This is a genomic window from Verrucosispora sp. WMMD1129, from assembly GCF_029581255.1.
GTDB classification, from domain to species: Bacteria; Actinomycetota; Actinomycetes; order Mycobacteriales; family Micromonosporaceae; genus Micromonospora; species Micromonospora sediminimaris.
Map to the genome: position 1 here is coordinate 3432715 of NZ_CP120741.1, position 57229 is coordinate 3489943.

At 70.9% G+C, this 57229-nt stretch carries 53 protein-coding genes and 1 pseudogene (1 of these 54 cut by a window edge); 22 read left to right on the forward strand and 32 right to left on the reverse strand.

Annotated features, from left to right (window positions below; translation table 11 throughout):
• Window positions 1-134 precede the first annotated feature (134 nt).
• Genes O7624_RS15980 through O7624_RS15995 form a run of 4 tightly spaced genes read right to left on the reverse strand, consistent with a single transcriptional unit; the run spans window position 135 to window position 5028 of the window.
• The gene (locus O7624_RS15980) at window positions 135-530 is read right to left on the reverse strand and encodes a zf-TFIIB domain-containing protein (protein WP_282236352.1); all 396 of its coding nucleotides are present in this window, start codon (window positions 528-530) and stop codon (window positions 135-137) included.
• Between the two features lie 19 nt (window positions 531-549).
• Window positions 550-1182: a phosphoribosyltransferase family protein gene (locus O7624_RS15985; protein ID WP_282236353.1), complete on the reverse strand. Its 633-nt coding sequence runs from the start codon at window positions 1180-1182 to the stop codon at window positions 550-552.
• A gap of 17 nt (window positions 1183-1199) precedes the next feature.
• Window positions 1200-2504: a glycosyltransferase 87 family protein gene (locus O7624_RS15990; protein WP_282236354.1), complete on the reverse strand. Its 1305-nt coding sequence runs from the start codon at window positions 2502-2504 to the stop codon at window positions 1200-1202.
• Window positions 2505-2517: 13 nt separating this feature from the next.
• Complete coding sequence (locus tag O7624_RS15995; RefSeq protein WP_282236355.1) at window positions 2518-5028, reverse strand: bifunctional diguanylate cyclase/phosphodiesterase; 2511 nt, start codon at window positions 5026-5028, stop codon at window positions 2518-2520.
• Window positions 5029-5717: 689 nt separating this feature from the next.
• On the opposite strand from O7624_RS15995, the gene O7624_RS16000 reads away from it, so the two are divergent.
• The 6 genes from O7624_RS16000 to O7624_RS16025 all read left to right on the forward strand — a co-directional run bounded on the left by O7624_RS16000 (window position 5718) and on the right by O7624_RS16025 (window position 14978).
• On the forward strand, window positions 5718-8822 hold the full coding sequence (locus O7624_RS16000) for a BTAD domain-containing putative transcriptional regulator (protein WP_282236356.1): 3105 nt from the start codon (window positions 5718-5720) through the stop codon (window positions 8820-8822).
• 199 nt (window positions 8823-9021) lie between these two features.
• A complete protein-coding gene (locus O7624_RS16005; protein WP_282236357.1) occupies window positions 9022-12093 on the forward strand; it encodes a BTAD domain-containing putative transcriptional regulator in 3072 nt (1023 codons plus the stop codon).
• 235 nt (window positions 12094-12328) lie between these two features.
• Window positions 12329-12820 (forward strand): cyclic pyranopterin monophosphate synthase MoaC, encoded by a 492-nt coding sequence (gene moaC / locus O7624_RS16010; RefSeq protein ID WP_093409398.1) that lies wholly within the window; start codon window positions 12329-12331, stop codon window positions 12818-12820.
• Window positions 12817-13299 (forward strand): MogA/MoaB family molybdenum cofactor biosynthesis protein, encoded by a 483-nt coding sequence (locus O7624_RS16015; protein ID WP_282236358.1) that lies wholly within the window; start codon window positions 12817-12819, stop codon window positions 13297-13299. Before moaC ends, O7624_RS16015 begins: the two co-directional genes overlap by 4 nt.
• 9 nt (window positions 13300-13308) lie before the next feature.
• On the forward strand, window positions 13309-14565 hold the full coding sequence (locus O7624_RS16020) for a molybdopterin molybdotransferase MoeA (protein ID WP_282236359.1): 1257 nt from the start codon (window positions 13309-13311) through the stop codon (window positions 14563-14565).
• Window positions 14559-14978 carry a molybdenum cofactor biosynthesis protein MoaE gene (locus O7624_RS16025; RefSeq protein ID WP_282236360.1) on the forward strand — a complete coding sequence of 140 codons (420 nt, stop codon included), beginning with the start codon at window positions 14559-14561 and terminating at the stop codon, window positions 14976-14978. The genes O7624_RS16020 and O7624_RS16025 overlap by 7 nt, the downstream gene beginning before the upstream one ends.
• Window positions 14979-14986: 8 nt before the next feature.
• On the opposite strand, the gene O7624_RS16030 is transcribed toward O7624_RS16025, so the two are convergent.
• Both O7624_RS16030 and O7624_RS16035 read right to left on the reverse strand, forming a co-directional pair.
• Window positions 14987-16429: a glycosyltransferase 87 family protein gene (locus tag O7624_RS16030; protein ID WP_282236361.1), complete on the reverse strand. Its 1443-nt coding sequence runs from the start codon at window positions 16427-16429 to the stop codon at window positions 14987-14989.
• A 234-nt stretch (window positions 16430-16663) separates the two neighbouring features.
• Complete coding sequence (locus O7624_RS16035; protein ID WP_093409410.1) at window positions 16664-17209, reverse strand: DoxX family protein; 546 nt, start codon at window positions 17207-17209, stop codon at window positions 16664-16666.
• Window positions 17210-17346: 137 nt separating this feature from the next.
• On the opposite strand from O7624_RS16035, the gene O7624_RS16040 reads away from it, so the two are divergent.
• The 5 genes from O7624_RS16040 (at window position 17347) to O7624_RS16060 (ending at window position 22489) form a co-directional block, all read left to right on the forward strand.
• A complete protein-coding gene (locus O7624_RS16040) occupies window positions 17347-17892 on the forward strand; it encodes an N-acetyltransferase (protein ID WP_210936253.1) in 546 nt (181 codons plus the stop codon).
• 107 nt (window positions 17893-17999) lie between these two features.
• A complete protein-coding gene (locus tag O7624_RS16045) occupies window positions 18000-19454 on the forward strand; it encodes a polysaccharide pyruvyl transferase family protein (protein ID WP_282236362.1) in 1455 nt (484 codons plus the stop codon).
• Window positions 19455-19603: 149 nt separating this feature from the next.
• Complete coding sequence (locus O7624_RS16050) at window positions 19604-21058, forward strand: polysaccharide pyruvyl transferase family protein (protein WP_282236363.1); 1455 nt, start codon at window positions 19604-19606, stop codon at window positions 21056-21058.
• Between the two features lie 472 nt (window positions 21059-21530).
• Window positions 21531-22298 (forward strand): helix-turn-helix transcriptional regulator, encoded by a 768-nt coding sequence (locus O7624_RS16055; RefSeq protein WP_282236364.1) that lies wholly within the window; start codon window positions 21531-21533, stop codon window positions 22296-22298.
• The gene (locus O7624_RS16060; RefSeq protein ID WP_282236365.1) at window positions 22289-22489 is read left to right on the forward strand and encodes a DUF397 domain-containing protein; all 201 of its coding nucleotides are present in this window, start codon (window positions 22289-22291) and stop codon (window positions 22487-22489) included. The genes O7624_RS16055 and O7624_RS16060 overlap by 10 nt, the downstream gene beginning before the upstream one ends.
• 60 nt (window positions 22490-22549) lie before the next feature.
• Here the strand turns inward: O7624_RS16060 and O7624_RS16065 are convergent, their stop codons facing one another.
• From O7624_RS16065 to O7624_RS16095, 7 genes and pseudogenes are all read right to left on the reverse strand, one after another.
• Entirely contained in the window at window positions 22550-23791 is a 1242-nt protein-coding gene (locus O7624_RS16065; protein ID WP_282236366.1) for an ATP-binding protein, read from the reverse strand.
• 134 nt (window positions 23792-23925) lie between these two features.
• Window positions 23926-24390 (reverse strand): annotated as a pseudogene (locus O7624_RS16070) (flagellar basal body protein FliL); the annotation flags it as partial.
• A gap of 438 nt (window positions 24391-24828) precedes the next feature.
• Window positions 24829-28047 (reverse strand): UvrD-helicase domain-containing protein, encoded by a 3219-nt coding sequence (locus tag O7624_RS16075; RefSeq protein WP_282236367.1) that lies wholly within the window; start codon window positions 28045-28047, stop codon window positions 24829-24831.
• Between the two features lie 61 nt (window positions 28048-28108).
• A complete protein-coding gene (locus O7624_RS16080) occupies window positions 28109-29425 on the reverse strand; it encodes a metallophosphoesterase (RefSeq protein ID WP_282236368.1) in 1317 nt (438 codons plus the stop codon).
• Window positions 29426-29437: 12 nt separating this feature from the next.
• Window positions 29438-29686 (reverse strand): MoaD/ThiS family protein, encoded by a 249-nt coding sequence (locus O7624_RS16085; protein ID WP_093410868.1) that lies wholly within the window; start codon window positions 29684-29686, stop codon window positions 29438-29440.
• Between the two features lie 2 nt (window positions 29687-29688).
• Window positions 29689-30696 carry a GTP 3',8-cyclase MoaA gene (gene moaA, locus O7624_RS16090; protein ID WP_282236369.1) on the reverse strand — a complete coding sequence of 336 codons (1008 nt, stop codon included), beginning with the start codon at window positions 30694-30696 and terminating at the stop codon, window positions 29689-29691.
• Window positions 30693-31607: a fructosamine kinase family protein gene (locus tag O7624_RS16095; protein ID WP_282236370.1), complete on the reverse strand. Its 915-nt coding sequence runs from the start codon at window positions 31605-31607 to the stop codon at window positions 30693-30695. The genes moaA and O7624_RS16095 overlap by 4 nt, the downstream gene beginning before the upstream one ends.
• Before the next feature lie 191 nt (window positions 31608-31798).
• On the opposite strand from O7624_RS16095, the gene O7624_RS16100 reads away from it, so the two are divergent.
• The gene (locus O7624_RS16100; protein ID WP_282236371.1) at window positions 31799-32836 is read left to right on the forward strand and encodes a DUF4192 domain-containing protein; all 1038 of its coding nucleotides are present in this window, start codon (window positions 31799-31801) and stop codon (window positions 32834-32836) included.
• 79 nt (window positions 32837-32915) lie between these two features.
• Window positions 32916-33626, forward strand: a complete 711-nt coding sequence (locus tag O7624_RS16105) for a GAP family protein (RefSeq protein WP_093410859.1) — start codon at window positions 32916-32918, stop codon at window positions 33624-33626.
• A gap of 21 nt (window positions 33627-33647) precedes the next feature.
• Here the strand turns inward: O7624_RS16105 and fdhD are convergent, their stop codons facing one another.
• A complete protein-coding gene (gene fdhD / locus O7624_RS16110; protein ID WP_282236372.1) occupies window positions 33648-34502 on the reverse strand; it encodes a formate dehydrogenase accessory sulfurtransferase FdhD in 855 nt (284 codons plus the stop codon).
• Window positions 34503-34608: 106 nt separating this feature from the next.
• On the opposite strand from fdhD, the gene O7624_RS16115 reads away from it, so the two are divergent.
• The 3 genes from O7624_RS16115 (at window position 34609) to O7624_RS16125 (ending at window position 36711) form a co-directional block, all read left to right on the forward strand.
• Entirely contained in the window at window positions 34609-35262 is a 654-nt protein-coding gene (locus tag O7624_RS16115) for an NTP transferase domain-containing protein (RefSeq protein WP_282236373.1), read from the forward strand.
• Entirely contained in the window at window positions 35259-35543 is a 285-nt protein-coding gene (locus O7624_RS16120) for a DUF6457 domain-containing protein (RefSeq protein ID WP_282236374.1), read from the forward strand. Before O7624_RS16115 ends, O7624_RS16120 begins: the two co-directional genes overlap by 4 nt.
• Window positions 35544-35631: 88 nt before the next feature.
• Complete coding sequence (locus tag O7624_RS16125) at window positions 35632-36711, forward strand: hypothetical protein (RefSeq protein WP_093410853.1); 1080 nt, start codon at window positions 35632-35634, stop codon at window positions 36709-36711.
• A 6-nt stretch (window positions 36712-36717) separates the two neighbouring features.
• Here the strand turns inward: O7624_RS16125 and O7624_RS16130 are convergent, their stop codons facing one another.
• From O7624_RS16130 to O7624_RS16140, 3 genes are all read right to left on the reverse strand, one after another.
• Window positions 36718-37674 (reverse strand): zinc-binding dehydrogenase, encoded by a 957-nt coding sequence (locus tag O7624_RS16130; protein ID WP_282236375.1) that lies wholly within the window; start codon window positions 37672-37674, stop codon window positions 36718-36720.
• A gap of 117 nt (window positions 37675-37791) precedes the next feature.
• Window positions 37792-39711 carry a beta-propeller domain-containing protein gene (locus tag O7624_RS16135; RefSeq protein WP_282236376.1) on the reverse strand — a complete coding sequence of 640 codons (1920 nt, stop codon included), beginning with the start codon at window positions 39709-39711 and terminating at the stop codon, window positions 37792-37794.
• 59 nt (window positions 39712-39770) lie between these two features.
• A complete protein-coding gene (locus O7624_RS16140) occupies window positions 39771-40229 on the reverse strand; it encodes an Lrp/AsnC family transcriptional regulator (protein WP_093410847.1) in 459 nt (152 codons plus the stop codon).
• Window positions 40230-40288: 59 nt separating this feature from the next.
• Here O7624_RS16140 and ddaH point away from each other — a divergent pair, with 59 nt between their 5' ends.
• Window positions 40289-41122: a dimethylargininase gene (gene ddaH, locus O7624_RS16145; protein WP_170863627.1), complete on the forward strand. Its 834-nt coding sequence runs from the start codon at window positions 40289-40291 to the stop codon at window positions 41120-41122.
• A gap of 63 nt (window positions 41123-41185) precedes the next feature.
• On the opposite strand, the gene O7624_RS16150 is transcribed toward ddaH, so the two are convergent.
• Together O7624_RS16150 and O7624_RS16155 are read right to left on the reverse strand one after the other, a co-directional pair.
• Window positions 41186-42385 carry an ABC transporter substrate-binding protein gene (locus O7624_RS16150; protein WP_282236377.1) on the reverse strand — a complete coding sequence of 400 codons (1200 nt, stop codon included), beginning with the start codon at window positions 42383-42385 and terminating at the stop codon, window positions 41186-41188.
• A 79-nt stretch (window positions 42386-42464) separates the two neighbouring features.
• Complete coding sequence (locus O7624_RS16155; protein WP_282240650.1) at window positions 42465-43262, reverse strand: alpha/beta hydrolase; 798 nt, start codon at window positions 43260-43262, stop codon at window positions 42465-42467.
• Between the two features lie 100 nt (window positions 43263-43362).
• On the opposite strand from O7624_RS16155, the gene O7624_RS16160 reads away from it, so the two are divergent.
• Window positions 43363-43968 (forward strand): bacterial proteasome activator family protein, encoded by a 606-nt coding sequence (locus O7624_RS16160; protein ID WP_282236378.1) that lies wholly within the window; start codon window positions 43363-43365, stop codon window positions 43966-43968.
• A gap of 47 nt (window positions 43969-44015) precedes the next feature.
• Here the strand turns inward: O7624_RS16160 and O7624_RS16165 are convergent, their stop codons facing one another.
• The 3 genes from O7624_RS16165 to O7624_RS16175 form a co-directional block, all read right to left on the reverse strand.
• Window positions 44016-44828: an HAD family hydrolase gene (locus O7624_RS16165; protein WP_282236379.1), complete on the reverse strand. Its 813-nt coding sequence runs from the start codon at window positions 44826-44828 to the stop codon at window positions 44016-44018.
• The gene (locus O7624_RS16170) at window positions 44828-45649 is read right to left on the reverse strand and encodes an HAD-IIB family hydrolase (protein WP_282236380.1); all 822 of its coding nucleotides are present in this window, start codon (window positions 45647-45649) and stop codon (window positions 44828-44830) included. Before O7624_RS16170 ends, O7624_RS16165 begins: the two co-directional genes overlap by 1 nt.
• Window positions 45650-45825: 176 nt before the next feature.
• Window positions 45826-46539, reverse strand: coding sequence for a hypothetical protein (locus tag O7624_RS16175; RefSeq protein WP_282236381.1), 714 nt, complete (start codon window positions 46537-46539; stop codon window positions 45826-45828).
• A gap of 155 nt (window positions 46540-46694) precedes the next feature.
• Here O7624_RS16175 and O7624_RS16180 point away from each other — a divergent pair, with 155 nt between their 5' ends.
• From O7624_RS16180 to O7624_RS16190, 3 genes are all read left to right on the forward strand, one after another.
• The gene (locus O7624_RS16180) at window positions 46695-47126 is read left to right on the forward strand and encodes an OsmC family protein (RefSeq protein ID WP_093410831.1); all 432 of its coding nucleotides are present in this window, start codon (window positions 46695-46697) and stop codon (window positions 47124-47126) included.
• 142 nt (window positions 47127-47268) lie between these two features.
• Window positions 47269-47607 (forward strand): metallopeptidase family protein, encoded by a 339-nt coding sequence (locus O7624_RS16185; RefSeq protein WP_170863629.1) that lies wholly within the window; start codon window positions 47269-47271, stop codon window positions 47605-47607.
• Between the two features lie 67 nt (window positions 47608-47674).
• Window positions 47675-48391: an AIM24 family protein gene (locus O7624_RS16190; protein ID WP_093410827.1), complete on the forward strand. Its 717-nt coding sequence runs from the start codon at window positions 47675-47677 to the stop codon at window positions 48389-48391.
• A 66-nt stretch (window positions 48392-48457) separates the two neighbouring features.
• Here O7624_RS16190 and pheA read toward each other — a convergent pair whose 3' ends face one another.
• The 4 genes from pheA to O7624_RS16210 all read right to left on the reverse strand — a co-directional run bounded on the left by pheA (window position 48458) and on the right by O7624_RS16210 (window position 51475).
• Window positions 48458-49414 carry a prephenate dehydratase gene (gene pheA, locus O7624_RS16195; RefSeq protein ID WP_282236382.1) on the reverse strand — a complete coding sequence of 319 codons (957 nt, stop codon included), beginning with the start codon at window positions 49412-49414 and terminating at the stop codon, window positions 48458-48460.
• Between the two features lie 9 nt (window positions 49415-49423).
• On the reverse strand, window positions 49424-49924 hold the full coding sequence (locus O7624_RS16200) for a hypothetical protein (protein ID WP_282240651.1): 501 nt from the start codon (window positions 49922-49924) through the stop codon (window positions 49424-49426).
• 184 nt (window positions 49925-50108) lie between these two features.
• Complete coding sequence (locus O7624_RS16205; protein WP_093410823.1) at window positions 50109-50567, reverse strand: PAS domain-containing protein; 459 nt, start codon at window positions 50565-50567, stop codon at window positions 50109-50111.
• 167 nt (window positions 50568-50734) lie between these two features.
• Window positions 50735-51475 (reverse strand): hypothetical protein, encoded by a 741-nt coding sequence (locus tag O7624_RS16210; protein ID WP_093410820.1) that lies wholly within the window; start codon window positions 51473-51475, stop codon window positions 50735-50737.
• Window positions 51476-51638: 163 nt separating this feature from the next.
• Here O7624_RS16210 and O7624_RS16215 point away from each other — a divergent pair, with 163 nt between their 5' ends.
• Window positions 51639-52856 carry an arginine deiminase gene (locus tag O7624_RS16215; protein ID WP_282236383.1) on the forward strand — a complete coding sequence of 406 codons (1218 nt, stop codon included), beginning with the start codon at window positions 51639-51641 and terminating at the stop codon, window positions 52854-52856.
• A gap of 51 nt (window positions 52857-52907) precedes the next feature.
• On the opposite strand, the gene O7624_RS16220 is transcribed toward O7624_RS16215, so the two are convergent.
• The 6 genes from O7624_RS16220 to O7624_RS16245 all read right to left on the reverse strand — a co-directional run.
• Complete coding sequence (locus O7624_RS16220) at window positions 52908-53792, reverse strand: DUF5926 family protein (RefSeq protein WP_282236384.1); 885 nt, start codon at window positions 53790-53792, stop codon at window positions 52908-52910.
• A gap of 86 nt (window positions 53793-53878) precedes the next feature.
• Window positions 53879-54292 (reverse strand): ATP-binding protein, encoded by a 414-nt coding sequence (locus O7624_RS16225; RefSeq protein ID WP_282240652.1) that lies wholly within the window; start codon window positions 54290-54292, stop codon window positions 53879-53881.
• A gap of 66 nt (window positions 54293-54358) precedes the next feature.
• Window positions 54359-55816: an ATP-binding protein gene (locus O7624_RS16230; protein WP_282236385.1), complete on the reverse strand. Its 1458-nt coding sequence runs from the start codon at window positions 55814-55816 to the stop codon at window positions 54359-54361.
• A gap of 60 nt (window positions 55817-55876) precedes the next feature.
• The gene (locus O7624_RS16235) at window positions 55877-56668 is read right to left on the reverse strand and encodes a glycerophosphodiester phosphodiesterase family protein (protein WP_282236386.1); all 792 of its coding nucleotides are present in this window, start codon (window positions 56666-56668) and stop codon (window positions 55877-55879) included.
• Window positions 56669-56678: 10 nt separating this feature from the next.
• Window positions 56679-57014: a rhodanese-like domain-containing protein gene (locus tag O7624_RS16240; protein ID WP_093410808.1), complete on the reverse strand. Its 336-nt coding sequence runs from the start codon at window positions 57012-57014 to the stop codon at window positions 56679-56681.
• An 80-nt stretch (window positions 57015-57094) separates the two neighbouring features.
• A protein-coding gene (locus O7624_RS16245) for an LCP family protein (RefSeq protein WP_282236387.1) crosses the window boundary here: on the reverse strand, window positions 57095-57229 show its end. It continues 804 nt past the right edge of the window; the window shows 135 of its 939 coding nt (coding positions 805-939); its start codon lies beyond the right edge, outside the window; it ends in the stop codon at window positions 57095-57097.

Below are 57229 nucleotides of genomic sequence, written 5' to 3' on the forward strand. Positions count from 1 at the left end.
ACAGCTGAAGTCGGCCGGCGCGTTCAGCAGCGGCGGGCACGGCGACGCCAGCGCGGCCGGTCACGCTCGGTCTGGTGCAGCGCAGCGGACCGGGCCGGCCGGTCGGACGGCCCGGTCGCTCAGGGGCGTGCTGCTCAGCCGAACATGTCGTCGAGGAAGCTCTTGCGCTTCTTCCGGCGGTAGTGCCCGTGGTAGCCGTAGTGCTGCTGGCTGTGGCCGTAAGCAGGGGCCGGGGCCGGGTAGCCGTGCTGCGGTGGCGGTGGCGGCGGCACGGCGCCGTAACCCGGCTGGTGCGGCGCAGGCGGCGGAGGCGGAGGCTGGTAGCCGCCCGGCTGCGGCGCGTGCTGGGTCGGCTGCGGTGCGGGGGGTACCTGCTGCGCGCTCCAGTTGGCCTCCGCCTCGAACAGCTTCTCCAACTCACCGCGGTCGAGGAAGATCCCCCGGCACTCGCCGCACTGGTCGATGACCACGCCACTGCGCTCGTACTGACGCATTTCTCCGTGACACTTGGGACAGGTCAGGCTCATCACCCGACGGTACCTGGTCGACTCACGGGGTAGCGGTCAGCGCCTCCGTCACCTCGTCGTCGGACACCTCGTGGAAGTCGTCGTAATACGCCCCGACGGCGGTGAAGGCATCCGGCCGCTGCGCACAGATGACCTGGTCGGCCTCGGCGGCGAGCATCTCGTACGCCTGCTGGGCCCCGACCGGTACGGCGACCACCACCCGCCGGGCACCGAGATGACGGGCCACCTGCACGGCGGCTCGGGCGGTGGCCCCGGTCGCCAGGCCGTCATCGACGATGACGGCGGTACGCCCGGTCAGCTCCAGCGGCGGCCGGCCGGCCCGGTATAGCTGTTCGCGTCGATCCAGCTCCGCCTGTTCCCGGCGCTGCACGTCGGCGATGTCGTCGGGGCCGAGCTGCCCGGCCACCACGTCGTTCACCACGCGTACGCCGGCCGGACCGAGCGCACCGAAGGCGACCTCGGGGGCCCACGGCATGCCCAGCTTGCGTACCACCAGCACGTCCAGTGGCGCGCCGAGGCGTTCGGCGACTACCTGGGCGACCGGCACGCCGCCGCGTACCAGGCCCAGCACGACGACGTCCGGTTCGCCGATCAGGGCGGTGAGTCGGTCGGCGAGCACCCGGCCCGCCTCGCTGCGGTCGCGGTAGGTGGTCATGCCCTCAGGTCTACGCCCTACCGGCCGTCTTCGCTCGCCGGTTGCCGGATCCCGGGAACGTCAAGTGCGGCTGCCCAGACGAGGAACGCCGCCGGATAGAGCAGATAGCCGAACCTAGTGCTGGGCATCAGCAGGATCGCGACGAGCAGCCCGTACCCGCAGACGAGCGCCGCGGCGCGGGCGGTGCGGGGCGGGTGGCGCACGAGTCGGACGGCGATCGCCGCTGCGGCGGCGACCAGCAGCGCCGCCGCCACACCCCGGCCCGCCGGCAGCGCGTTCGCGATCAGGTAGCCGGGAAACGGGGACTGCGCCGGGCTGGAGACCAGGCCGTGGCCGAGGGGGAACCGCAGTACGTTCTCCACCAGGGCGTCCCGGTCCACCAGCAGGGTGGGTAGTAACGCGGCGGCGGGTAGGCCGAGCGCGCCGGCGGCGACGCGCAGGCCGGCCCGCCGGGAGATGCCCCAGACGACCAGGACCGCGGCGACCGGCCAGGCAAAGAGTTTGAGTGCCCCGGCGAGTCCGACGGCGACGCCGGCCCAACCGGGTCGGGCGGTGGCGGCGAGCGCGAGGGCCAGCAGGCAGAGCGCGAGTACGGGGAGGTCGTCGCCGCCGGTGGCGAGGGTCAGCGCACAGATCGGCAGGACGGTGGCCGCCTGCACCCCGCGCAGCACGGCGGCGTCGTGCCCGACGGCTGCGCCCACACCCTCCGGTCGGCGCAGGACGCGGACGGCGAGGAGGAGAGCGAGGGCGGTGCCGATCGCGAACCAGACCCGCGCGTCGCTCCACCAACCGTCGGTGGCCGCGCGGGGCAGCCCGAACAGCGCCATTGCCGGTTGGTACGGCGTGTAGCCGAGCAGTTGTTCGCCGGGCGGCAGCGCGGCGATGGCGTCCGGTCCCAGGTAGGGCGTGCCGGTCTCCACCAGCCGCCGCCCGGAATCCTCGACGACGAGCACCTCTTCCTGGGCCCGGTCGGTGCGTCCCGCCGCGCGCTGCGCGCTCTGCCAGAGCAGCGGTAGCAGGGCGACGGCGATCCAGGTGAGGACGGTGACCAGCCAGCGTGCGGGAAGTCCGGCCAGCGCCGAGCCGGGCCGGTGCCGCCGCAACAGGAGTTGACCGAGCGCGACGATCGCCGCGCCGAGGTAGCCGAGTGCGGCGATGCCGCCCCAGGCGCGGTGTGGCAGGAGGGTGGAGGTGGCTGCGGTGACCGCGGCGAAGGCGGCGGATACCGCGTAGAGGCCGAGGTCGAGAGCGAGCCCTCCGGCGGCCGTGTCGATCCGGAGCCACCACCCGGTACGGCGGCTGGTCGGGGTGGTGGTGCTCACCCGGGCAAGTGTGTCAGGCCGGCTGGTGGCGACCCCGGCCGCCCTGTCGACGCCCCTGCGGCAGCCGAACCACCGCGCCGGCGTCGTGCAGAGCGACCGCCAGGCAGCCGGCCCGGTCGCCGGTGCCGCGCTGGAGTGCGGCGAGCAGCGTTCCGGCGGGCAGTGGACGGGCGAAGAGATGACCCTGGCCAGCGGTGCAGCCCAGTTCCCAGAGCGTACGTCGCTGCGCCTCCCGCTCGACGCCCTCGGCCACCACGGCGAGGTCGAGGCTGCGACCGAGATCGAGGGTGGAGCGGATGATCGCGGCGGCTTCGGTGGAGGATTCCATGGCGGTGACGAAGCTTCGGTCGATCTTCAGCTGATGCACCGGAATCCGGGAGAGCAGGGAGAGCGAGGAGTAGCCGGTGCCGAAGTCGTCCAGGGCCAGCCGGACGCCGGCGTCGCGCAGTCGGGTGAGCACCTGGTCGACGACGTCGAGCTGACTGAGGGTGAGGGTCTCGGTCAGTTCCAGGATCAGCCGGTCGGGTGGCAGGTCGTGGGCGCGCAGGCGGGCCAGCACCGAACCGGGGAACCGGGCGTCGAGCAGGCTGCGGGGGGAGACGTTCACCGCCACGGGCACGTCGAAGCCGGCGTCCCGCCAGGTGCCGGCGGCGATCAGGGCCTGGTTGAGGATGGCTTCGGCGAAGGCCGGTAGCAGTCCCGACCGCTCGACGGTCTCCAGGAAGCGCAGCGGGTCGATCATGCCGTGGGTGGGGTGACGCCATCTGGCCAGCGCTTCGGCGGCGATGACCGCACCGCTGCCGAGTTCGACGATCGGCTGGAACTTGACGGTGAACTCGTGGTCGGCCACGGCTCGGGTCAGGTCTCCGCCGAGCGTGAGGCGACCCAGGTCGGCGGTGTCCCGGGCGGACGCGTAGCTGGCCAGCCGCTGCCCGGCCCGCTTGGCCTGGTACATGGCGACGTCGGCGCGGCGTAGCAGTTCGACCATGCCGCCGGTGGCGGGAGCGGCGGCGATACCGCCGCTGGCCTCCACGTTGAGCCGCATGCCGTCGATGTCGAAGGGTTCGTGCAGCGCCGCCAGCAGCGTCTCGGCGCGGTGTGCGGCGACCGCGGGCGCGGGCAGGGCACGCAGGAGTACGGCGAACTCGTCGCCGCCGAGCCGGGCGACCAGGTCCTCGGCGTGGGCGGCGGCGCGCAGCCGTTCGGCGACGGCGGCCAGCATCTGGTCACCGGCGGTGTGGCCGAGGGTGTCGTTGACCTCCTTGAAGTGGTTCAGGTCGATCAGGACCAGGGCGGTCACCCCGTCGGCGTGCCGTTGGTTCAGGTGGTCGTTGCCCGCGTCGAGCAGGTGACGCCGGTTCGGCAGACCGGTAAGCGCGTCGTGCGTCGCGTCGTGCGCGTGGGCCTGGGCCACCCGAGCCAGTTCGGCGTACGCCTGGGCGTTGCGGATGGCGGTGCACAGCGCCGAGGCGAAGGTGTAGAGGGTGTAGTGCTCCCGCTCGGAGAGTTTCACCGGTCCGCGGAAGCGCAGCCGCAGCATGCCCACGTCGACCGTCTTGTCGTGCCCTTCCAGGCGGGCAGGGACCACCGCGCCCTGGACGGTGGTGGGCTCGGCTGCCGGACCGTCGTATGTGACGCCGTCGGCGCCACCGCGTACCACCCGGTCGTCGTCGCGCAGCTCGACCTCCACCTCGTCGGCGGAGAAGAGTTCCGCCGCCCGGGTGACCGCAGTGGTGAGGACGTCGTCCAGTTCGACCACGTTGAGCGCGTCGGTGGTCTGAGCGAGCCGTTGCCACACCTGCTGCTCGGTGCGCTGCCGAATCCGGCCGGAGTACGCCAGATGCAGGCTCAGCACGAGCGGCGGAACGGCGAGTAGCAACCGAGTGTCGATCTCTAGCAGTAGGAGAGTGCAAAGGGCAACGGCGAAACGTACGCAAAAGCCGCCAACGCGGAGATCGAGGTTATTCCGGAACTGTCGCGCGATCCTGGTTCCGGTGGCGAGGGCGATGACCGGGATGGCTAGGAAATCATCGACAAGCGCGGCGGCGAGGTAGGCCAGCGCCAACGTCAGCGACATGCGGATCAGGTCGTCCGCTGGCCGGGACCAGTCCAAGAGAGCCAGCGTCGCTCCGGCAGCCCCCGCAACGAGGATGTTCTTGCCAACGCTGAAAGCCATCTTGATGACTGGCAGCCGGAACGATGCGATCGCGACACCAAGTCCGGTACACAGCACTACCCAGGTGGTCGGAGCGACGGCCACGCCGATCACGATGGCCATCTCGTTCCAGTTGATCTGGTGGGTGGTCGACCGGATGCGAATCCGCGCCTTGACCGACGTGCCCACCGCGATCATGAAGACCACCGTCGCGATGGTTGCGAAGTCGTCTAGAGACGTCGGTGTGGTAGAGGTCAGGACGAGTCTTGTCGATGCGAGGACGACGATCCCCGCAGATACGACGACGAGACCGACGAGCAGCCGTAGCCGCCGATCGGTCTCAGTGCCGCCTTGCCCGAAAAGTGTCATGACACCTTAGGTCGCGCCTTACCTCAGGTCACCCTACCTTGGTAAGGCCGGTCGGGAAGTTTGTTAGAGCCTCAGGCCCACTCGCTGCCTTTCACGCCCTGCTCCTCACTCGATAGGAAGCGGGAATCTGATGAACTGCCCGCCTCGTGGCTTCTGATGGAGGAGCTTAAGTAGAGAACGTGACGTTTAGCGATATTAAATGTCGCTATGCTCTCTATCAGCCAATACCGTCCTGATTCGTGACGTTCTGTCTATGATGTCCATGCGCAGCGTTCGATCAGAGCCGCGCATACAGGCTGTTTCGGTGTTGGCTGAACGCAAAGAAGATCCTGCTACCCGTCAGTGTGACGCGTCAAACAGGCGTCGTGCACCGGCGATGCGGGTCGCGTCAATGTCGGTACGGCCACTGCTTGGTGTCGGCGGTAACGATCTATGTGCGCGCCGTTCAGTCGCTGCCTTCGGGCCGCCCCCCACTATTGTCCGCTGCGGCGCGACGAGAGGGCATGTGAGGATTAGAGGTACCTGCGGTCTTCAAGTGTTCGCTACGGCGTAACCCGTTTTTCTGCCCAGAGGGCCTTGCTCCGTTCCTCGTCGCTTCTGTTGACCAAGCAGCGACCGAGTGCGACGTACTGGTGTCGGCATCGCTAAGCTGCATACAGTGATCCTTTGAATGCGGTCAGAGGAGCCGGGTGCAGATTCAGGTTCTCGGCGGTCTCGCGGTGCGCCTGGGCTCACAGGCGCTACCGCCTGGAACGCCCAAGCAGCAGACCGTCCTGGCCATGCTCGTGTGCAACGCCGGGCAGTTGGTGTCGGTCGAACAACTCGTCGATGAACTGTGGCTCGAAGACCCACCTCCCTCGGCTATACCGAATGTCCGTACTTATGCGGCTAATTTGCGACGGAGCCTGGAGGCGATGCTTCCCGATCGGGAAGTGCTGATCCGCAGTCGTGACGGTTACCGGCTCGATGTCGAGTGCTCGGACGTGGACCTTTGTGCCTTTCGAGCAGAGGTGGCCGAGGCTCGGCAACTCCTCGGAGCCGACGAGCGGGAGGCGGTGCGACTGGTGTCCCGAGCGCTGGCCCGTTGGCGTGGGCCGATGCTCACCGGGATCGCCCTGGGGCCCCGGCTCTCCGCCCAGGTGGCCGCCGCGACCGAGGATCGGCTGCTGGCCACCGAGCTGTACGCCGAGTTGCAGATCCGGCTCGGCCGCTACGACGAGGCCCTGCCGGTACTGCGGGAGTTGCTTATCAGACATCCGCTGCGGGAACCGGCCCACCTGTTGCTCATGCAGGCCCTCCACGTAGGAGGAGATTCCGCCGGTGCCGTGGCGGCCTATACCGCAGCTCGTCGAACCCTGCGTCAGCAACTGAACGTCGAGCCGGGGGAGGAACTGCAACGGTTGTATCGCCGTATCGCCCGGCCCGACGGCCAGTCTCGCCGAGTCGACCCCGCCGGAGCGCCGGGTACGGAGCCATCCGTTGCCGTCGACCAGGAGCAACGACTGCTCTCCCACCTCCCGCGGACGGTCCCGGACTTCGTGGGCCGTGCCGACGCCGTTGAGCACCTACTGTCCACGACTCAGCGGGCCGGCGAGCACAACTGCGCAGTCCACCTAGTCGATGGCATGGCTGGCAGCGGCAAGACGACACTTGCGGTACACGTCGCCAACCGGCTTACCGACCGATTTCCGGACGCCCAGCTGTTCATCGACCTCAAGGGCCACGAACCTGCCGAGAAGCTGGACAGCGCGACGGCTCTGGCGACCTTGCTGCGGCAACTTGGCACACCCGCCGGCCGGATACCGTCGGACCCCGGAGACCGGCTCGACCGATGGCGCCGCGACCTGGCTGGTCGCAGGGTGATCATCGTGCTGGACAATGCGGCCGACGCCGCGCAGATCCGGCCGCTGCTGCCCACGGTGCCGGGAAGCCTGGTGATCGTGACCTCGCGCCGGCGGATCAACGGGCTGGATGTCGATCCGCCGGTGTCCCTGCCGCTGCTCAAGCTGGCGGAGGGCGTCGCCCTACTGGCCTCAACGGCAGGGGCGGAGCGGGTGGCTGCGGAGCCCGAGGCGGCAGTGGCCGTGGTGGAGAGCTGCGGTCACCTGCCGTTGGCCATCCGGCTGGCCGGTTCGCGGCTCGCGCATCGTCCCAACTGGCAGGTGGCGGATCTGGCGAAGTTGCTGGCAACCAAGGCCCGCCCGCTGGACCACCTCACCTCAGGTGACCGGAGTGTGGCCGGTGCGTTCGCCGCTTCGTACGCCTTGCTGAACGAGCCCGCGCAGCGACTGTTCCGACTGCTCAGCCTGCATCCGGGAGACGAGTTCGGCGTGCTGGCCGCCAGCGCGCTGTCGGGCCTGCCGCTCGACGGCACCGCCGACCTGATCGACGCCCTTCTGGACTCCCACCTGATCGAAGAGTTGACGGCGGGGCGTTATCGGATGCACGACCTCATCCGGCACTACGCCCACGATCTGTCGAATCGCGTAGACCAGGTGAATGAGCGAATGCTGGCGGTGGCGGGCCTTCTCGATCTGATGCTGCATCTCTCTTTTTCGGTGGCCGATATCCTTGAACTGGGCCGCATTCGCCTTCACGTCTCTCTCGATGCTCCGCGTCGACCCGACCTGATTGAGATGGAGAGCGACTCTGCCGAGAAGTGGATGGAGGTCGAACGGGCCAACCTCGTGTTGCTCGTCGATAGAGCCCACGAGTTGGGATTTCGCCAGGAAGCGTGGCGGCTGGCGCGGATTCTGTGGCGGTTTTTGTACACTCGGGGCTGCTACGACGATATCGTCGTGACCAGCCTTCAAGGGCTCGCGGCTGCTGAAAAGATTGGTGACGAGCGGGCCGTGGCCGTGATGCACAACTATCTTGCCTCCGCCTATTTGCGGACCGGAAGCTATCCAGGCGCATTAACGCATCTGAAGAAGGCTGTCGAGATTTGTGAGCGCTGTGGTGATCGATTTAACCTTGCGCGTTATCAGGCTAACCTCGTGGCGGTATATTGGATTCTCGGTGAACCCGAGAAGGCGGTTGCCGTGGCGTTGGAGCGAATGCGGAACCAGATCGTTCCGGACGCTCATGAGACCGCTACCCACCTGCCGAACCTCGGTCTCGCGATGGCACTGCTCGGGAGATACGACGAGGCCCTGCGCGCGCACCGCCTCCACCTGTACCTCGGACGCCAGCTTGGTAGCCAGTTCCATATTCTCAACGCGCTCGGTCACATCGGTGCGGTGAAGTGTCGCATGGGGCAGTATGACGTGGCCGCGCGAGCGTTGCGGACGGCCCTCGTCATGCGGCAACGCACCGGACACCGTTACGCGGAACCTGAGGTCCGGAACGACCTTGGGATCGCCCTACGTGGTCTCGGACGCATTACGGAAGCGGTGCTTGAGCATGAAGCCGCCCGGAAAATGGCAGTCGATGCCGGCGAACCTCACGTGGAGGCGGCGGCTTTGAACGATCTCGCGTTGACTCTCGGCGGTTCGGCCGGGGCCGCGAGGTTGATCGAATTGCACCGCGAGGCGCTGCGGGTGGCCACCCGGATAGCTCATCCCTATGAACAAGGGCGAGCCCTGACCGGATTGGCCGAGCACATGTGGTCCATTGATCCGGCGGAGGCACGCCGTCACTGGACACGGGCGTTGGCGATCTTCCGGCGGATGGGGGTGCCAGAGCGGTTTGACGTCGCTCGGCGCTTAGCCGAGGCCGAAGCTCAGGATCCGCCGGGGAAAGAGCCGTCAACTCCGGGTCCGCGAGCCGTCCCCAGCCCGGCGCATCGCTCCTAGACCTTGTCCGAGTGGCTTGTCCGCTGCCGCCTGCCGGCTTGCCAATTCGGCATGGCTAGTTCGCCGCCATTTCGGGCTGTGGCCACGCATTGCCGATGTTGCTGCTGACGTGACCGAGTGTTTGATGCGGCTCGCCTGATCCGATGCGGATTGTTAAGGTGCGCTCACGCGAATGCCCGCCTCACAAGGGGTTCGAGAAGTGAAGATTGAGGTGCTTGGCGGCTTTCGGGTCTCGTTTGGTGCCTCCGAGGTGCACCTCGGTACGCCGAAGCAACGAACCGTCCTGGCCAAGCTGGTGATGAGCCCGAGCCGGACGGTTTCCCTGGAGGAACTGATCGATGAGATCTGGCCCGACGACCCACCGCGTTCGGCCGTACCGAACGTTCGGACCTATGCCGCCAACCTGCGGCGCACCTTCGAGGCGCACGATGCCGGCCAGGGGGTGCTGGTACGTCAGCGCGGCGGGTACCGATTGGAGGTCGCGGCCGACGACGTGGATCTGTTCCACTTCCTTGACCGGGTCGAGCGGGCTCGTCAGCTCAACCACCGCGACGACCCGGGGACCGCGCGGTCGTTGCTGAGCGGTGTGATGCCGCTCTGGTGCGGGCCACCTCTGCTGGGTGTGCCTCTCGGGGCTTCGCTGGCTGCTCACGTGGCGGCCGCCCAGGAACAGCACCTTCTCGCCGTCGAACTCCTCGCGGACCTTCACCTCGCAGCGGACCGCGTCGAGGATGCCGTACCGCTGCTGTGGCGAACGGTTGCGGCCCATCCGACCCGTGAGCCGGCGCTGCTACTGCTGATGAGGGCGCTGCATCGGCGCGGCGACGTAGCCGGCGCGATCTCGGTGTTTCGATCCGCTGCCCGAGTCATGCGGGCCGAACTCGGCGTCGAGCCGGGATCCGATCTTCGGCGACTGCATCAGGAAATGGTCGGGCATCGAGCGGCCCCGGTGTCGGTCTCACCCGGGGCGGGATCCGGAGGCAGCGACGATTCGAGCGCTAGGACCTCGACGACACCTGAGATCGATGGGACGGACTGGGACTGGCTACCGAGACCGGTAGCTCACTTTGTTGGCCGGGAGGCCCTCGTCGAGCGAATGATCGGCCGGAGCCGAGCCGCCGCAGGCCCGGCACCGGTCGTTCACCTGATCGACGGGATGGCGGGAAGCGGTAAGACGACGCTCGCGGTGCAGGTCGCCAGACGCCTGGCCGCTACGTACCCGGATGGTCGACTCTTCATCGACCTGCGCGGTCACGATGAGGGCAACGCGATGGATCCCGCCACGGCCCTCGTGGTGCTTCTCCGCCAGTTGGGTGTGCCGCCCCCCCGAATTCCAGTGGATGTCGATGAACGACGAGGGTTGTGGCGCAGAGAACTGTCCGCCCGCAGTGCGGTCGTCGTGCTCGACAACGCGGCTGACAGTGACCAGGTTGCTCCGCTACTGCCGGTCACCGCCTCGTCGGTCATCCTGGTCACTTCCCGTCGGCGACTTCTCGACCTGGATGTCGGGCCTCCCGAGTCCTTGTCCGTGCTGTCGCCAGAGGAAGGGCTCCGCCTGCTGGCGATCAGCGCTGGAAAAGAGCGGGTGCACGCCGACCCTGAATCGGCCGCAGAGATAGTCCGCAACTGTGGTTATCTGCCGCTGGCGATCCGGTTGGTCGGGTCGCGGCTCGCTCACCGGCGCAATCGCCGGCTTGTCGACCTGGCCGGTCGTCTGGCCGCGAACGAGTCAGGGCTGGCCAGCTTCGGCACGGGTGAACGCAGCGTCGCTGCCGCCTTCACCGCCTCGTACGAGCCGTTGAACGAGGTGAGTAAACGGGTTTTCCGCCTACTGGGTCTCCATACCGGGCACTACTGCATCAGCATGGTCGCGGCGATGTCCGGTCTGTCCTACGCGAAAGCCGGGCAGATCCTCGACGATCTGGTCGACCGTCACCTGCTGGAAGAATCGGATAGTGGTCGCTTTCGAATGCACGACCTGGTTCGACAGTTCGCTCGCGAGAAGTGCCTGGAGACAGATTCAGAGGAGATGCGAAGGGCTGCACTCGCCAGTCTGCTTGATCAGGTCATGCAACTGTCGATAGTCGCCACGGAGTCATTGATCAGGCTCGTCGACATTCATGGCGACATCGGCGACGTGGTGCCGGAGCGACCTGATCTCCTACCCACATCCGAGACGATCGATATCAACTGGGTCGAGCGGGAGCGGGGCAACCTGAACCTGTTTATCGAACTGGCCGCGAAGAACTCACTCCATCACCACACCTGGAAGATGGCCTGCGTGTTATGGCGCTTCTACTATGTGCGCGGTTACTTCGAGGATATTCAGCGCACGCACGAGTTGGGGCTCGCCGCTGCAGAGCAAGTGGGGGACAGCCGGGCAGTCGGCATCATGAACAACTACCTCGCGTCAGCGCTGATCAAGACCGGCTTCTATCACCCGGCGGTCCGGTGCCTAAAATCTGCGCTGGCGGAGGCTGAGGCAGCTGGCCGCCGTGGAGACATTGCCCGGATCCGAGGAAACCTGAGCGTGGTCCACAACTTGGCAGGTGACTTTCAGGAGTCCGTCGATCTCGCGATGGCGGCACTGCGCGACCTTCCGATGCGGCTGATCGGCCAGGTTCGGATACATCTGCCGAACCTCGGCATCGCCCTCACCTGGTTGGGTCGCTACGAGGAAGCGCTGCGCGTACACCGCCTTCATCTGCTCTTGGCGCGGGTGGCAGGTGACCGCTACCAGATCGCCAACGCGTTGAGTCACATTGCCGCAGCACGAGTGCGCTTAGGGGAGCACGCTCAGGCGCTGCGGTTGCTGCGATCGGCCATGATGCTGTACGCCCAGACCGGTCACAGGCACGGGGAAGGGGACGCACGCAACGTGATGGCCGTCGCGTACCGGGGTGCGGGCCGGCTCGCGGAGGCCCGGCGGCAGCACGAACTGGCGCTGGAACTCACCGGCCATTCGGCCGAGCGGCAGGCGGAGTGCACTGCGTTGAACGAGTTCGGCCTGACGCTGGCGGCCGACGGCGACATCGACGGCGCCTTGCGGGCACACCGGCGAGCGCTTGATCTGGCGGTGCGGATCGACAACCGTTACGAGCAGGCCCGGGCGTTGGCCGGTCTGGCCGAGCACCTGTTGAGCGTGGACCCGACCGAAGCCCGGCGACATCTGGAACGGGCACTGGTGCTCATCGTGCCGACCGGAGCACCGGAGCGGTTCGAGATCGAGCGCCGTCTCGCCGCGCTGAAGCAGGGCACACCGATCTGCTGATCGCCGGATCTCGCTGGCCATCGTCCTTATCGATTTCTTATCGCCGGGGTCGCTAGCCTCCCGGATGTTCGCCGACGGGGGGAGATCCGACAGTTGCCGGATCTCGTCGCGACCCCTGCCGCCGGGTGTTCCCCAGCAGCCCGAGGCAGGCTGGTGAGGAAGGGGCGGCGTCCCCGCGCCGCTCCTTCCGAGCCACGGAACCGTCCTGTCACACGACGGGGATAGGCTCGCGACCGTGACCGAACCCGCCCAGCTCACCCATGTCGACACCACCGGCGCGGCGCGCATGGTCGATGTCTCCGCGAAACAGGTCACCGGCCGGGTGGCGACGGCCGCCGGCCGGCTGCGGACCACCCCTGAGGTGATCGACCTGCTCCGTGGGGAGGGGCTGCCCAAGGGCGACGCCCTGGCGGTCGGGCGGTTGGCCGGGATCATGGGGGCGAAGCGCACTCCCGACCTGATCCCGCTCTGCCACCCGATCGCGCTGCACGGAGTCACCGTCGACCTGGCGCTTACCGACGACAGCGTAGAGATCACCGCCACCGCCCGCACCGCCGACCGCACCGGCGTGGAGATGGAGGCGCTGACCGCGGTCGCGGTCGCCGGGCTGGCTCTCGTCGACATGGTCAAGGCCGTTGATCCGGCAGCCAGCGTCGACGCGGTCCGGGTGCTACGCAAGGAGGGCGGGAAGACCGGTCTGTGGGAGCGCCCGGAGGACCGGTCGTGATCCGCGCCCGGGTGGTGGTTGCCTCCAACCGCGCCGCCGCCGGTGTCTACGCCGACACCAGTGGTCCGCTCCTCGTCGCCGGTCTGCGGGAGTTGGGCTGCACGGTGAGCGAACCGGTGGTCGTGCCGGACGGCGAGCCGGTCGGCCAGGCAGTCCGGGCGGCCGTGGTGGACGGCTTCGACGTGGTGCTGACCAGTGGTGGCACCGGGATCACCCCCACCGACCGCACCCCCGACGTGACCCGGGCCCTGCTCGACTACGAGATTCCCGGCATCGCCGAGGCGATCCGCGCGTACAGCCGCGACAAGGTGCCCACCGCCGCGCTGTCCCGCGGGGTGGCCGGCGTGGCCGGTCGCACGCTCGTGGTCAACCTGCCCGGGTCGACCGGCGGAGCGCGGGACGGTCTCGCCGTACTGGGGCCGATTCTGGCCCACACCATCGACCAGTTGCGTGGTGGCGACCACCTGGCGGCCGGTTAGGCTCGGCCGGTGAGAACGGAAACCGCCTCCACCGGCGAGGTCTCCGCGCCACCACCGGCAGACTGGGCGCAGGCCCGATCCCTGGTGTACGCGGCCGGCCTGGCCGCCGCGCTGCCCGCCGTCGAGCGTCTGCTCGCCGAGACTGACGGGCACACCCTCGCCGAACCGCTCACCCCGCGGACCGACCTGCCGGCGTTTCCGACGTCGAGCGTGGACGGCTGGGCGGTGCGTGGTGCCGGCCCGTGGCGGGTCGTCGGGCGCGTCCTGGCGGGTGGTGCGCCTGCCCCGTTGACCGAGGACGGGACGACTGTCGAGATCGCCACCGGGGCGATGGTGCCGGCGGGTGCCTCCGCAGTGCTCCGGGTGGAGGAGTCGAGGCGTACGCCGGAGGGGTTGGTCGACGGCGTGCCACGCGCCACGCCGGAGTGGCGGCAGCCCGGCGAAGAGGCCACCGCCGGTGAGGAACTGCTGCCGGCCGGGACACCGGTCGACCCGGCGGTGATCGGCCTGGCCGCCTCCTGCGGCCACGACACGCTGCGGGTACGCCGGCAGCCCCGGGCCGCGCTGCTGGTCTTCGGCGACGAGTTGCTCACGGCAGGACAGCCGGGTGCCGGGCGGGTCCGTGACGCGCTGGGCCCGGCGGTGCCGGGTTGGCTCCGCCGGTACGGCTGCCAGGTGGATCCGAACAGCGTGGTCGGCCCCGTCGCGGACACGCTCCCCGCCCACGTGGCGGCGCTGCGTGCCGCCCTGGACAACGCCGATCTGGTCTGCACCACCGGCGGCACCATGCACGGTCCGGTCGATCACCTGCACCCGGCGTTGGCGTCGTTGGGGGCCGAGTACGTGGTCAACACGGTCGCGGTGCGTCCCGGCTTCCCGATGCTGCTGGCCCGGTTGGTCGGTGCCGACGGGCAGGTCCGGTTCGTGGCCGGGCTGCCGGGCAATCCGCAGTCCGCCGTCATCGCGGTGGTGTCGCTTGTCGCCCCGCTGCTGGCCGGGCTCGCGGGTCGGTCGTTGCCGACGCTTCCGCACGCCGTCCTCGCCGAGCCCGTAGCCGGTCGTGGCGACCACACCCACCTGGCGCTGGTCCGACTCGACCGGGCCGCCGGGACGGCCCATCCGGTCCGGCACGTCGGTTCGGCCATGTTGCGCGGGCTGGCCACCGCCGACGGGTTCGCGGTGATCGACCCCGGCACCACCGGCTCGGTGGGTGACCGGGTCCCGATCGTGCCGTTGCCGCTGCTACCCGGGGAGCGGGCATGGTGACCGTCATCAGCAGCGTCACCGACCAGCCACTGGATCTCGCCGCGCACGAGGCGGCGGTCGCCGACCGTCGGGCCGGTGCGGTGGTGTCGTTCGTCGGGGTGGTACGCGATCACGACCACGGACGGTCGGTGGACAGTCTGGAGTACGAAGGCCACCCGAACGCCGAGAAGGTGCTCCAGGAGGTTGCCGACGAGGTCGCCGCCGACCCCGACGTGTACGCCGTGGCGATCTCACACCGGATCGGCCCCCTGGCCATCGGCGACGTGGCCCTGGCGGCGGCGGTCAGCACCGCCCACCGGGCCGCCGCGTTCGCTGCCTGCGCCCGGTTGGTGGACGAGGCGAAGGCCCGGCTGCCGATCTGGAAGCGGCAGGTCTTCACCGACGGCACCGAGGAATGGGTCAACTGCCCCTGACGGGTGGGCTACCGCCGTCCGTACAGCATCGACGCACGTGCCGCCCGGTCGGTGTGGAACGCCGGTTCCGCGCCGGGCCGCCAGGGCAGTGCGGCGACCAGCAGGATCAGCGCCAGCGCCAGAGAGTTCTCCATCAACGCGCCGAACAGACCGTCCTGGTAGTGGGAGACCTCCGGCAGCTGGTGTTCGTACGGCCAGATCGGGGAGATCAGGAAAAGCAGGTAGAGCCCGATCGCGGCGAAGCCGTGGCGGAACCCGGTAAGCGTCGGGTACCAGATCGGTGGACGGAGAGTGGACACTCCCGGCGGACCGCCGTACGGCGCTGACGTGGATCGCGCAACCGGTGCTCGGCTGGCTTCGTGCCGACGGATCGCGGCGTCGGCCAGGACGATGATTGCCGGGATCACCCAGACGAGGTGGTGCGTCCAGGAGATCGGGCTGATCACGTTGGCGGTCAGGCCCACAAGCGTGAAGGCGGTCAGTTCGTCGCCGTCGGAGTGGGCGTTTGAGGCCCGGGACAGGCCGAGCGCCAGCACCAGCACGGAGAAGGCGAGCCAGAGCAGGCCGGGGGTCTCGATCGAGTCGTAGAGCCGGGCCAGCAGGCCGGCCAGCGACTGATTGGGCGTCATGTCGGCGGCGCCCACCCGCTCGGTCTGCCACAGCACGCTGCCGAAGTAGTCCCGGGACTCGGCGCCGACGATGCCGAAGCTGCCGATGGTCACCCCGACGGCAGTGCCGATGGCCGTCCAGGCCACCCGCCACTGTCGAGTGATCATCAAGTAGAAGATGAACAGGGCCGGGGTCAGCTTGACGGCGGTGGCGAGGCCGATGCCCACGCCGGCCCACGCGCCGCCGTAGATGAACCGCAGCAGCGGGCCGTCACCCTCGGCCTGGTGGGTGCCCCGGCGCGACCGCCAGCGCAGGGCGATCAGGTCGGCCAGGATCAGGGCGAACAACAGCAGGTTGACCTGCCCGTAGCCGAGGGTCTCCCGGGTGGGTTCGATGGCAGCGGCCAACGGCGTCGCGATGGCCACCGTGTACCACAGTGGCCAGCCCAGCCGGTCGACGATCGGGCGTAGCAGCGCGGCCAGCACCACGGCCAGCGCGGCGATGCTCACCGCGGCGTTCACCAGACCGGCCAGGGTGACCGGCAGGTGCGCCATCGGCAGCATGGCCAGCCCGGCGAAGGGTGGGTAGGTGAACCCCAGGGTTGTGTCGGGCGCGACGAACTCGTACAGCTCGTGACCGCTCGCCCACCAGACCACCGCGCCGTGGTAGATCTTCATGTCGAAGAAGTTGTACGGACGCCCGAAAGCGCCGATGGCAAGCCATGCGGCGTAGGCGACGGCGGCCACGATGCCCGCCCGTACGACTGTCCTACGATCGATCCCACGCGTTACGCGACGGACTGTGGCGAGGCGGTCCAGCCCTCTACCGACGATCGTCGGCATGGCGTGGCCACCCCCGTACCAAGGTCGTCCTACCCGTCCAGGTCCAGTACGGAGCCTAGAACGGCGCCTCACGTCAGTGCCTCCCGCGTTATGCGACCGTGTCCGATCCCACACATTCTTTTGACATTTCCACCGCGTTAACGCCTACCGGGCGGTTCAGGTGATTCGCGGCCTTAGCCCAGGTGGGGGTGGTTGGATCGCAGCTCAGCGGGGGTGGGGTGGCACGCGTACGGCTCAGCCGGGGAGTCGCCGGGCGGCGGAGGCCGATCGCACGGCGATCCGGGCCTCCCGGCGGGCGGTCCGGACCGCGCGGCGTACCGACCGTCGTGAGTGGCCGATGCGGTGACCGGCCCGCCAGCGTAGCCCGGGCTTACCCTCCGTGTCCGCCGCAGCGAGCAACAACCCACCGAAGAGACCGAGGTTCTTCAGGAAGTGGATCTGGTTGTTGTTCTTCGCGATCGGGTCGTCGTTGCGCCAGAAGGGGTGCCCGGCGAGGGTGACCGGGATCAGCGTGCCGGCCAGCACCAGGGCCGCCGGCCGGGTGAACCGCCCGGTGGCCAGCATCAGCCCGGCGCCGAACTGCACGGCCGAGTTGGCGCGGATCAGGGTTTCAGTATCCGTGGGGAGCTGCGGATGCACCCGTTCCAGCAGCGGTGTCACCCGATCGGTGACCGGTTTCGCGGTGGGTGCCAGGCGGCCGGGGTTGGCGAAGTTGCGGGCGCCGCTGACCACGAAGATGCCGCTCAACATGGCGCGGGCGAGGGATCGTACGGGCGTCATGGAACAGTCATACCCTGTCCAGGGTGTTGCTACGCCCCGCAACGGGGTATGTCGATCGATCGAGTGCGTTGGTGACGGCGCGCCCGGGTTCGAGGACCGTCGCGGATGGACGCGTCCTTCGGGGTACCCTACGCCGCGTGACGACCCTGCGGCTGCGGCCCGAGGACCCGGCCGACACCGGCGCGATCCGCCGGGTGCTGGCCGCGGCCTTCGCCCGGCCCGACGTGGCCGTCCCGCCGGAGGTACGCCTCGTCGATGAGCTGCGCGGCAGCGACGCGTGGCTGCCGGAGCTGGCGATGGTCGCCGAGTACGGCGGGGAGATCGTCGGTTGTGCCCTGCTCACCCGGGTGGTGGTCAACTCGGGCACGGCCAGCACGCCAGCGCTCGCGATGGGTCCGGTTGCGGTGGCGCCGCACCGGCAGCGGATCGGGCTCGGCACGTCGGTGGTGCAGGCCGCCCTGGAAGCGGCGACCGAACTCGGCGAGCGGCTGGTGGTGGTGCTCGGCGATCCGGCCTACTACCGGCGCTTCGGCTTCAGCCGCGCGGACCAGTTGGGCCTGACCAGTCCCTGGTCCGGCCTTGGTGAGCCGTGGCAGGCGTTGATCTTGCCGCCGGCGACCAGCGGCGAGCCGTCGCCTCCCCGGGGCGAGGTCATCTTCCCGCCGCCGTGGTCGAAGGTCTGACCTCTTCCTTCTCACCGGCAGCAGGTGGCGGGCGACGACGGGGTTGGCTAGCATCGAGCATCTTTCGGCTACCCCCCTCGTACCCCGCACCCGGAGGCTCCGACCCGATGACCCGTGTCCTGCTGCGCTCTGCCAAGGACCCCTTCACCCCGGTCAGCCCGGAGCACTCCCTCGCGCTCTACAAGCAGGGCATTTTCGGGCGGAACGTGGGCAACCTCGTCTTCACCGAGGCGGTGCACAAGCTGATCAGCGTGCCGGGGACCGAGGTCGTGTCCAACTCCTTCCTCAGCGAACGGCCCGGCGTGGACCAGGCGTACGTGGACCGGATCAACGAGCAGTTCGACATGTTCGTGGTGCCCCTGGCAAATGCCTTCCGGCCGACCTTCCTGGAAAACCTCAAGCGCCTCACCTGGGTGATCGAGAACCTGCGGATTCCGGTCGCGGTGGTGGGCGTCGGCGTCGCGGGTGCCGGAGGGAGCCTCGACAACCCGTTCCCGCCGGCTACCGACGAGATGAGCGGGGCGGTGCGCCGATTCGTGCGCGCGGTGCTCGCCAGGTCGGCGACGATCGGCGTACGTGGCGAGATCACCGCCGCCTACCTTGCCGAGCTGGGGTTCGGTGACGACGTGGTCGAGGTCGTGGGCTGTCCGTCGCTGTTCCGGGACGGCCCGAACCTGAGGATCACCAAGCGGGTGGCCGAGCTGACGCCGCAGAGCAGCTTCACGATCAACATCTCCCCGTACGTGCTGCTGATGGACGAGGTCGCGACCCGACACGCCAAGCGCTACCCGAACATGGTCTACCTGCCGCAGGACGACACCGACCTCAGGCTGTTGCTGTGGGGGGTCGAGCCCGACAACGTCCGCCCGGGGATGCCGCACCACACCGCCCACCAGCTCTACCGGGAGGACCGCATCCGGTTCTTCGTCGATGCCTCGACCTGGATGCGCTACCTGTCGGAGCGGGAGTTCTCCTTCGGCACCCGGATCCACGGCAACATCGTGGCGCTGGCCGCCGGGACGCCGGCCCACGTCCTCGTGCACGACAGCCGGACCCTGGAACTGGCCCGGTACCACGACATTCCGCACACCATGGTCCCCGGCCTGAGTCCGGAGGTCGACGCCGCGGACCTCTACGCGCAGTCCGACTACACCGCGTTCAATGCCGGGCACACGCAGCGCTGGGACCGCTTTGCCGGCTTCCTGGAGCGCAACGGCATCGAGCACATCTTCCAGCCCGGAAGGGCCAACCCGGATTACGACAAGCGGCTGGACGCCGTTGGGCTGGCGCCGCCGGTGACCACGCTGATGACCACCGATCCCGAAGCCCGGGAACGGATCACCGCCCGGGTTGCGGAACTCTACGCGCTGGGTGGCCTCCGCTCGCTGCGCAAGGCACACAAGCCGCATATCCCGTTCCCACACACCGCTGCGCCGAAGGAGGCGGTGGCGACCGGCGAGCGGCGGCCCGTACCGTCCGCAGTGCGGCACCTGCCGGCACCTGTGCGGTCCGCGCTGCGCCGCAGTCGCGCGCTCGCTGGTCGGCTCCGCCGCCAGTCCTGAAGGCACCGCGCGCCCTGGACCCGCGACACTGACGCGTGCCCAGGGACTCGGGATGGTCTCATCTGCGCGCTCAACGGGCAGGATCGCCGGTGCGTTGTTAACGTCGAATGCCTCGCCCGACCCCACACCCCCCGGCGTGGAGATGACCAATGCCTCGTGTTCTGCTGCGTTCCGCCAAGGATCCCTTCACCCCGGTGAGCCCGGAGCTCTCCCTCGCGCTCTACAAGCAGGGCATCTTCGGGCGCAACGTCGGCAACCTCGTCTTCGCCGATGCGGTGCACAAGCTGATCAGCGTTCCGGGGACCGAGGTGGTGTCCAACTCGTTCCTGAGCGAACGGCCCGGCGTGGACCGCGCGTACGTGGATCGGGTCAACGAGCAGTTCGACATGTTCGTGGTGCCGCTGGCCAACGCCTTCCGGCTGAGCTTTCTGGAGAATCTCAAGCGCCTCACCTGGGTGATCGAGCGGCTGCGGATCCCGGTCGTGGTGATCGGCGTCGGCGTCGCGGGCGGCGCGGGCAGCCTCGACGACCCGTTTCCGCCGCCGACCGACGAGCTGCGTGTGGCGGTGCGCCGGTTTGTCCGCGCGGTGCTCGACAAGTCGGCGACGATCGGCGTACGCGGTGAGTTCACCCGCGCCTACCTCGCCGAGCTGGGCTTCGGTGACGACGTGGTCGACGTCGTGGGCTGTCCGTCGCTGTTCCGCGACGGCCCGAATCTCCGGATCACCAAGCGGGCGCCCGAGATCACCCCGGAGAGCCGTTTCACGATCAACATCTCGCCCTACGTGAAGCTGATGGACCGGATCGGTACCCGGCACGCCAAGCGCTACCCGAACATGGTCTACGTGCCGCAGGGCGACGAGGTGCTCGAACTGCTCCTGTGGGGGGTCCACCCGGGCAACGTGCGCCGAGGGCTGCCGCACCACCCCGGTCACCAGCTCTACCGGGAGGACCGCATCCGGTTCTTCGTCGACACCTCGACCTGGATGCGCTACCTCGCGGAGCGCGACTTCTCCTTCGGCACCCGGATCCACGGCAACATCGCGGCGCTGTCCGCCGGCACGCCCGCATACGTGCTGGCGCACGACAGCCGGACCCTGGAGCTGGCCCGATACCACGACATCCCGCACAGCCTGGTCCCCAGCCTGACTCCGGAGGCCGACGCCGCCGATCTTTACGCCGCGGCCGACTACACCGCCTTCAACGCCGGGCAGGCGCAGCGCTGGGACCGCTTTGCCGACTTCCTTGAGCGCAACGGCATCGAACACATCTTCCAGCCCGGCAAGGCCGACCCCGGATACGAGGCCCGGCTGGCTGCTGCGGACCTGCCGCCGCCGGTGACCACGCTGATGACCACCGATCCGGAGGCCAGAGAGCGGATCGTCGCCCGGGTGGCGGAGCTTTACTCGCTCGGCGGCGTCCAGGCGTTGCGCGAGGCGCATCAGCCGCAGATCCCCTTTCCGCACACCAAAGCGCTGCGCAAGGGGCAGGCACCGGGTGAACGGTTGCCCGCTGGCACCGCCGTGCGGCATCTACCGGTCCCGGTGCGGTCCGCGCTGCACCGCAGCCGTACGCTCACCGATCGAATTCGCCGCATGCCCTGAGGAAGCGCGTACGCGCTCCGAGACGGACCTCCGGGCGGCTCACCGGGTTGATCTCGCCGCCGGGCGTCGGGCGGCGTACGGGACCGGTGGCACGTTGACCTGGCGCATCCCCGCCGGCATGACGAACAACTGGCGCTTCTCGATCGCGTCGCCGTGCCGGTCGAGCTGGTAGCAGTCGATCCACGCCGGGCGGGACGGTCGGGGTGCCGTCCTCCCGCCGGCCGGTCACCGGCCATCGCGGTGGGGCTGTCGTGCGGGCACGCGTGCCTCCTCGTCGCCAGGAGATCTGGGAGGGGCCGCCCCGGGAGGTGCTCGCCCGGCGGGGCGGCCCCGACAAGCACGTCCAGCGGGTTCGGGGGAGTCCACTGGCTCGTGCCGTCCTGGTTTCCACCTTTCCGGCGTGTGTCTGCCGCATACACCGCGTATCGGAGTGGATGCTGAGTGTCCCCGGACGTGCAGGAAGGAATGCGGAATGAATCGTGCCGTCGTCGCCGCCATGACCGAGGCGGGCGAGACCGCCGACACCCTCGCGGAGCGGGTCGGTGTCGACCCGAAGACCGCCGCGCGGTGGGCCAGCCATGGACGCATCCCGCGCCCGCAGACCCGTAGGCGGGTCGCAGAAGCGCTCGGCCGGGAGGTCACCGAGCTGTGGCCGGACGTCCTCAAGCGGCGCGAGCCGGCGTGGTTCCGACGGTGGGTGGACATCGAGCGCGAGGCGGTCGCGCTGCGCTGGTTCGAGCTGGCCTGGGTGCCCGGGCTGCTCCAGACCGAGGCGTACGCGCGGGCGACGCTGGCCGGGGAGACGCTTACCGCCGACGACGTCGGGCGGCTGGTGGAGGCACGCCTCCAGCGGCAGGCCATCCTGCGCCGGGACAACCCGCCGATGCTTGTGGTGGTGCTGGACGAGTTGGTGCTGCGCCGGTCCGCGTACGGCGACCGGGCCCTGATGCGGGAGCAGTGCGAGCATCTGGTGGCGTGCGGCGCGCAGCCCACCACGGCGATCCATGTCGTGCCCGCGTCGGTCGGCATGTACGCCGGGCTGGGCGGGCCCTTCACCCTCGCCGAGCTGGACGACGGCAGCGTGCTCGGGCACGCCGACAGCCAGGCCGAGGCGAAGATCGTCGATCAGTCCGCCGACATTGCTACCCTGGGCCGCAGGTGGGAACGCATCCGTGGCGAGGCGCTGTCACGGACGCAGTCCCTGACACTCCTCAGGGAAGCGGCAGCATCATGGACATGACCGGCGCGCAGTGGCGCAAGAGCAGCAAGAGCGGCAACAACGGCGGGAACTGTGTCGAGGTCGCCGACAACCTTCCCGGCGTCGTCCTGGTTCGGGACACCAAGGACCGTGCCGGCGGCACGCTCACCTTCCAGCCAGCGGCGTGGCGCGGCTTCGTCGAGCTGGCGAAGGCCGCCCGCCCGACCGCCTGACGCACCTCACACGAAGCCCTCGGCCACCGGCCGAGGGCTTCCGGCTGGGTCGGACAGCGGTCAAGCGGGTTGGGTGCGCAGGTAGCGGCCGAAGTGCGGGACGGTGAAGGCGACCGTGCCGCGCTCCCCGGAGTAGATCAGCCCCTTCTTGATCAACGCATCCCGGGCTGGGGAGAGGCTTGCGGGTTTGCGGCCGAGGGCCCGGGCGATCTCCGAGGTCGGCACCGCCGCGTCCATGTCGTCCCGGCCGCCGCCGTCGGTCTCTGCTTCGACGAGCGAGAGCGTCGCCATCGCGCGCATGTACTCGCGCTCGGCGGGAGTGGCCCGCTCGAAGCGGGAGCCGAAGAAGCCGACGGCCAGCTCCGCCTCGGCCTCCGGCGCGGCGACGCGTACGTCGGCCGGGGTGATCGGTGACCGGGGCGCATGATCCCAGGTGGCCTTCCCGTACGCCTGCACGAAGTACGGATACCCGCCGGACTTCTCGTAGAGCAGGTCGAGGGCCTTCGCCTCGTACTCGACGTCCTCCCGCTCGGCCGGCGCGCAGAGCGCGTGGTCGGCGGCGATCCGATCGAGACGGTCGATGCGTTGGTAGCGGAACAACCGCTCGGAGTACGACTTCGCCGCGCTCAGCACCGCCGGCAGGTGCGGCAGGCCGGCGCCGACCACGATCAGGGGCGCGCCGAGCTGCGAAAGCTCATGGCAGGCGGCGCAGAGCGCGGAGACGTCCTCCGGGCCGAGGTCCTGCATCTCGTCGATGAAGATGGCGACGCCGGTGCCGACGTCGCTGGCGACGGAGGCGGCATCGGTAAGCAGCTCCACCAGGTCGATCTCGATGTCGCCCGAATCGGCCCGGCCGCTGGCCGCCGGTACGTCGATGCCGGGCTGCCAACGGTCGCGCAGTTTCGGAGCGGCCCCGCCGCGACCGGTCGGAGCGCCCCGTTGGGCGAAGGCCTTGAGCACCCCGAGGAAGGCGTCGATCCGCTCCGGTGCCCGGTGCCTCGGTGCCAACTCCCGGACTGCCATGTGCAGCGCGGCGGCGATGGGTCGGCGCAGCGACTGATCCGGCCGTGCCTCGATCTTGCCGCTGCCCCAGAGCCGGTTGATGGCCTGGGAGCGCAACGTGTTGAGCAGGACGGTCTTGCCGACGCCGCGTAGCCCGGTGAGCATCAGGCTGCGTTCCGGCCGGCCCCGTGCGATGCGTTCCAGCACGATGTCGAAGACGTCCAGCTCCCGCCCCCGCCCGGCGAGTTCGGGCGGACGCTGGCCGGCGCCCGGCGCGTACGGGTTGCGGACCGGATCCACGCATCGCAGAGTATCGGGCCGTCTAGAGGAGAGGCTAGACATGGATAGACGGCGGTACCGGCGTGTTGCCCTCGACCAAAAACTAGTGCTGTCTAGCCTCCAAGCTAGACAGCACTAGTTTTGGCAATCGGTAGTCAGTCGCGCTGTTTGAGGCAGAGCACGAAGTCGAGCGAGTCCAACTCGCTGTCGTAGAAGTACCAGTTGGTGTAGCCGTCGACCCCCGCGCACTTCTCCTCGGCGTCACGCTCGCCGCCGGTCTTACCGTCGAACCGCCGCAGCACCTCGTACGACCTCGGCGCGCACTCACTGAGCAGCAGCCTGGGCTTGCCGCCAGCTGCGGCGTCGTTGCGTACGCACTGCCCGGCCTGCACGAAGCGGGGGTCGGCGGACGGTGCGGTGGCCGGATCGTCGGGCGGGACTTCCTCGCCCTGCGGGCCCGGCGTGGACGCCACCTCCTCGGTCGGTGCGGCCACCGGAGTCGGTGTCTGGTCGTCCCGCCCGACCAGATACAACGCCGTCGCACCGCCCAGCACCAGCACCAGGACGGCCGCCAGCACGACGAGCATCCGCCCGCGCCGACGCTGCGGCGGCGGTGTGGGTGCGCCGGCGTACCCGGTTTCCGCATCGTGCTGGTAGGCGGACTGCGCCCAGGCATCCGGCGGAAGGTGTCCCGACCCGGTCGTGCCGTACCGGCCGCCGCCGTGCCCCCCGGCGTCGTGGGACTCGCCGGACCGGTAGCCCTGGCCGCCTCCGTACACCTGGCCGTAGCCCTGATCCTGGCCGTACCCCTGATCCTGGCCGTACCACTGGCCGGGCTGTGGCTCGGGCCATGGCTGCTCGCCGGGCTGCGGCTCGTGCCACGGCTGCGGGCCTGGGCCCGGTGGTCCGTAGTTCGCCATGCGCACGCCCTCCTGAGCCGTCCCGTGAAGCCGGTGGGTGGCCGGTCGACCACCGGCACCGCCAACCGTCACCGTAGTGCCTACGGCAGGTCACCGGTGCCACACTGCCCGGCCGGTCGGCAACCCGATCGCCCTCCGTCAGATCAGGCGTAGCTGGCGGTCCTTGGGTCGCCGGGGGCCCTCGCTGTCGCCGAGGCGTTCGAACAGGCCCGGGTCCACCACGTCGAGGAACGGCGACGGGCGGCAGTCCCGCTCCGATCCGTGCCGGAATCGGCGGGCGGCGTGGCTGACGTAGAGCCGGTCCTGGGCACGGGTCAGCCCGACGAAGAAGAGTCGCCGTTCCTCGGCCACCGCGGCCTCGTCGGGCGTGGTCCCGGGCCAGCGCAGCGGCAGCAGTCCGTCCTCGGCACCGACCAGGAAGACCACCGGAAACTCCAGACCCTTCGCGGCGTGCAGGGTCAGCAGGGTGACCGCCTCGGCGCGTGGGTCGAGCGCGTCCACCTCGGCGCCGGTGGCGAGCTGGGACAGGAACATCTCCAGGTCGTCACCGCAGCGACGGGCCAGCGGTGTCAGCAGGTCGACGGCGGTCCGGACATCCTCCGGGCGTACCCCGCCGGACCCGTCCAGGGTCGGGGCGGCGAACCGGTCCGCGAGCACCTGGCCGGTGAGGCGTACCCGCGCGGGCAGGGCACCCTCGACACCGGGGGCGTGCCGCAGCTCACGAGCGATGGCGGCCACCCCGGGACGGTCCCGCAGCCGGTCGTGCGAGCGCTTCTGCACCGGGATGTTGGCCCGGGCCAGGGCGTCCACGATCGGCGCGGCCTGCGAGTCGGTGCGGTACAGCACCGCGATGTCCGAGAAGGACAGCGCGGTCGACCGTCCGTCGATCCGGCCGGAGTCCAGCGACCGGTGGGACAGGCCGCCGACCAGCTCGTCCACGGTGCGTACCACGAAATCGGCCTCGTCGGCGACGGAGGCCGCGGCGTACCGGCCGACAAGCGGCGCCTCCGGGTCGAGCCGGGCCGGATCCAACCGGCGACCCCGCACCAGCGATGACGGCGCGATGGCCTGCACCGCGGCGGCCAGGATCGGCGCGGAGGACCGGTAGTTGCGGTTGAGCCGGACGAGGCGGGCGTCGGTGAAGTCCTGCGAGAAACGCAGGAAGTACCCGACGTCGGCGCCCCGGAAGGAGTAGATGGCCTGGTCCGGGTCGCCGATCGCGCACAGGTTCCCGTCGGCCGGACTGAGCAGGCGCAACAGCTCGTACTGCACCGCGTCGACGTCCTGGTATTCGTCCACGAAGATCCACTGCCATCGCTGCCGGTAGCTGTCGACCAGCCGCCGGTCCTCCCGCAGCAGCGCCACCGGCAGGGTGAGCAGCTCGTCCAGGTCCACCAGGCCCTGCTTGCGCAGCAGCGCGGTGAAGCGGGCCGGGTCGTCTCCGGCCTCGGTCCGCGCGGCCGTCCGCTCCGCGTCGTCGGCGATCCGGAAGTCGTCGGGCAGGCCGGCGGCTTCGGCGTGCTCGCGCAGAATGGTCAGCCCGAGCGAGTGGAAGGTGCCGACTGTGACGTCCTCGGCGACCGGGCCGAGCAGGCCGTCGAGGCGGTGTCGCAACTCCTCCGCGGCCCGCCGGGTGAACGTGATGGCCAGGCATCGCTCGGGGAAGACGTTCAGCTCAGCGCAGAGATACGCGATGCGGTGGGTGAGCGTCCGCGTCTTGCCGGTGCCCGGACCGGCGACGATCAGCAGCGGACCCCCGGGTGCCGATGCGGCCACCCGCTGCATCGCGTCGAGCCGGTCGAGCAGGCCGGTGCCCACCTCCTCCATGCCGGCGAGCATCGGTTCGAACGGTTCGTGCGGGGAGGGCGCCGGCGCGATCGGCGGTGCCGGGGCCGCCGGCTTCCGCTTCGGCTCGGGCTTAGCCGACGGACGCTTGACACCGGCCGCCGTCCTCGCCGCAGCGCCCGCCTTGGCCGTGGTCTCCGAAGGCCGCCGTTGGGCGGGCACCGGCACGTCGAACAGCGTCTCCTGCCCGGCGGACACGCCAGCCCCGCCGCTCAGCTCGGCCGGGTCGAACAGGGTGATCACGCCGTACTCGCCGTCGTACCCCGGCACCCGGCGGACCTCGCCGCGACGGAGCCGGCCGATCGCCTCGGTGAGCAGTTCGCCGCCGACCCGGCCGATCTCGTCCAGCGGAACGCGCGTCAGGATCTCCAGCTCGGGGCCGAGCGCGGCGACCAGCTCGGTCAGCTTCCCCTCGACCCGCTTGGAGCGCGGACCGACCTTGTTGATCTCGCCGAGGATCTCGGCGAGCTGGATCAGGTGGGTCACCTCGGGGGCGTGCTGCGGCCGGTACCCCTCGGGCCGGTCGGCCAGATCCTCGACCCGGCTGAGTACGCCCACCGTCAGCGGTTTGCCGCACTCCGGGCAGCGTCCGCCGGCCTCCCGGGTCCGCTCCGGTGCCCAGTTCACCCCGCACAGCCGGTGGCCGTCGGCGTGGTACTTGCCCTCCTCCGGGAAGAACTCGATCGTCCCGGCCAGCCCGGCACCGGTACGCAGCGCCTCCCGGATGCCGAAGTAGTCCCGGGCCGAGGCGAAGACGGTGGCCTCGCGGGCGAGCGCGGGCGGCGAATGGGCATCGGAGTTGGAGACCAGCCGGTAGCGGTCCAGGCTGCCCACCCGCCAGTTCATCTCCGGGTCCGAGGAGAGACCGGTCTCCACCGCGAAGATGTGGTCGGCCAGGTCGGCGTAGCAGTCGGCGATCGCGTCGAAGCCGGACTTCGAGCCGAGGGCCGAGAACCACGGGGTCCAGATGTGCGCCGGTACGAGATACCCGTCCTCGCTCGCCTCCAGCGTGATCTCCAGCAGATCGCGCGAGTCCAGACCGAGGATGGGTCGACCGTCCGAGCCGAGGTTGCCGATCCGGCCGAGCGCGGCGTTGAACCGGCCCACCGCGTCCAGGTCCGGCAGATAGATCAGGTGGTGGACCTTGCGGGTCCGGTCGTCCCGCTTGTAGATCGTGGAGATTTCCACGCTGAGCATGAACCGGACCTGGTCACCCTCTGCCTCGCTGGCCAGCCGGGGCGGTAGCCGACGGGCGATGTCCCGCTCCGCTTCCGGTGACAGCCGGTACAGGCCCGGCTCGGCGGGATGCAAGGTATCCCGCAGGTGGTCGTACCAGGCGGGATGGGTGAAGTCGCCGGTGCCGAGGACGGCGATGCCCTTGCGGCGCGCCCACCAGCCGAGGTTCGGCAGGGTCAGGTCACGGCTGCAGGCCCGCGAGTATTTCGAGTGGATGTGCAGGTCCGCGACGAAGGGCGAAAGGCCACCGGGGGGTACGGCGCTGAACGGGGGCACGCCGCATCCTGTCACGATCGGCCGCGCTCCCGCGCGTCGCCACGCGTGAAGGTGAGCTGCGCTATGCCGAACGAAGCTCGACCAGGGTGACCTGAGGCTCCGCGCCGACCCGTACCGGCGGCCCCCAGAAGCCGGCGCCGTTTGTCACGTAGACCTTCGTCCCGTCCACCTCGCCGAGCCCGGAGACGACCGGCTGTTCGAGCCGGACCAGCAGGTTGAAGGGAACGATCTGGCCGCCATGGGTGTGGCCGGACAGTTGCAGGTCGACCCCGTACCTGGCCGCCTCCAACGCGGCCACCGGCTGGTGCGCCAGCAGCACCACCGGTCGGGACGGGTCACGGTCGCCCAACGCCGCGTCGTAGTCCGGTGGCGCGGAGACGCCGTCGCCGACGGCGGAGACGTCGTTGACCCCGGCCAGGTCGAGCACTCCGCCACGGGTGGCGATCTCCAGCCGCCGATTCTGGAGCACTCGCAGCCCGAGCCGGTCCACCTCGGCCACCCACTCCTCCACCCCGGAGTAGTACTCGTGGTTGCCGGTGACGAAGTAGCTGCCATGGCGTGCTCGCAGGTCGCGCAGTGGTGCGGCGTCGTCGCCCAGCTCGGCGACCGTGCCGTCGACGAGATCGCCGACCACGGCGACGATGTCGGCGTCCAGCCGGTTGATCGCGGCCACGATCCGCTCGGTGTGCGCCCGGCCGGTCAGCGGGCCGATGTGGATGTCCGAGACGGTGGCGATGCGCAGACCGTCCATGCTGCGGGGCAGCTTGGCCAGCGGGATCTGCACCCGGTCCAGCCGGGGCGGCCCCAGCGCGGTGCGTACGCCGTAGCCGACCAGGCCGGTGGCGGTGAGCCCGGCGAAGATCGCGGCACCACGGGCGAGCAGCAGGCGGCGGCCCGGATCGTGGTCGGGGCCGACGGCGCCGGCGGCCGGTCGCTCCGTCGTGCCGTCGGCGGTCGGCTGGGCCGGTGCGCTCGGCGCGGCCGGCTCCTCGGCCGCGGTCGCTTCGTCGGCGGACGGCCCAGCAATGGGCGTGGCGGCAGGGCCGACCAGGACCGGCTCCGGGGCGGCCAGGGTCGACCGGCGGCGCAGCGCCAGCCGCGTCACCAGCATCGGAACTTCCAGCACGACGAGCAGCACCAGCAGGTAGAACATCAGCGCGAGCCAGAGGTAGCCCGGCCAGGCGAGCCAGTACATCCCGGCCCGGGTGCCGAGCATCGTCGCCGGCACCAGCAGGGCCAGCACCACGGCGGTGACCGTGCCGGCCCGCCGCCAGCGCCCGGCGGTGGTGGTGTCCTTCACCAGGCGTTTCCACAGGTAGAGATGGATCAGCCCGGTGATCACGGCCAGGGTGGTGACGAAGCCGAGTACCGCGAACACGTGGGATCCCCCTCAGCCGCCGGCGAAGGGAGGCAGGACGTCGATCGTCGCCCCGGCCGGCAGCGGCTGCTGCCGATCATGACAGGTCACGCCGTCGATGAGAAAACTCGACACCGCCAGTACTGATACCAACCGTCCGCCGTGCCGCTCGGCCAGCTCCGCCAGCAATTCGTCGAGCGACCGGCCCGCGGTGGTGGTCTCCTCAGCGCGGCCGGCCGCCGCCCGAGCCCCAGCGAAGTAACGGACGGTGACGCTGGCCATGGTCAGCCTCCGATGGCCGACATCGGCCGCGTCGGTTGCAGGAAGGACGGGTCGTCGATGCCGTGCCCGGCCCGCTTGGTCAGCGTGGCCGCCCGCCAGCGTCGGGCAAGCTCCTCGTCGTCGGCTCCGGCCCGCAACGCGCCGCGCAGGTCCGACTCGTCGGTGGCGAAAAGGCAGTTGCGGATCTGCCCGTCGGCGGTGAGCCGGGTGCGGTCGCAGTCGCCGCAGAAGGGCCGGGTCACCGTGCCGATCACGCCGACCCGGGCCGGACCACCGTCGACCAGCCAGGTCTCGGCGGGGGCGGTGCCGCGTTCGGTCGGGTCCGGGTCGAGGTCGTACGCGGCCCGCAGCGTGGCCAGGATCTCGTCTGCGGTCACCATGGCCGCCCGGTCCCAGCCGTGCTGGGCGTCCAGCGGCATCTGCTCGATGAACCGCAACTCGTAGCCGTGGTCGAGGGCGAAGCGCAGCAGCGCCGGCGCCTCGTCGTCGTTGACGCCGCGCATCAGCACCGCGTTGATCTTGACTGGGGTCAGCCCGGCGGTGGCCGCGCCGGCCAGGCCGGCCAGCACGTCGGCCAACCGGTCCCGGCGGGTGAGCCGGGTGAAGCGTTCCCGGTCCAGCGTGTCGAGTGAGACGTTCACCCGGTCCAGACCGGCGGTACGCAGCGCGGGGGCGAGCCGGTCAAGGCCGATGCCGTTCGTGGTCAGGGATATCCGGGGTCGCGGTTCGAGGGCCGCGACGGCTTCGACGATGCCGACCAGACCGGGGCGGATGAGCGGTTCACCACCGGTGAACCGCACCTCGTCGACCCCGAGCCGGCACACCGCGACCCGGATCAGCCGGACCACCTCGTCGTCGGTGAGCAGCTGCGGTCCGGCCAGCCAGGGCAGACCCTCGGCGGGCATGCAGTAGGTGCAGCGCAGGTTGCACTTGTCGGTCAGCGACACCCGCAGGTCCCGGGCGACGCGGCCGTACCGGTCGACGAGGCCGGTGGGCGGGGGCAGGCTCACCGGTCGACGGTAGCGCGACCCGCCCCGCTCAGGGCGTCCCGGGCGCTCCTGGTTACCGAATCGCGGTATGCCGCACCGAACAGCGCGGTGTGCACGAGCAGCAGATGCAGTTGATGCAGTGGCACCCGGGCTCGCCACCCGTCGGCCAGCGGCCAGCTCTCCTGGTACGCCGCCATGATCCGGTCGTGGTGCGGAGGGCCGCCGAAGAGCGCCAACTGGGCCAGGTCGGTTTCCCGGTGCCCGCCGTGCGCCGCCGGGTCGACCAGCCAGACCCGGTCGTCATCGCCCCAGAGCAGATTGCCCGGCCAGAGGTCACCGTGGATGCGGGCGGGCGGCTCGTCAGCGCCTAACTCGCCAATCCGGGTGATGACCTGCTCGACCAGGGTGGCGTCGGCGCTGGTCAACGCACCCCCGTCGACCGATCGGCGCAGGTAGGGCAGCAGTCTGGTCCGGGCGAACCACTCCGTCCACGGGCCGTCGTGGGGCGTGTTGTCCGCCGGCAGGGCACCGATGAACCCCGGCCACCGCGCGCCGAACGCATCAGCGCCGGTCCGGTGCAACTCAGCCAGCTCCCGCCCGAAACGGTCGGCCGCCTCCGGAGTCGGCTCACCCGGGTCGACCCACTCCAACGCCAGCATTTCCGGCAACGTGACAAGTACCTCCGGTACGGCGACGGCATCGGCCTCGCGCAGCCACCGCAGACCGGCCGCCTCCGCGGCGAAGAAACCCTCCGGCACCGGCCGCTCCGCAGCTTCCGGCCAGGTTTTGGCGAACACCGAGTGACCGTCGTCAAGGGTCAGCCGGGCAGCCGCACAGATGTCGCCGCCGGACACCGGCGTCTCCCGGATCCGCTGATGGGTCAGGAAGGTGGGCAACTGCTCCGGATGCGCCCGCAGGTACGCCAGATCCATCCCCGCAACGTATCGCTAACCGACAGCGATCACGTGCATCGCGTACCCCTCGTACCGTTCCTCGGTCGGTGCTCAGGACAAGTGACGGTGGATTGGGCGTGAGCTGCGAAACTACGTTGTGTAGCTGTGGATAATCGGCGTGTCGTCCACAGGGGCAGCGCCGCCCGATCCCTGGCTCGCAGGCTGCCTGCATGAACTCGACCGAGCTGCCCCGACTGTCCGTACGCTCTCCCGCTGACCTCATCGCCGCCGTGCCGTATCTGCTCGGCTTCCATCCCGCCGACAGCATCGTGGTGGTGGCGCTGTCCGGTAAGCGGATCGTCTTCGCCGCCCGCGGCGATCTGCCCGGCGACGCCGACCCCTACGAGCCCGGCCAGCACATCGCCGCGGTGACCGCCCGACAGGGTGCCGACTCGGCCACCGTCGTCGGTTACGGCCCGGCCGCCCGGGTGACCCCGGCGGTGGACGCCGTCCGGGCCGCGCTGGCCGAGGCGGGGCTGGCCGTGCTCGACGCGCTCCGGGTCACCGACGGGCGCTGGTGGTCGTACCTCTGCGAGGAGCCGGAGTGCTGCCCGCCGGAGGGCACTCCGTACGACCCGCAGGCCAGCGCGGTGCCGGCGGCGGCGGTCTTCGCCGGACAGGTGGCCCTACCGGACCGGGCGGCACTCGCCGCGCAGGTGGCCCCGGCCGGCGGGGAGGAGATGCGGTACGCGGTCGACCGGGCGCAGCAGCGGCTCACCGACCTGTTGGCCGCCGCCCCCGCCACCGACCTGCTCGGCGCTCGGGCGCTCCGGGCGGCCGGCACGGCGGCGCTGCGGGCCACGGTCCGGCGGCACCGCGCTGGCGAACGGCTGACCGACGACGAGGTGGCCTGGCTCTGCCTGCTCCTGACCCACCTGCCGGTACGCGACCACGCGTGGGAACGCACCGACGGCCGGGACGAGGACGTCGCCTTCTGGGCCGAGGTGCTGCGCCGGGCCGACCCGGAGCTGATCGCCGCTCCGGGTGCGCTGCTCGCGTTCGCCGCCTGGCGCGACGGGCAGGGCGCGTTGGCGGCGGTGGCGTTGGAACGCGTGCTGGCCGAGCATCCCGACTACTCGCTCGCCGTGCTGCTGGACGATCTGCTCCGCCGGGGAGTGCCGCCGTCCCGGCTGGACGGCTGGCCGGCGACAGGTCTGCCGAGAGCGCGGCGCCGGGCGAGGCGACGCGCCCGACGGCGCCCTCGATGACCGTCTCTGCACCGGGGTCACCGCCCCTGGCGGCGGTGCCGGATAATCGCCGCATGTCCGAGCTTGCCGCCGGTACGGCATGAGCGTTGCCCTGCTGCTGTCCCTCGTCGGACTGGCGCTGGTGGACAGCACCAGCATCGGCACCCTGTTCATTCCGGTGTGGCTGCTGCTCGCTCCGGGGCCGGTGAGCGTCCGGCGGGTGATGATCTACCTCGGCACCATCGCCGGCTTCTATTTCGTGGTCGGGTTGCTGCTGTACTTCGGTGGCAGCGGCTTGGCCGAGCTGCTGGGCGGTGCGCTGGACAACCGGCCGGTGCTCTGGGGTCAGCTGGTGCTCGGGGTCGGCCTGTTCGTGCTGAGCTTTCGTTACGACGGCAAGCGTGGCACCGGTACGGGTCGGGTGTTGCGCTGGCGTGACCGGGTGACCGCCGGTGACTCGTCGGCTCGTTGGCTGGTGGGGCTGGCGCTGTTCGCGGCGCTGGCCGAGGTGGCGACGATGCTGCCGTACCTCGGCGCTCTGGGCCTGCTCACCACCTCCGGCCTGGCCGTGCCCACCAGCGTGGCGCTGCTCGGCGGCTACTGCCTGGTCATGGTGGTGCCGGCGATGCTGTTGCTCGGTGCTCGGGTGGTCTGGCCGAGTTGGGTGGAGCCGGTGCTGGCCCGGCTCAACGCGTGGATCGTCCGCACCTCGGGCAGCATGCTCGGCTGGGTTCTGGGCATCGCCGGCTTCCTGATCGCCCGCGACGCCGCGGCCCGGCTGGAGCTGTTCGAGATGCTGGCCAACCGCTGACGGTGGCCGCCAGGAGCGGAATCAGGCGACGACCCGGTGGCCGCCGGTGTAGACGTTCATCGTCCGATCCCGTAGGAACCCGACCAGGGTCATTCCCGCCTCGGTGGCCACGTCGACCGCGAGCGTGCTCGGTGCTGAAACAGCGGCGAGCAGAGGAACACCGGCCATCCAGGCCTTCTGGGTCAGCTCGAAACTGGCCCGGCCCGACACGAGCAGCACCTGACCGCTCAGCGGCAGCCGGTGTTCGCGTACCGCCCAGCCCACCACCTTGTCGACCGCGTTGTGCCGACCCACGTCCTCGCGCAGCACCACCAGCTCGCCGTCCGTGGAGAACAGGCCCGCGGCGTGCAGCCCGCCGGTGCGATCGAACCCCCGCTGCCCGGCCCGCAGCCGCTGCGGCAACTCGGCCAGCAGCTCCGCCGGTACGCTGAGCGGATCGTCGCGGACGTCGAAGATCGACCGGGTACGCACCGCGTCGATGCTCGCCTTGCCGCACACCCCGCAGGCGCTGGTGGTGTGGAAGTGCCGGGTCGCATCGGCGACCGGGTCCGGTACTCCGGGAGCGAGGGTCACGTCGACCACGTTGTAGGTGTTCGGGGTGTCGGCGCCGGCACACAACTGCGCGGTGGACACGTCGTCCGCGGAGCGGATCAGCCCCTCGTTGAACAGGAAGCCGATGGCCAGGTCCAGGTCGGCACCCGGGGTACGCATGGTGACGGTCAGCGGCGGACGTGGCCCAGGTCCGGCGGGACCGACCCGGATCTCCAGCGGCTCCTCGGCGGCGATCGTGTCCGGCCGCCGCACCCGGCGCCGGCCGGCGTCCGTCGCGTCCAGATCCACCCGCACCACACCACGCCGATCCGAAGCCCGTCCCACGTCCCCCATCCTGCCCCGCATCGCCGGACGTCCTCCACGCCGCCCTCGATCCGTGCCCGGCCACCACGACTGCCGCCGGGGCCGGGCCGGCGGCTAGCGTGGCGCCATGACGGCGTACGCGGCGGTGGTGCTCGCGGGTGGTGCGGGGCGTCGGATGGGTGGGCGGGACAAGCCGGCGTTACCGGTCGGCGGGGTGCCGATGCGTGAGCGGGTGCTGTCCGCGGTGGCCGATGCGTCGCCCCGGATCCTGGTCGGCCCCGGACCGGCGATCACCGGAGTGCGGCTGACCCGGGAGGTGCCGCCTGGCGGCGGGCCGGTGACCGCCGTCGCGGCCGGGCTGGCCCTGGTCGACACCGAGGTACCGGCCGTCGCCCTGCTCGCCGCCGACCTGCCCCTGCTGACCCGGTCAGCTGTCGGCGGCCTGCTGGACCACCTGCACGGCACCGGCTACGACCGCTCCCGGTCCGCCGGAACGGCGAGCATGGAAAGGCCGGGTTCGGCGGCGTTCGACGGGGCCTGTTACGTGGACCGGTCGGGGCGGCGGCAGACGCTGTGCGGGGTGTGGCGGCCCGCCGCGCTGCGGGCCGCCCTGGATCGACTGAGGGTTCGGCGCGGCGGCGACGTGACCGGTGCACCCCTGCGGGAACTGCTTGCCGGCCTGATCGTGTGCGAGGTGACGTGGCACGGTGACGGCCCGGAGCCCTGGTTCGACTGCGACACTGAGCGTGACCTACGCCGGGCGGAGGAGTGGACGCGATGACGGTGCTGGACGACTGGGTCACGGCCGCCTGTGCGGAGCTGGGTCTCGATCCGACGCAGGTGCCGGTGCCGACCGTGCTGGATCTGGCCCGGGACGTGGCGCACCAGGTGCTGCGGCCGGGTGCGCCGGTCACCGCGTACCTGCTCGGTCTGGCCGTCGGGCAGGGCGCGGATCCGGCCGTGGCCGTGGCCCGGCTCTCCGGGCTGGCCGCCACCTGGCCGGTGGAACTGGGTGGCGAACCGCACTCCCGCGCCGACCCGGCCGGACCCGACCACGGCTGACCGCTCCCGGAGGTTGTCCGATCACGGTCCGCGCTGATCCGTGCCGGCAGCCTGCTGGGTAGGGTGACCGGAACGGACGGAGGCGATCATGACGGCTGACCACCCCTCGGCGCCGCCCGGCACGCCGGTGCACCACGAGTCGATCCTGCTCGACGAGCCGAGCACGGCCGACCTGCGGGCGAAGGTGACCCAGGCGTGGCGGGATTTCGCCCGGGCGCTGGCGGAGCGGCTGACCACGCTGCCGCCCGGCGCGGAGGTGGCGTTGACCCTCGACCCGACCGCCTCCGGCACCGACGACGCCGTCTACTCCGTCTATGTCGAGGTGAGCAGCGACGGCCGGTTCGCCGCCCGGGCGGTGGGCAACGCCACCCTGCCCCAGGGATACCGGCTGGACCGTGCGGCGGTCGCCGACATGATCGCGTTGGGCTGGTCACCGCCGGGCGTGGTCGCCGGTTCGGGGGACCAGTTCGGCCTGGACTATTCCGCGGACGAGGCCACCCGGCTGGCCGCGCTGCTCTCCCGCACACTGCGCGACATCTACGGTGCCCCACATCCGGCTTTTCTCGTCTACGCGATCGAGGACGGCGAGGGTGAGCCGATCCCCGGAGAGGCGCTGGGTACCGCCCGCAGCGCGGCGAACCTGGCGCGGGAGATCGGCACCGAGCTTGAGAAGGCGCTGGCCGCAACCGACGAGGCCGATGCCGACACCGAGGTGCTGGATCTGGCCGAGCGGGTCCGCACGGTCGTCTCGACCATGCTCAAATCGGACTCCGACCGGCTTCAGGTCGACTCCGACGGTGACATCAACATCCGCGCCGGATCAGCGATGGTCTTCGTCCGGGTGCGGGACAATCCGCCGCTTGTCGACGTCTTCTCTCCGGTGCTGACCGAGGTCGAGCCGACCGAGCGGCTGTACGTCAAGCTCTCCGAGCTGACCAACCGGATGCCGATCGGCCGGCTCTACTGCGCCGACGACACCGTGTGGGCGTCGATCCCGGTCTTCGGTCGCAATTTCCAGCCGACCCACCTGATGCTGGCGGTACAGGTGATGACCGGGCTCGCGGACGAACTGGACGACCGTCTGCACGGCGAGTTCGGCGGCAAGCGGTTCTTCGGCGAGGGAGACAAGCCGGGACGCGGCGAGCATCGCACCGGCATGTACCTCTGAGGGCGGTCAGCGCACGTCGAGCAGGGTCTTGCCGACCGTCGAGCGGGCCTCGATCGCCGCGTGCGCCTCGGCCGCCCGTGCCAGCGGGAAGCGCTGGCCGATCACCGCGCGCAGCCGCCCGGCCGCCCCCTCCGCCAGCGCCCGTTCGGTGTACGCCCGCAGCTGGGCGGGGGTCGGCGTCGGCCGGACCAGGGTCACGCCCCGCTCGGCGGCGGACTCCGCCTCGATGCCCGCCCACTCGCCGCTGGCCAGGCCGAAGCTGAGCATCCGACCACCCGGGTCGAGCAGCTCGAACGCGTCCCGCCCGATCGGGCCCCCGACCCCGTCGAAGACCACATCCACGGCACCGGTCGCCGACCGTACCCGGCCAACCCAGTCCGGTGCCCGGTAGTCCACGGCGATCTCGGCGCCCAGCGGGGGTAGCAGCTCGACCTTGCGCGTACCGCCGGCGAGCCCGACCACCCGCGCTCCGGCACCGGCCGCGAGCTGGACGAGCAGGCTGCCCACCCCACCGGCGGCGGCCTCGACCAGCACCCGGTCACCTGGTTTGAGCTCGGCCGCCTCCGCCAGCAGCAACGCCGTACGTCCGTCGGCGAGCAGGGCCACCGCCTGATCGAGCGGCATCCCGTCCGGTACCGCCACCGGCAGCGCCGCGTCGACGACGACCCGCTCGGCGTACGCGCCGGAGCCGCCGGTGCTGCTGACCACCCGCCGACCGACCAGTCCCGGGTCGACGCCCGGCCCGACGTCGCTGATCACACCGCCGACCCCGTTACCCGGAATCACCGGCAGCCGCGCGCCGGATGGGCCGAAGCCGGTCGCCCGGAACTGGGTCTCCACGAAGGTGATGTTCGCGTGCACCACGTCGATCAGCACCTGTCCCGGCTCGGGAACGGGATCGGGCGCGGTGCCGGGCACCAGCTTCTCCGGCCCGCTGAACTCGTGAATCCACACCGCGCGCATGTCTCCCCCTCACCGCCGCTTCCCACCGGAGTCGATCAGTTGAAGCGTGGTTGAGGTCAAGGCGGGTGGGGCCCGGAAACCCCGAGAAACCGGACCCCACCCGCGCGGGAGGAAGGTTCAGGTGGCGGCGATCCAGGCCAGGCTCCGGGCCGAGGCCGGGTCGGTGGCGCGCAGGCCCGCCTCGGAGACCGTCCAGAGCACGTCGCCGACCACGAGTGACCGCCGTACCGGCTGCCCCCACTGCCGTCGGCCGCTGTCGTTCCCGGCCGGGTGGGTCACCTCGCCGATCTCACTTATGGTGTCGTCGCTGACGCGCAACAGCCGGACACCGGCGTCGACCGGCAAGGCCACCAGGCCGGTGTCCGGGCGGTACAGGAAGGCGTGCGGGTCGTGCTCGGCGTGGGACCACCCGCCGGGCAGGTGCCACTGGTCCAGCCGGTCCGGTTGGCCCGGATCACGGACGTCGAAGAGTGACACCTGGACGCCCTTGGTCCGTCCCTGGCGGTCGGCCTCCTGACCGACACCGAGCAGGCGGTCCCCGGGCAGCGGATGCAGGTACGCGGAGTAGCCGGTGATCTTCAGCTCGCCGGTGACCCTGGGCGCGGCCGGATCGGCGAGGTTGAGCGCGTAGAGCGGATCGGTCTGCCGGAAGGTCACGACGTACGCGACCGGGCCGAGGTAGCGCACCGAGTAGATGCGTTCACCCCGCCCGAGGCCGCCGACCATGCCGACCGGTACCAGCGCCCCGTCGTCGTGACGCAGCACGCGAACCGCCGACTCGGAGGTGGAGCCGTCGTCCCGGAATTCGCCGGTGGTGGTGGCCACCCGCAGGTGCCCCGCCCACTCCGAGAGCGCGTACTGGTTGATCAAGCGGCCGGGCACCGAGCCGGCGGCCAGGAAGCGGGGACGCCCCGGCGCGGCGGTGTCGAACTGGTAGATGTCGGTGATCGGCTCGGCCGGCGAGGGCCGCCAGCGGGGCAGGCCGGTGATCGGTGTCGGACGCTGACCCGCCAGGTACAGGCTGGTCGCCGTGCCGTAGACGGTGTCGGCGTCGGCGGCCACCGCCACCGGGTCACCATCACCCAGCCGGTCGCTGGTGAGGTCGAAGCTGAGCACGGTGAGGGTGGCCGCGCCGGTCATCCGCTCGGGCCGGCTGAGTCGGTCGCAGCCGACCCGACCGGTGTGCCGCTCCGGCCCGGCGGTCCACTCGTACTCCGGCAGCCATGCCTCGACACCGGCCCGGGCGATCACCTTGCGGTTCCGTTCGGTGCGGACCTGGTCGGTGCCCTCGGACGCCAGCGGAAACTCCAGTCGGGCCGGTGCCCGGACCACCACCCGGGCCGTGTCACCGGTCAACCGGGCGTCGACCGTGCTGCCCTGGATGCGGTACGTGCCGAGCACCAGGGGACGGCCGGCCAGGTCGATCAACAGTAGGCGGGTACCACCGGGACGCCTGATCGAGCGCAGCGCGTCGGCCGGGCGCGGCGGGTCTTCGCCGAGTACCAGCGCGTGGTCGCCGAGCAACAGCAGGCGGTGCTCCTGCCAGCGCAGTTCCTCCCGGCCGTCGGCCAGGTCGAGTCGCCCGGTGACGCGGCGGCTCACCGGATCGACCACCCGCAGCACCCCGCCGGTGACGGTGACGATCCGTCGGCCGTCGGTCTTCACCAGGTCGGGTTCGTCCGCGCCGGCCTCGTGGTTGTTGGTCGTCGAGAAATCCGTCCCGGCATCTTGGCCAGCGGCGTCGCCCGGCGCTCCGGCGAAGGTGCGGGCCATCGACTCCGCGCCGCCGATGGCCGCCGTCTTCAGCCCCCAGTCCTCGGCGAGACCGTACGGGCCGACCGAGGCGTTGGCCGCCGCCCGCAGCTCCGTGAGGGCGTCGGCGCAGGAGTCGAAGGAGACCAGGCCGACCGGCACCATCGGTGTTTCGGCATTGTCGGGCCCGGTCGGCGGAGGCTGTGACACGGCCATGCTGCCGGCGAGCAGCGCGAGCGCGACCAGCGAACCGCCGGCCGTGGCGAACTTGGTGCCCCGTCTCATGGCCGCTTCGACGTGGCGAATTCGGGTTCGGTTCCAGCCGGAGACCGGCCGTTACGGCTTCAGGCGGTGGAGGGGCCGACGCCGGGGGACTCGACCAGCCGGGAGAGCACGATGGTGCTGCGGCTGGAGGTCACGAACGTCTCGGCCCGCAGCCGCTCCAGCGCCTCCTCCAGGTGGGCGATGTCGGCGGCACGCAGGTGCACCAGCGCGTCGGCCTCGCCGGAGACGGTGTACGCGCCGACCACCTCGGGGTGGCGGCGCACGGCGGCGCCGATCTGGGCCGGGGTGGTCCGGCCCGCGCAGAACAACTCCACGAACGCCTCCGTGGTCCAGCCGACCGAGGCCGGGTCCACGATGGCCGTGAATCCCCGGATCACCCCGGCGGACCGCAGTCGATCGACCCGCCGCTTGACCGCCGGAGCGGAGAGCGACACGCGGGCGCCGATGTCGGCGTACGAGGCCCGGGCGTCGGCCACAAGCAGCGCAATGATTCGCTGGTCAACGGCGTCGATCTGCAATGTTCCGCCTCTGGGAAGCAATGTTTGCGGCTGTTACCAAAGTTCTACCGTACCTACCCTTGGTCACCGTGAACCAGCAGCGAGTGCCGCGAAAGCGGACATATCTCATGTGCTCCCCCGAGCACTTCGCGGTCGAGTACGCGATCAACCCGTGGATGGACGTGACGGCCCCGGTCGACGCGGAGCTGGCGGTCAAGCAGTGGGACCGCCTGCGGGAGACGCTGGTCGGCCTCGGCCACGAGGTGCACCTGCTGGTACCCGAGCCCGGCCTGCCCGACATGGTCTACGCGGCCAACGGCGCGTTCATGGTCGACGGCACGGTCTACGGGGCGCAGTTCAAGCACCAGCAGCGGGCCGCCGAGGCGGCCACGCACCGGGCGTTCTACGAGTCCCAGGGCTGGCGGTTCATCGCGCCGAACGAGACGAACGAGGGCGAGGGGGACTTCGCGTACCTGCCGGAGGCGCACGGCGGGCTGATCCTCGCCGGGCACGGCTTCCGTACCGAGTTGCCGGCGCACGCCGAGGCGCAGGAGGCGCTTGGTCGGCCGGTGGTCTCACTGCGGCTGGTCGACCCGCGCTTCTACCACCTGGACGTGGCGCTCGCCTCGATCGACGACGGCAACATCGTCTACTACCCCGGTGCCTTCTCCGCTGCCAGTCAGCGGGTGCTCGCCCAACTCTTCCCGGACGCGGTGCTGGCGGACGACGAGGATGCCCTCGCCTTCGGGCTGAACCTGGTCAGCGACGGGGCCAACGTGGTGCTCAACAGCGAGGCCACCCGGCTCGCCGGTCGGCTCAAGGCGGCCGGCTACGCCCCGGTGCCGGTGGAGTTGGCCGAGCTGAAGAAGGGCGGTGGCAGCGTGAAGTGTTGCATCGCCGAACTGCGGTACTGAGAGTCGATCAACGGACGAGGCCGTCCCCGGGCCGGGGACGGCCTCGCGCTGTCCTCGACCTGGTCAGCCGAGCGTGGCCAACTCGTTGACCAGCACGTTCGACACCACCTGGCCGTCGCGCTGCACCTCACGCAGGTACCACTTCTGCTGTGGCGTACGCGGCTGGTTGAACTGCCAGGCGCCGCGTGGGCTGTCGATCTGCCCGATCCGGCCCAGTGCGAGGTTGACCTGCTGCGGGGTGGGTGCCGGGCCGGCGAGCCGGATCGCCTGGTCGAGCACCTTGGCCGCGTCGTACGAGGCCATCGCGTACGTGGTCGGGGAGGTGTTGTGCTTCTTGCGGTACGCCGAGGCGAACCGGCGGTTGGCCGCGTTGTTCAGGTCGGCGGAGTAGTTCAGGGCGGTACGGATGCCGAGGGCGTCGCTCGCCGGCCGGATGTTCTCCAGCACCGAACCCTCGGTGAGGAAGCCGGGGGCGTAGATCCGGCCCCGGAATCCGGCGTCGCGCAGCTGCATGATGAACTCCACGGCCGCCGTGCCGGAGTAGAAGCAGAAGACGACCGAGGGGTTGCCGGCCAGCGCGCGGTTGATGTCCGAGACGTAGGCGGTCCGGCTGGGGCTGCTGCTGCCGGAGGTCCAGACCACCTCGGAGGCGAGCCGCGGGTCGGACGCGCCGAACTCCTCGCGGAAGCCACGAAGCACATCCTCGACGCCGACGACCCCTTCCGGCAGGATCGTCGCGATCCGGTCGGAGGCGGCGAGTTCGTCCTTCAGGTAGCGGCCGAGCGCCCGGCCCGCCTCGTCGAGCACGTACGAGGTACGCCAGATGTAGACGACGCTCTGCAGGTTCGCAGGCGAGGCGTTGGAGCCGATCAACGGCACCCGGGCCTGCTCCACGATGTCCTTGATGCCGAACATGACCGACGAGCTGGCGACCCCGGTCAGGGCGAGCACACCCTGCTTGAGCAGTCCCTCGACGGCACCCTGACCGGACTTGACGTTGTCACCCTCGTCGGCCGTGACCACGTCGACCGGGTGGCCACCGAGTCGCCGGTCGTTGAGGTCCAGGTACAGCTCGAAGCCGTTGCTGAGTTCGTCGCCGACCGCCTTGCTCGGGCCGGACTGTGGCGCGATGAGCCCGATCTTGATCGGGCTCTCTGTGCCGGCCACCTCCGGCTCGGCGTCGGAGCCGCATGCGGCGACGAGCCCGCCCGTACCGAGCGCGGCCAGCAGCTGGAGTGCCCGCCTGCGGTTCATCTGCGACACCGAGTTTCCCTTCGAATGTGTTGCCGGGGCGCATCCGCCCCTTCGGCGTTCTACCTGCTCGGCGACGCTGCGTCAATGGCTAATGATCTTCGTGCAGAGACCGCAACGCGTCGGTAACCTGAGGCCACGCTGGCGAGTCCGGAGCGATAAGCCCGAAATGCTCGCAATCTGGTAGCTCAATCAGGCGGATTTCGGTGCCGGCGGCGCGGGCGGCAGCCGCGTAATTTCGAGAGAGGTCGATGGGTACCTGTTGATCGAGCGTGCCGTGTATCACTACCGTGCGTGGCCGGAGGGGAACCAGAGCCCGAGGATCCGCCGTCGCGTAACGCTCCGGCACATCGGCCGGTCCGCCGCCGAGCAGCGCGGCCACGGCACCGGCGTCGAGATCCAGCCGGTACGCCTCGGCCAGGTCGGCGACCGGTGCGAGGGCCAGCACCCCGGCGACGGCACCGGGTGCGTGGGCCGCCGCGTACAGCGCGAGGTGCCCGCCGGCCGAGTGGCCGACCAGCACCGGTGGCGTGGCGGTGACCTGCCCCGGCAGCGCGACCTCGGCCAACCCGGGCAGCGCGGAGACTCCGCCCAGCACGTCGGTCAGGGTGCCGGGCCAGCCGCCGCCGGGCTGACCGGTCCGCCGGTACTCCAACTGGGCGACCGGGTACCCGAGCGCGGCCAGTGCGGTCGCCAGTGGCCCGGTGTGCCGCCGGTCGTACTCCGCGCGCCAGAAACCACCGTGCACCACCACCACCAGCGGACGGGGCGGTCCGGAGCCGGCCGGGCGGCGCAGGTCGGCGATCTGGTCCGGGTGTTCGCCGTAGGCGACGGTCGCGTCCGGTTCGGGCGCGGGGCGGGTCAGCACCGTACGGGGATCGGAGTGCATCGGGCGACGGTAGCGCGGCTCACCGGCCACCGTCAGATAGGTGCCGCCCGGGTAACAGGGCAGCGGGCCGCCGGACGCTGACGGGTACCGCTGGGTAAAGATGGAGGGCATGACCGAAGCGCGCTCCGCTGGACAGAACGACGAGCCCGACCGGGACGGTACCGGGCACTCCGGAACCGTGGTGGTGGTCGGACCGGACGGCCGGCCCGTCGGCACCGTGCAGACCGACGAAGGATCTGGTGAGGATCCGTCGCGCCTGGTCGAACAGCCGGCCAAGGTGATGCGGATCGGCAGCATGATCAAACAGCTGTTGGAGGAGGTCAAGGCCGCTCCGCTGGACGATGCCAGTCGGCACCGGATGCGGGAGATCCACCAACGGTCGATCGTCGAGCTGAAGGAAGGGCTCGCCCCCGAGCTGCGGGAGGAGCTGGAACGGATCTCGCTGCCCTTCTCCGAGGACCAGGCACCGAGCGAGGGCGAGCTGCGCATCGCCCACGCCCAGCTGGTCGGCTGGCTGGAAGGGCTGTTCCACGGCATCCAGGCAGCTCTGGTCGCGCAACAGATGGCGGCCCGGGTGCAGCTGGAGCAGATGCGTTCCGGTCGGCAGGCGCTGCCCAGCGGACCGGCCGGGGCGATGCTGCCGGGCATGCCCGGCATGGGTCAGCCGGGCGGCGGTGAGGGACACAGCACCGGCCAGTACCTCTGACCATGAGTCCGGCTGCGGCGCGCTCGTCGCGCGTCGCAGCCGACGGCTCAGTCCGCCCCGAAAACCTTCTCCAGGTACGCGGCCACCCCGTCGGACGAGTTCGCCGGGGCGACCTCGTCGGCGACCGCCAGCACCTCCGGATGCGCGTTGGCGACCGCCACCGCCCGCCCTGCCCAGGTGAGCATCGGCAGGTCGTTGGGCATGTCACCGAAGGCCAGCACGTCCGGCGCGGCGACACCGAGGCGGTGGCAGTACCAGGCCAGGCCCGCCGCCTTCGTCACCCCGGCGGCCGAGATCTCCACCAGCCCGGAGTGTGAGGAGTGGGTGGCCTCCGCGAGCCCGGTGAGGGCGGCGGCGACCAGTCGGGTGAACCGGTCGGGGTCCTGCTCGCCGGCCCGCGCCAGCAGCTTCACCGCGGGGGCCGACAGCAGTTCCTCGGCGGTCTGCACCGCCCGGATCGCCTCGTCGTCGGCGTCCCACCGCAACGGGTAGTGCGCCTCGTGACGCATCTCGCGGCCATCGACGATCTCCACGGCGAGGCTCACCTCGGGTACCTCGGCACGCAGGCGTCGGACCACCTCGGCGAGCAGTTCCGGAGCCAGCGGGTCGGCCCGCAGCACCTCGTCGGTGCTCGGGTCGTAGACCACCGCGCCGTTGGCGCAGACCGCCGGCAGCGGCTCGGCCAGCTGGTCGTACACCAACCGGAGCCAGCGGATCGGCCGGCCGGTGACCAGGACGACCGGCGTGCCCTGGGCGGAGATCCGGGCCAGCACGTCGGCGGTGCGGGCGCTGAGGGTGCGGTCGTCGCGCAGCAGTGTCCCGTCGATGTCGCTGGCGACCAGGTGCGGCGTGGAATCCATCACCGGGACAGTAGCCGGTCGAGATAGATCGCCACCCCGTCGTCGTCGTTGCGCAAGGTGACCTCGTCGGCGACCGCGCGCAGGCTCGGGTGGGCGTTGGCGACGGCCACCCGACCCCAGCCGGCCCACTCGAACATCGGCAGGTCGTTGGGCATGTCACCGAAGACCAGCACGTCCGCCGGGTCCACCCCGAGGGTCTGTGCGATGACGCTGAGCCCGGAGGCCTTGTCCACGCCGGGCGGGCAGATCTCGATGAAGCCCAGGCCCGCCTGGGTGAGGGTGGCCAGATGCGGCGGCACGATCTCCCGCGCGACGGCCAGCAACTCGTCCACGTGGTGATCGGCGGTACGCGCGAATGCCTTGATCACATCGTCGGCGAGGCACTCCGTGCGGCTGCGCACCTCGAACGCGTCCTGATAGGGCCACGCGGGGTGGTAGTCGCCCCAGAGCGGCGCCTCATGCTCATCCGACGCCTCCACCATGACCGTCAGCGGGCCGACCGCGGCCTCCAGTTCAGCCAGCAGGACGGCCAGCACCTCGCTGGAGAGGCGCTCGTCCCGCAGCACCACCGGCCCCTCCGGGTCGCTCTGGTCGACCACCCGGCCGCCGCCGGCCAGCACGAGGAAATCGGCGGCGCGGATGTCGTTGCGGGTCAGTTCGGTCAGCCGAGGGCCGCGACCGGTGGCGCCGACCACCGGGATACCGGCGGCGCGTACCCGGTCGAGCACCTCGTGGGTGAAGGCCGACACGGTGTCGTCGCTGCGGACGAGCGTCCCGTCGAGGTCGGTGGCGATCAGCTTGGGCAGTCCCGGGCGGGTCATGGTTCCTCCTTCGCCCGCCGCCGTCGCGACCAGCCGTTCTCCTCGTCGATCGGCGACCCGGCGTGACGGCGGGCAGCAACCGTACCTCGCACAACCGGTCGCAACCATGGCTTCCAGGCGAATCGGGTGCCAACGGGCGACACACCGGAGGTGACCTCGTCACCGGGTTCGGTGGATCAGTCGGTCGGTGCCTCCCGGGCGAAGGGCACCGTCGGTGTGACGGTTATGTCCGCAGGTGGGCGTTCCCCCTCCGGCTCCGCGTCCATCGACGGCCGTCGGCCGCGCCGTCGCGGGCCGTCCGACCCCGGCCGGGCGTCGGCCGGTCCGGGAGAGGTCCGGAGGAGCGCAGCGGCGAACAGCCCGACGGCGACGAAGCCGGTGATCAGACCGCGCCCGTACTCGACGTCGAAGGTCAGTTCCGGGTTCAAGTACATTCCCCGGCCCAGGGTGTCGTCGAGTGCCGTCGCGGTCGTCGCCAGCAGCGCGAGCACACCCGCGGCGAGTGCCAGTCCGGCCACCCGGGCATTCGCCCGGACCGCGTCCGTACCGCGCACCGCGAGCGCCACCGTGGCACCGAGCGCGAGCAGCCCGACCAGGTATGCCGAGCCCAGCCCGAGGTCGGAGATGCCGCTGGTCACCTGTAGCGGGGTGTCCGGATCCGGCCCGCCGTTGGGGATCGTGATCGTCGACCACTCGCCGAGCAGCGACGCCAGAGCCGCCACCGCACCGAGCCCGGCCAGCAGCACCGGCACCCGGTGGTCACCGCCGAGGCCACCGAGAGCCCGCCGGAACCGGCCGGTTGCCGGCGACTCGTCCTCCGCCCCCCACTCGATGACGCTGGCACCGTCGGTGCGGTCGTCCTGACGGGGAATGGGGAGGTCGTGGGTCATCACTCACCCTCTCCTGATGGCCGGGACGCGCGTCCGCCGCGCCACGAGGTCCGGGTCGCATCATGACACAGCCGGGTCGCGACGCCGGGGAACAACCACGCGGCCGGGGGGGCGGTCGGTCGCCTGCCGGCCCTCGGTGGACTAGCGTCAGGTGCATGCCTATCCGTACCGCTTCCGCACGCTGGCAGGGCAACCTCACCGAGGGGTCCGGCACCATCCGCACCGGCAAGGGCGGGCTGGAGGGGAACTACTCCTTCAAGTCCCGTTTCGAAGAGGGTGAGGGCACCAACCCCGAGGAACTGATCGGTGCCGCGCACGCCGGCTGCTTCTCGATGGCCTTCTCCAAGGCGCTCGCCGACGCCGGCACGACGCCCACCTCCGTGGAGACCACCGCCAAGGTGCACCTCGACAAGACCGACGCCGGGATGACCGTGACCCGGATCGAGCTGGACACCGTCGGTGCGGTGCCCGGCATCGACGAGGCGCAGTTCGCCAAGCTGGCCGAGGCCGCCAAGCAGAACTGCCCGATCTCCCGCCTGCTCTCCCCCGGCGCCGAGATCACCCTCACCGCTCGCCTCACCTCCTGACCTACGCCCAGCCCACTCCACTCCCATTCCGCGCCGATCTTGCACTTTCGGTCTCCGTTACGCGGCTTCTGTGCCGGTTTGCGGCGACCGGAAGTGCAAGATCGCGGATGGGGTGGGGGAGAATGGGAGCGTGGCGGTCGAGATGGAGCGGGAGCGGTTCGAGGAACTGGTCGGGGAGGCGCTCGACGAGGTTCCGGAGGAACTGCTGGCGCTGATGAGCAACGTGGTGATCCTGGTCGAGGACGACCCGCCGCCCGGCGAGGATCTGCTCGGCCTGTACGAGGGACACGCGCTGACCGAACGCGGCTGGGACTACGCAGGCGTACTGCCCGACCGGATCCTCATCTACCGCAACCCCATCCTGCGCATCTGCCACAGCGACGAGGACGTCGTCGACGAGGTAGCCGTGACAGTGGTGCACGAGATCGCCCACCACTTCGGCATCGACGACGCGCGCCTACACGAGCTGGGCTGGGGTTGACGTCTGCGTCCGGGGTTGCGGGCTGGCCCTACCGTCTCGGCCAGGTACGGCGAGTACGGGAGGAACCATGCGCAGCGAGCTGTTCTCGGCGGCTAATCTGGAGCAGGAGTCGACGCAACCCGGCATGCGGTTGCAGAACTCCAAGATGTTGAAGATCGAACTCGACGGTGAGGCGATGGCCCGGGTCGGTTCGATGGTGGCGTACCAGGGGCAGGTGCAGTTCCAGGCGCTCGGCTCCGGTGGGCTGGGCAACTTCCTCAAGCAGAAGCTCACCGGCGAGGGTGTGCCGCTGATGAAGCTCACCGGACGCGGCGACGTGTTCCTGGCCGACTTCGCCAAGGACGTGCACGTCATCGACCTGGAGCCGGGCGACGCCCTCTCCATCAACGGCTCCAGCGTGCTGGCCTTCGACGCCACGCTGCGCTACGACATCAAGATGGTCGGCGGGGCGGGCATGGCCTCGTCCGGCCTGTTCAACTGCGTCTTCACCGGGCACGGCAGGATCGCCGTCACCACCCGGGGAACGCCGGTCGTGCTCAACGTCGACGCGCCCACCTACGTGGACCCACAGGCCGCCGTCTGCTGGTCGGCGAGCCTACAGACCGGCTACCACCGGGCCGACCAGATCGGGCTCGGCACGCTGCTGGGCCGCACCACCGGTGAGGCGTACACGATGAGCTTCGCCGGCCACGGCTTCGTCGTCGTCCAGCCCTCCGAGGAGCCACCGATCATGGGCAGCGGCCAGCAGGACCAGGGCGGTGTGCTCGGCGGCCTGTTCCGGTAGGCCGCGGCGCGCCGGGCTCGCGCGCAGTCGGGGCCCGGCTACGCCGGCCGGCGGCACCCGGGTCGCTCAGGACAGCTCGCCCGCGCGTAGGCGGGCGAGCCAGGCGGCAGCATCCGTGTAGTCGGCGTCGGAGAGGCCCGCCGGGGCGGTCACCGGCCGTACCGGCGCCGCTCCGTCCCAACGGTGCCGGGGGTACGAGCCGAGGAAGCGTACGTCGGCGCAGACCCGACGTAACCCCTGCAACGCCTCACCCAGCCGGACGTCCGCGACGTGACCGGTGCAGTCGAGGAAGAAGACGTAGCGGCCGAGGGCCTCGCCCGTTGGTCGGGACTCGATCCTGGTCAGGTTGACGCCCCGGACCGCCAGTTCCATAAGCACGGACAGCAGCGCGCCCACCCGGTCGTGCGCGATGTAGACGGCGAGCGACGTCACGTCGTCGCCGGTGGGCGGCGGAGGCGGACCGGGCCGCGACAGCAGCGCGAAGCGGGTCACCGCGTCGGGATGATCGGCGATCTTGTCGGCCAGGACGGCGAGCCGGTGCCGGGTCGCGCCGATGGGTGCGCAGATGGCCGCGTCGTACTCACCGTTTGCCGCGCCGGCCGCCGCCGCTCCGTTGGACAGCACGTCCACCACGACCGCGTCGGGCAGGTGGGTACGCAGCCAGCCCCGGCACTGGGTGGACGCCTGCGGGTGTGCGGCGATGCTGCGCACCGACGGCAGCAGGGTTCCCGCCCGTGCCCCGAGCACGAACTCCACCGGCAGGATCACCTCCCGGGTGATCACCAGCGGCTCTCCCTCGGCCAACTCGTCGAGGGTGACCCCGACCGCGCCCCCGATCGAGTTCTCCAGCGGCACCAGAGCCGCGTCGGCCTCGGCGGCGCGGACGGCCTCCAGCGCCTCGCCGACGCTGCGGGCCGGCGTGCGGCTGCCCCGCTCGGCAGCGGGCACGGTGCGTAGTGCCTGCTCGGCGAAGGTGCCCTCGGGCCCGAGGTAGACGAAACGGGTCGGCGGCGTTCCCGGCATGCCTTCAGCCTACGCACCCGGAGTCGGCGACGGGCCCGACGGACCGCCACCGTCACTGCCACAGGCCAGGGTCTGGATGCCGGCCGGGCTGGCGACCCGCACCTCGGCCGTGCACACGTCGGTACCGGCGGTCACCAGGCGCAAAGATCCGGACCGGTCCCGGCTGACCACCTGGAGCGGTTCGTATCCGGAGACGTCGAGGGTGGTCAGGTGCCAGTCGGCGGCACACAACGGACCGTTGCGGACGCTGACCCGAGCGCTGCCGGGCAGCAGCCCACGACGGCCACGTACCAGCTCGATGATCTGCTTCCCGGACGGCTCGCCGGGGCAGGCCACCGCGACCAGTCCCGGGTCGGCCGACGGCGTGGTCGGCACGGCACCCGGAAGTGCACCGAAAGACGGCGTGGCGGAACTGGTGGGGCTGCTCGTCGCCCGGCTGGGCGGCAGGGTCGGCAGACCGCCGCTGTCCCGTACCTCCGGGGGTGCGCCACATCCGACGGCCAACACCATCAGCACGGCAACACCGATCAGCCGGCCGTGCCGCCGGCACGGTCGGAGGAAGACCCCGGCAGGGGACCGGGAGCCAGCGGTGGGCCGATCGGGGTCCACGGGGAACGGCGAGGTGGGCGGCACGGGGTGGTCCTCAGGGCGGGAACTCTGGATGGCAGGTGGCCGAGCCCATGGTAGGAGGAAGTCAGACCTCGGAGAAGAAGGTGAGGGAGCCGGCCACTGTGCCGTCGGCGACCACGGGAGTGGAGATGGCGTCCACCGTCGCATCGGCCGCGTCCTCCGTGGCCGCCTCGATGCGTAGCAGGCCCCGGGCCAGTCGGCCGGAGGTGAGCGCCAGCAGCGGGGGGATCTTGTCGATCTCGGGCTCGGCCAACTCGCCCCGGTAGGCGGTGAAGTCGAGCAGTCGCAGCCCTCCGTCGAGCAGCGGCAGGCCGATCACGTCCTCCGGCGCACCCAGTTGGAGCAGCTCGCAAGCGGCGGTGGAGACGGCCAGCACCCGGGTCTCGGCGTCGATCAGCAGGCAGGGTTCGTCGGCGCTGGAGACCGTCGCCGACCACCGGCCGATGTTGTCGCACTCCGGCTCTGGCGGTGTCTCCCCGGAGGGCGCGAACACTTCCGAGAGCGAGAGTTCGACGTGGGCCACCGAGCCTCCTATGCACACCGACGGTACGTCCACGCTAGCCGGTCGCGGCAGCGACCGCCGACCGCGTTGGGCGTACGGTGCCGTCGGTGTTGATCAGTGCCCGGTCGGCGACGGCGCGGGCCGGCGGGAGCTGAGCCGTGCCCGGCCGCGTGGCGTCGCCGCTGACGTTACCGGCGGCCGGTCGGCTTGTCAGCGGCCATTCGGCCGTCCTCGTACCACCGGTAGTCCGCAGCCGGCGGGTAACCGCTGTCGCCCCAGGTGCCGGGGTGCTGCGCGACCCGGGACAGCTTCTCGGCGGTGGCCGGGCTGATCCGGTTTCCGCCGGCCACCAGGAGCCGGTCCAGTTCCCGGTGGGTCGCCATGAGGCAGTCCTTCGGCAGACCGTAGACGCTGATCACCCCGGAGCCCACGAAGGTGAGCACCGGGGTCACCGGGATCGGGTGGCCGACGGCCGCGGTCAGCGCCTTGCTCGCCCGTCGGGCGTCGCGACGTGCCTCGGCCACGTAGGGCGGGCGCTTGCCGTTGATCTGCACCACGTCACCGGCGACCAGGACGCGGGCCCGGCCGTGGTCGGCGATGGTGACGGCGAAGAGCCCGCTCGGGCCGATGGCCAGGAACCCGGCCCGGTTGTCCGCATGGTCGTCGAGGAGGGCATCGGCCACGTCGGTGCGGGGCCAGTCGATGACGTGCCAGGCCGGCCCGAGATGGTCGAGTTGACCGAGAGCGCGGGCACCGGCCGCTTCCAGCCGTCGCGCGCCCCGCTCCGCCCGGCGGCGGCGGGCCCACTCCAACGGAGACGGGCGAGGAGCTGCGACCACCCCGGGAGACTCGACCCGGGGGTGCGGTACCGCCACTGGCGGCAGCGCCCTGGCGGACGGTACGGCTCGACGTGCGGGGAAGACAGTCATCGCGACCTCCGGCAAAAGGTCCCTCGAAGTTACGTTCTCACTACCCTACGTTGCCAGTCCCGGTGGTCGGCAAGCCGGAGCGCCGGAATGACTGTGGATGAATGCCATATTCACCCACGGTTGTTTTACCGGATGCCGCCAAACCCTGCCCTACGCTGCGGGGGTGAGCCACCACGTGGACAGTGAGGTCGGCCGGCTCGGCACCGTCCTTTTGCACCGGCCGGGGCCGGAACTCGCCCGGCTGACCCCGCGCAACAACGATTCGCTGCTCTTCGACGCGATCCCGTGGGTGGGTCGGGCGCAGGAGGAGCACGACGCCTTCGCGGGAGCCCTGCGGGAACGCGGTGTCGAGGTGCTCTACCTGACCGACCTGCTCACCGAGACGCTGGCCGTGGCGGAGGCCCGGACGGAGCTGACCGACGAGGTGCTCAACTCGCCCCGGCTCGGCGACACCCTGCGCGCGTGGGTCGCCGCACATCTGGCGTACCTCGACCCGGCCGCGTTGGCCAGTGTCCTCGTCGCCGGCCTGGCCCACGAGGAGTTGCGGCTCGGCCGGGACCGCCGGGGTGGGCTCGTCTACACCCTGATGGACCGCCACGACTTCATCATCGACCCGCTGCCCAACCTGCTGTTCACCCGCGACTCGTCACTGTGGATCGGCGACCGGGTGGGTGTGACGAGTCTGGCGATGCCCGCCCGGCGGCGGGAGACCACACTTACCGACGCGATCTACCGTCACCATCCCCGGTTCGCCGGCACCGAGTTCGTCTACCGCCCGGGCCTGGAGCCCCTGGAAGGTGGGGACGTGCTGCTGCTGGCACCCGGCGTGCTGGCCGTCGGGGTCGGCGAGCGGACGACACCCGCCGGCGCCGAGCGGCTCGCGCGTCGGGTCTTCGCGGCCGGGCTGGCGCACACCATCCTCGTCGTACCGATCGCCCAGGAACGGGCCACCATGCACCTGGACACGATCTGCACGATGGTCGACGTCGACGCGGTGCTGATGTACCCGAACGTGGCCAGCAGCCTGTCGGCGTACACCGTCATCGCCGGTGCCGACGGTGCGGACCCGCGGGTCGACGGGCCGGCGCCGTTCCTGCGGGCCGCTGCCGACGCGATGGACCTGGACCGGCTACGGGTGATCGACACCGGGCTCGACCCGGTGACCGCCGAGCGGGAGCAGTGGGACGACGGCAACAACACCTTGGCGCTCGCGCCCCGACTCTGCGTCGGCTACGAGCGCAACGTCGAGACCAACGCCCAGTTGGAGCGGGCCGGCATCGAACTCATTCCGATTGCCGGCTCGGAGCTGGGCTCGGGGCGCGGCGGCCCCCGCTGCATGTCCTGCCCACTGCTGCGGGAGCCGGGCAGGGCACCTTCCTGACGGCCGGGTGGAGCAGGTGCCCGGCGGGCGAATCAACAGTCGGGGTCGCGGTCAGCGCAGGGTGAGCTGGCGGCCGAGCAGCCCCTGGCGGGACCGGCGGGCGTCGGCGTCGAGCGGGCCGGTCTCGGCCAGGGCGTCGGCGTAGCGCTTGGCGAAATCGGCGACCGGCTGCTCCCAGTCACCGGCCGGGATCTCCTCGGGCAGGTCCCAGACCGGCACCAGCCGCCCGTGGGCCCGGAACATGCCGGCGAACCGGGTCTGGTCGCCGAGGGTGAGCGAGCCGGCCGCGCCGAGCCGGGCGAGCGCGTCCAGGGCGGCCTCCTCGGCCTCGGGCAGCACCCAGCGGACGTGGGCCTTGTCCGTCACCTGGCACCAGTACGCGGCACGCGCGGCGGCCAGTCGCACGGTGGGATAGATCGCCGCGTTGGCCCGCTCCAGGGAAGCCCGCACGGTCGGGTCCTCGGCGGCCGCGGGGGCCAGCCAGAACTCGAACCCCTCGTGCAGGCTGATCTCCAACGGCCCGTCGACCAGGATGTCCTGCAACCGGGAACCGGGGCCGGGCAGCGGCGGCACCGCGACCTGGGCGCCGGGGGCGGTACGCAGTGCGCAGAGCAGCGATTCGGCCAGGTCACGGGAGACGTCACCGGACTGGAGATGACGCTGGAGCCCGATGAAGATGTGGCCGTCCTCCCGGCTCATCGCGGGGGCGGCCATCGGCAGCACGGTGGCCAGCGTCACCGGCCGGTCGCCGTGCTCCTCGATGAGCGCCGGGGCGAGCCGCAGCGGCGCGGAAGCGGCTGGCACCAGCTCCCGCAGGGCGATCCACTCGGGCTCGTCCACCAGCCCCTCGAAGGGCCGGGGCACGAAGACGTCCCGGACCCGTTCCCGCTTGCCGGACGCAGCGGCGGCCCGCTGGTTCTTTCGACGCTTGCTCACGGCGACACAGCCTAGCGGGTGACACAGGCGCCGGAGCCCTCTGGTGGAGGGTGGGGCCGGACCCGACAACCGGTCGACCGACCGGCTCAGCCGGAGGTCACCAACGCCGTCTGGTCGGCGACCGGTTCGAAGTCGGCCCAGACGCTCTGACCGAGACCGTCGCGCTCCACGCCCCAACTGGTCGCCAGGCCGGAGACGATGTGCAGGCCCCGACCGTCGGCCGCGTTCGGGTCCGGCGGGCGGATCCGCGGGCCACCCGACGCGCCGCCGTCGGTGACCCGCAGCCGGAGCTGCGGCCCCTCGGGAGCGTGGCGCAGCCGCCAGGCGACCCGGACCACGCCGCCCGGCAGCGGGTCGGCATGCCGGACCGCGTTACCCACCAGCTCGGCCAGGACCGCTACCAGATCCGCCAGCATCGCCGGGGAGACGCTGCCGGCCAGCTCGGCGGCGAGCCGGTGCCGGGCGATCCGCGCCCCACTGGCATGGTGCGGCACCACCACGCACCACGCCCGTTCGACAGCTGTCGTCGCCACCTCTGCCCCTCTTTCGCCCCGTGACCCCCACTGTCACCTGCGGGGCAGCCGCACCTCTGCGACCGTACCCCCACCATTTCTCGGGCGAAGGAATACCCACCCATTCTGTTGTTCAACGATCCGGCGCACGAGATAGAGGCCGAGACCGGTGCCGGGATAGCGACGTCGGTCGCCGGAGTCGCCCTGCCAGAACCGGTCGAAGGCCCGTTCCACGTGCTCCGGGCGTACGCCGATGCCCCGGTCACTGACCCGGAAGCAGACGGTCTGGCCGTCGGCGCCGGCGGCGACGTCGATCGGGGAGTCGGGCGGGGAGTACTTTCCGGCGTTTGTGACGAGTTCGGTGAGCACGGTGGCCAGGCTCTGCCGATGGCCGATCGCCCTGGGCAGCTCGGCCGGCACTTCAAGGGTGATCCGCCGCCGCAGGTCCGTGGGCAGGTCGGCGATCGCGACCCGGAGCGTCTCGGTGAGGTCGAAGGGCGCTGGCGGCCCGTCGCCCGGCCACGCCTCGGCCGCTGAGGCGAGCAGCCGGTCGAGCAGCCGGGCCAGTTCGTTGGCCCGCTGGCCGATCACCCGGGCCGCCTGCCGCCGGTCGGTATCGCTCAGCGACTCCCAGTGGTCGGTGAGGGTGTCCGCGTAGCCCTTGATGACCGTGACCGGGGTGCGCAACTCGTGGCTGGTGACCGCGACGAAGAGATCCCGCTCGTGGTCGTGCCGCTGCTGGTCGGTGGTGTCCCGGAAGCTCACCACCCGCAGGGTGCCGGGGCCCGGCAGCTCACCCGAGGTGATCCGCAGCCAGCGCCCGCTCGGCAGGCGATGATCGAGGACCTGCCCGGAGGGCGGGAGCGGAAAGGGCAGCGGCTGGTTGATCGCCTCCGCGGTGGACCGGCCGGTCACCTGCGCGGCGGCCGGATTCCAGAGCCGGACCGTGGCGTCCCGGTCCACCACGGCCAGACCGTCGGCGAGCGCCGCGACCACCGGACCGTCGCCGTGCACCGGCAGGCCGCTCTGATCGCCGTACATGTGGGCGATGCAGGAGCCGAGGTAACCGACCACGCCACGGTGCTCGGCTGTGGGTTCCTCGTCGCCAGCGAGGTAGAGGGCGTGCAGGCTGCCGACGGTGTGGCCAGCGATCTCGGCCCGGGAGACGACCATCCGCCGCAGGCCGCGCTGGGCCAGCTCGCTGGTGAGCGGGTTGGTGAACTGGTCGGTTCGGACGCACTGCACCCGGGGGCCGGCGAGCAGGCAGCTGGTGACCGGATCGTTGGCCGGCAGCGGCCGGCCGACGGTCCACTCGGCGGCGCCGGTGGCGGCGATCACCCGGCCGCCGCTGGGCGCGAACTCCACGAACGCCATCCCGGCGGCACCGAGTGCCGGCTGGGCCACCCGGAGCAGCTGGGTCAGCACCGGCAGACCCGCGTCACCGGAGTTGATCATCTCGATGACGGCTGTGTGCCCGGCGATGAGAGCGGAGTAGTCGGTGCGGTCCGGCATGACCCCGAGTCTGCCTGCCGTCCGCGTTCCCGGGCACCCCCGAGCGGCCTCAGGCTCTGACTACCTGTGCAACCGGGCGAGAGTCTGCGCCGGGCGGTCGGTGATCACGCCGTCCACCCCCGCCGCCAGCACGAGGTCGAGGTCGGCCGGCTCGTTCACGGTCCAGACGTAGACCTGGTTGCCGGCTGCCCGCAGCGCCGGCACCAGGGCGGGACGGGCGCGGACCAGCGCGATCCCCGGTCCGGCGATGCCGGCACCGAACGGCAGCCGCCCCATGGGCAACCAGCGAGGCAGCACCTCCAGCAGGAGCACGGTCGGTAGCGCGGGGGCCAGTGCCCGGATCCGGCGTACCGCCAGCGGGGAGAACGACATCACGGTGACCCGTACGAGTGCGTCCGGGTGCGGGTCGACCAGACCGTACCGGCGCAGCAGGGCGACCAGCCGCCGCTCCACGTTGCCGCCGTAGCGGGACGGATGTTTGGTCTCCACCAGCAGCCGGACGGGCCGACCGGCGGCCAGCACCGCCGTCAGCAGCCGTTCGAGGGTGAGCAGTCGGGTGTGCGAATCGTCGAGCACCTCGTCGCCGTTGGCCGGAACACCTCCTGGATGCCAGGAACCGAAATCCAACTGCTCCAACTCGGCGAGCGTCCGGGCACTGACCAGACCCCGGCCGTTGCTGGTCCGGTCCAGCCGCCGGTCGTGTACGCAGACGAGGTGCCCGTCGCGGGTCAACCGGACGTCGCACTCCAGCCCGTCGGCACCCTCGTCGAGAGCGCGCAGATAGGCGGCGAGGGTGTGCTCGGGCAGGTCGTACGAGGCGCCACGGTGGGCGAAGACGAGGGGTCCGTCCACGGCTCGCTTCCTACAGGACCCGGCCCGGCTGCCCGTCCGAGCCGACCACCGGTCGACCGGCCGCCGCCCAGTCGTCCATCCCGCCGGCGACGTTGCTCACCTGCTCCCAGCCGTTACGCAGCAGATACGCGACGACCTGAGCGGAGCGACCGCCGGAGCGGCAGATGACGGCCACGTCCCGGTCGGTCGGCACCTCGGCCAGCCGGGCCGGTAGTTCCATCATCGGCAGGTGGTGGGCGCCCGGGGCGTGACCGGCGCGCCACTCGTCGTCCTCCCGGACGTCGAGCAGGTACGTCTGATCGTTGATCTCGGGAACGGTCACGGTGGGTATCTGAGGTCCGAACACGGGTACCAAGCCTAGAACCTCGTCGGGCGGCGGCCCGCGACCGGACGGCGTTGCCCCGGCGGGCCCGGCCATCGGGCGGGTCAGAGCCGGGTCACCCAGCGTGGATGCGCACCGGCCCACTCCGACATCCGGCTGCCGCGCACCGCCTCGAACAGTCCGTCACCCTCGTCGTCGAGCCGGACGTAGGACACCTGGTCGATCATCTGGGGGTAGGA

Bases quoted from the DNA above. Each gene is read 5' to 3' on its own strand.
- O7624_RS15985 (WP_282236353.1), bottom strand. From the start codon at position 1,182: ATGACCACCTACCGCGACCGCAGCGAGGCGGGCCGGGTGCTCGCCGAC.
- O7624_RS15995 (WP_282236355.1), bottom strand. From the start codon at position 5,028: ATGACACTTTTCGGGCAAGGCGGCACTGAGACCGATCGGCGGCTACGG.
- O7624_RS16025 (WP_282236360.1), top strand. From the start codon at position 14,559: ATGGTGACCGTCATCAGCAGCGTCACCGACCAGCCACTGGATCTCGCC.
- O7624_RS16030 (WP_282236361.1), bottom strand. From the start codon at position 16,429: ATGCCGACGATCGTCGGTAGAGGGCTGGACCGCCTCGCCACAGTCCGT.
- O7624_RS16035 (WP_093409410.1), bottom strand. From the start codon at position 17,209: ATGACGCCCGTACGATCCCTCGCCCGCGCCATGTTGAGCGGCATCTTC.
- O7624_RS16045 (WP_282236362.1), top strand. From the start codon at position 18,000: ATGACCCGTGTCCTGCTGCGCTCTGCCAAGGACCCCTTCACCCCGGTC.
- O7624_RS16050 (WP_282236363.1), top strand. From the start codon at position 19,604: ATGCCTCGTGTTCTGCTGCGTTCCGCCAAGGATCCCTTCACCCCGGTG.
- O7624_RS16055 (WP_282236364.1), top strand. From the start codon at position 21,531: ATGAATCGTGCCGTCGTCGCCGCCATGACCGAGGCGGGCGAGACCGCC.
- O7624_RS16060 (WP_282236365.1), top strand. From the start codon at position 22,289: ATGGACATGACCGGCGCGCAGTGGCGCAAGAGCAGCAAGAGCGGCAAC.
- O7624_RS16085 (WP_093410868.1), bottom strand. From the start codon at position 29,686: ATGGCCAGCGTCACCGTCCGTTACTTCGCTGGGGCTCGGGCGGCGGCC.
- O7624_RS16095 (WP_282236370.1), bottom strand. From the start codon at position 31,607: ATGGATCTGGCGTACCTGCGGGCGCATCCGGAGCAGTTGCCCACCTTC.
- O7624_RS16100 (WP_282236371.1), top strand. From the start codon at position 31,799: ATGAACTCGACCGAGCTGCCCCGACTGTCCGTACGCTCTCCCGCTGAC.
- O7624_RS16105 (WP_093410859.1), top strand. From the start codon at position 32,916: ATGAGCGTTGCCCTGCTGCTGTCCCTCGTCGGACTGGCGCTGGTGGAC.
- O7624_RS16115 (WP_282236373.1), top strand. From the start codon at position 34,609: ATGACGGCGTACGCGGCGGTGGTGCTCGCGGGTGGTGCGGGGCGTCGG.
- O7624_RS16120 (WP_282236374.1), top strand. From the start codon at position 35,259: ATGACGGTGCTGGACGACTGGGTCACGGCCGCCTGTGCGGAGCTGGGT.
- O7624_RS16125 (WP_093410853.1), top strand. From the start codon at position 35,632: ATGACGGCTGACCACCCCTCGGCGCCGCCCGGCACGCCGGTGCACCAC.
- O7624_RS16130 (WP_282236375.1), bottom strand. From the start codon at position 37,674: ATGCGCGCGGTGTGGATTCACGAGTTCAGCGGGCCGGAGAAGCTGGTG.
- O7624_RS16135 (WP_282236376.1), bottom strand. From the start codon at position 39,711: ATGAGACGGGGCACCAAGTTCGCCACGGCCGGCGGTTCGCTGGTCGCG.
- O7624_RS16155 (WP_282240650.1), bottom strand. From the start codon at position 43,262: ATGCACTCCGATCCCCGTACGGTGCTGACCCGCCCCGCGCCCGAACCG.
- O7624_RS16160 (WP_282236378.1), top strand. From the start codon at position 43,363: ATGGAGGGCATGACCGAAGCGCGCTCCGCTGGACAGAACGACGAGCCC.
- O7624_RS16165 (WP_282236379.1), bottom strand. From the start codon at position 44,828: ATGGATTCCACGCCGCACCTGGTCGCCAGCGACATCGACGGGACACTG.
- O7624_RS16170 (WP_282236380.1), bottom strand. From the start codon at position 45,649: ATGACCCGCCCGGGACTGCCCAAGCTGATCGCCACCGACCTCGACGGG.
- O7624_RS16175 (WP_282236381.1), bottom strand. From the start codon at position 46,539: ATGACCCACGACCTCCCCATTCCCCGTCAGGACGACCGCACCGACGGT.
- O7624_RS16180 (WP_093410831.1), top strand. From the start codon at position 46,695: ATGCCTATCCGTACCGCTTCCGCACGCTGGCAGGGCAACCTCACCGAG.
- O7624_RS16185 (WP_170863629.1), top strand. From the start codon at position 47,269: ATGGAGCGGGAGCGGTTCGAGGAACTGGTCGGGGAGGCGCTCGACGAG.
- O7624_RS16190 (WP_093410827.1), top strand. From the start codon at position 47,675: ATGCGCAGCGAGCTGTTCTCGGCGGCTAATCTGGAGCAGGAGTCGACG.
- pheA (WP_282236382.1), bottom strand. From the start codon at position 49,414: ATGCCGGGAACGCCGCCGACCCGTTTCGTCTACCTCGGGCCCGAGGGC.
- O7624_RS16200 (WP_282240651.1), bottom strand. From the start codon at position 49,924: ATGGTGTTGGCCGTCGGATGTGGCGCACCCCCGGAGGTACGGGACAGC.
- O7624_RS16210 (WP_093410820.1), bottom strand. From the start codon at position 51,475: ATGACTGTCTTCCCCGCACGTCGAGCCGTACCGTCCGCCAGGGCGCTG.
- O7624_RS16230 (WP_282236385.1), bottom strand. From the start codon at position 55,816: ATGCCGGACCGCACCGACTACTCCGCTCTCATCGCCGGGCACACAGCC.